This window comes from Chryseobacterium sp. RLHN22 (assembly GCF_051011795.1).
In the GTDB taxonomy this organism is placed as follows: Bacteria; Bacteroidota; Bacteroidia; order Flavobacteriales; family Weeksellaceae; genus Chryseobacterium; species Chryseobacterium zhengzhouense.
This window is the reverse complement of sequence record NZ_JBPCHW010000008.1, coordinates 114,128-171,798: the sequence shown is the minus strand read 5'-3', so window position 1 is coordinate 171,798 and position 57,671 is coordinate 114,128. Positions and strand designations below refer to the sequence as shown.

Annotated in this window: 54 protein-coding genes, 1 tRNA gene and 1 pseudogene (1 of these 56 cut by a window edge); 29 read left to right on the top strand and 27 right to left on the bottom strand. The window is 34.8% G+C overall.

The window, feature by feature from the left end; genetic code table 11:
* On the bottom strand, nucleotides 1–6 hold the 5' portion of the coding sequence (locus ACR1PN_RS10595; protein ID WP_433980019.1) for an aminotransferase class I/II-fold pyridoxal phosphate-dependent enzyme. It extends 1,134 nt beyond the left edge of the window; 6 of the gene's 1,140 nt are visible here — the first part of the coding sequence; its start codon is at nucleotides 4–6; the stop codon falls past the left edge of the window.
* An 82-nt stretch (nucleotides 7–88) separates the two neighbouring features.
* Between ACR1PN_RS10595 and ACR1PN_RS10590 the strand changes: the two genes are divergently transcribed.
* The 5 genes from ACR1PN_RS10590 to ACR1PN_RS10570 all read left to right on the top strand — a co-directional run bounded on the left by ACR1PN_RS10590 (nucleotide 89) and on the right by ACR1PN_RS10570 (nucleotide 3,627).
* Entirely contained in the window at nucleotides 89–1,126 is a 1,038-nt protein-coding gene (locus ACR1PN_RS10590; RefSeq protein ID WP_433980018.1) for a M28 family metallopeptidase, read from the top strand.
* A 7-nt stretch (nucleotides 1,127–1,133) separates the two neighbouring features.
* Nucleotides 1,134–1,502, top strand: coding sequence for a glyoxalase (locus ACR1PN_RS10585; protein WP_433980017.1), 369 nt, complete (start codon nucleotides 1,134–1,136; stop codon nucleotides 1,500–1,502).
* A 3-nt stretch (nucleotides 1,503–1,505) separates the two neighbouring features.
* The gene (locus ACR1PN_RS10580) at nucleotides 1,506–2,006 is read left to right on the top strand and encodes an endonuclease V (RefSeq protein ID WP_433980016.1); all 501 of its coding nucleotides are present in this window, start codon (nucleotides 1,506–1,508) and stop codon (nucleotides 2,004–2,006) included.
* Nucleotides 2,007–2,064: 58 nt separating this feature from the next.
* The gene (locus ACR1PN_RS10575; RefSeq protein ID WP_433980015.1) at nucleotides 2,065–2,556 is read left to right on the top strand and encodes a hypothetical protein; all 492 of its coding nucleotides are present in this window, start codon (nucleotides 2,065–2,067) and stop codon (nucleotides 2,554–2,556) included.
* Nucleotides 2,557–2,991: 435 nt separating this feature from the next.
* Complete coding sequence (locus ACR1PN_RS10570; protein ID WP_433980014.1) at nucleotides 2,992–3,627, top strand: NAD(P)-dependent oxidoreductase; 636 nt, start codon at nucleotides 2,992–2,994, stop codon at nucleotides 3,625–3,627.
* 134 nt (nucleotides 3,628–3,761) lie between these two features.
* On the opposite strand, the gene uvrA is transcribed toward ACR1PN_RS10570, so the two are convergent.
* Nucleotides 3,762–6,554, bottom strand: coding sequence for an excinuclease ABC subunit UvrA (gene uvrA / locus ACR1PN_RS10565; RefSeq protein ID WP_433980013.1), 2,793 nt, complete (start codon nucleotides 6,552–6,554; stop codon nucleotides 3,762–3,764).
* 328 nt (nucleotides 6,555–6,882) lie between these two features.
* Here uvrA and ACR1PN_RS10560 point away from each other — a divergent pair, with 328 nt between their 5' ends.
* Both ACR1PN_RS10560 and ACR1PN_RS10555 read left to right on the top strand, forming a co-directional pair.
* Nucleotides 6,883–8,694: a TonB-dependent receptor plug domain-containing protein gene (locus ACR1PN_RS10560; RefSeq protein ID WP_433980012.1), complete on the top strand. Its 1,812-nt coding sequence runs from the start codon at nucleotides 6,883–6,885 to the stop codon at nucleotides 8,692–8,694.
* Between the two features lie 51 nt (nucleotides 8,695–8,745).
* A complete protein-coding gene (locus tag ACR1PN_RS10555) occupies nucleotides 8,746–9,462 on the top strand; it encodes a DUF2490 domain-containing protein (protein WP_433980011.1) in 717 nt (238 codons plus the stop codon).
* Nucleotides 9,463–9,465: 3 nt separating this feature from the next.
* On the opposite strand, the gene ACR1PN_RS10550 is transcribed toward ACR1PN_RS10555, so the two are convergent.
* Nucleotides 9,466–9,912, bottom strand: coding sequence for a phosphohydrolase (locus tag ACR1PN_RS10550; protein ID WP_378171890.1), 447 nt, complete (start codon nucleotides 9,910–9,912; stop codon nucleotides 9,466–9,468).
* A 92-nt stretch (nucleotides 9,913–10,004) separates the two neighbouring features.
* Complete coding sequence (locus tag ACR1PN_RS10545; RefSeq protein WP_378171888.1) at nucleotides 10,005–10,346, bottom strand: hypothetical protein; 342 nt, start codon at nucleotides 10,344–10,346, stop codon at nucleotides 10,005–10,007.
* Between the two features lie 88 nt (nucleotides 10,347–10,434).
* Here ACR1PN_RS10545 and ACR1PN_RS10540 point away from each other — a divergent pair, with 88 nt between their 5' ends.
* On the top strand, nucleotides 10,435–10,803 hold the full coding sequence (locus ACR1PN_RS10540; protein WP_378171885.1) for a helix-turn-helix domain-containing protein: 369 nt from the start codon (nucleotides 10,435–10,437) through the stop codon (nucleotides 10,801–10,803).
* A 167-nt stretch (nucleotides 10,804–10,970) separates the two neighbouring features.
* Nucleotides 10,971–11,330: pseudogene (locus tag ACR1PN_RS10535) on the top strand (DUF805 domain-containing protein); the annotation flags it as partial.
* 52 nt (nucleotides 11,331–11,382) lie between these two features.
* Here ACR1PN_RS10535 and ACR1PN_RS10530 read toward each other — a convergent pair.
* The 8 genes from ACR1PN_RS10530 to ACR1PN_RS10495 all read right to left on the bottom strand — a co-directional run bounded on the left by ACR1PN_RS10530 (nucleotide 11,383) and on the right by ACR1PN_RS10495 (nucleotide 20,667).
* Nucleotides 11,383–13,170 (bottom strand): acyl-CoA dehydrogenase family protein, encoded by a 1,788-nt coding sequence (locus tag ACR1PN_RS10530; protein WP_433980010.1) that lies wholly within the window; start codon nucleotides 13,168–13,170, stop codon nucleotides 11,383–11,385.
* Between the two features lie 20 nt (nucleotides 13,171–13,190).
* Complete coding sequence (locus ACR1PN_RS10525; RefSeq protein ID WP_433980009.1) at nucleotides 13,191–14,369, bottom strand: acetyl-CoA C-acyltransferase; 1,179 nt, start codon at nucleotides 14,367–14,369, stop codon at nucleotides 13,191–13,193.
* 105 nt (nucleotides 14,370–14,474) lie between these two features.
* Entirely contained in the window at nucleotides 14,475–14,939 is a 465-nt protein-coding gene (gene tnpA / locus ACR1PN_RS10520; RefSeq protein WP_378171875.1) for an IS200/IS605 family transposase, read from the bottom strand.
* A gap of 84 nt (nucleotides 14,940–15,023) precedes the next feature.
* Nucleotides 15,024–17,417 (bottom strand): 3-hydroxyacyl-CoA dehydrogenase/enoyl-CoA hydratase family protein, encoded by a 2,394-nt coding sequence (locus ACR1PN_RS10515; RefSeq protein ID WP_433980008.1) that lies wholly within the window; start codon nucleotides 17,415–17,417, stop codon nucleotides 15,024–15,026.
* Between the two features lie 11 nt (nucleotides 17,418–17,428).
* A complete protein-coding gene (locus ACR1PN_RS10510; protein WP_378171871.1) occupies nucleotides 17,429–17,881 on the bottom strand; it encodes a MarR family winged helix-turn-helix transcriptional regulator in 453 nt (150 codons plus the stop codon).
* Between the two features lie 164 nt (nucleotides 17,882–18,045).
* Nucleotides 18,046–18,969 carry an ABC transporter ATP-binding protein gene (locus ACR1PN_RS10505; RefSeq protein WP_433980007.1) on the bottom strand — a complete coding sequence of 308 codons (924 nt, stop codon included), beginning with the start codon at nucleotides 18,967–18,969 and terminating at the stop codon, nucleotides 18,046–18,048.
* Between the two features lie 149 nt (nucleotides 18,970–19,118).
* The gene (locus tag ACR1PN_RS10500; protein WP_433980006.1) at nucleotides 19,119–20,090 is read right to left on the bottom strand and encodes a FecCD family ABC transporter permease; all 972 of its coding nucleotides are present in this window, start codon (nucleotides 20,088–20,090) and stop codon (nucleotides 19,119–19,121) included.
* A gap of 16 nt (nucleotides 20,091–20,106) precedes the next feature.
* Nucleotides 20,107–20,667 (bottom strand): TlpA family protein disulfide reductase, encoded by a 561-nt coding sequence (locus ACR1PN_RS10495; RefSeq protein ID WP_433980005.1) that lies wholly within the window; start codon nucleotides 20,665–20,667, stop codon nucleotides 20,107–20,109.
* Nucleotides 20,668–20,697: 30 nt separating this feature from the next.
* Between ACR1PN_RS10495 and ACR1PN_RS10490 the strand changes: the two genes are divergently transcribed.
* Nucleotides 20,698–21,822: a flavin reductase family protein gene (locus tag ACR1PN_RS10490; protein ID WP_433980004.1), complete on the top strand. Its 1,125-nt coding sequence runs from the start codon at nucleotides 20,698–20,700 to the stop codon at nucleotides 21,820–21,822.
* A complete protein-coding gene (locus ACR1PN_RS10485) occupies nucleotides 21,819–22,436 on the top strand; it encodes a SanA/YdcF family protein (RefSeq protein ID WP_433980003.1) in 618 nt (205 codons plus the stop codon). The genes ACR1PN_RS10490 and ACR1PN_RS10485 overlap by 4 nt, the downstream gene beginning before the upstream one ends.
* On the opposite strand, the gene ACR1PN_RS10480 is transcribed toward ACR1PN_RS10485, so the two are convergent.
* Nucleotides 22,433–25,030: a BamA/TamA family outer membrane protein gene (locus ACR1PN_RS10480; RefSeq protein WP_433980002.1), complete on the bottom strand. Its 2,598-nt coding sequence runs from the start codon at nucleotides 25,028–25,030 to the stop codon at nucleotides 22,433–22,435. The two genes, ACR1PN_RS10485 and ACR1PN_RS10480, sit on opposite strands and share 4 nt — an antisense overlap.
* Here ACR1PN_RS10480 and ACR1PN_RS10475 point away from each other — a divergent pair.
* Nucleotides 25,016–25,741, top strand: coding sequence for a TrmH family RNA methyltransferase (locus ACR1PN_RS10475; RefSeq protein ID WP_433980001.1), 726 nt, complete (start codon nucleotides 25,016–25,018; stop codon nucleotides 25,739–25,741). The two genes, ACR1PN_RS10480 and ACR1PN_RS10475, sit on opposite strands and share 15 nt — an antisense overlap.
* A gap of 83 nt (nucleotides 25,742–25,824) precedes the next feature.
* On the opposite strand, the gene ACR1PN_RS10470 is transcribed toward ACR1PN_RS10475, so the two are convergent.
* From ACR1PN_RS10470 to porQ, 5 genes are all read right to left on the bottom strand, one after another.
* Entirely contained in the window at nucleotides 25,825–26,322 is a 498-nt protein-coding gene (locus ACR1PN_RS10470) for a phosphoribosyl-ATP pyrophosphatase (RefSeq protein WP_378171852.1), read from the bottom strand.
* 3 nt (nucleotides 26,323–26,325) lie between these two features.
* A complete protein-coding gene (locus tag ACR1PN_RS10465; protein ID WP_378171850.1) occupies nucleotides 26,326–26,634 on the bottom strand; it encodes a phage holin family protein in 309 nt (102 codons plus the stop codon).
* Nucleotides 26,635–26,713: 79 nt separating this feature from the next.
* On the bottom strand, nucleotides 26,714–27,064 hold the full coding sequence (locus ACR1PN_RS10460) for a YtxH domain-containing protein (RefSeq protein WP_378171848.1): 351 nt from the start codon (nucleotides 27,062–27,064) through the stop codon (nucleotides 26,714–26,716).
* Between the two features lie 79 nt (nucleotides 27,065–27,143).
* Nucleotides 27,144–27,830, bottom strand: coding sequence for a (d)CMP kinase (gene cmk, locus ACR1PN_RS10455; protein ID WP_433980000.1), 687 nt, complete (start codon nucleotides 27,828–27,830; stop codon nucleotides 27,144–27,146).
* An 80-nt stretch (nucleotides 27,831–27,910) separates the two neighbouring features.
* Complete coding sequence (gene porQ, locus ACR1PN_RS10450; protein WP_433979999.1) at nucleotides 27,911–28,903, bottom strand: type IX secretion system protein PorQ; 993 nt, start codon at nucleotides 28,901–28,903, stop codon at nucleotides 27,911–27,913.
* Nucleotides 28,904–29,069: 166 nt separating this feature from the next.
* Between porQ and pyrH the strand changes: the two genes are divergently transcribed.
* Together pyrH and frr are read left to right on the top strand one after the other, a co-directional pair.
* Nucleotides 29,070–29,777 (top strand): UMP kinase, encoded by a 708-nt coding sequence (pyrH, locus tag ACR1PN_RS10445; RefSeq protein WP_034676378.1) that lies wholly within the window; start codon nucleotides 29,070–29,072, stop codon nucleotides 29,775–29,777.
* 102 nt (nucleotides 29,778–29,879) lie between these two features.
* Nucleotides 29,880–30,434: a ribosome recycling factor gene (gene frr, locus ACR1PN_RS10440; protein WP_378171840.1), complete on the top strand. Its 555-nt coding sequence runs from the start codon at nucleotides 29,880–29,882 to the stop codon at nucleotides 30,432–30,434.
* Nucleotides 30,435–30,489: 55 nt separating this feature from the next.
* Here frr and ACR1PN_RS10435 read toward each other — a convergent pair whose 3' ends face one another.
* The 5 genes from ACR1PN_RS10435 to ACR1PN_RS10415 all read right to left on the bottom strand — a co-directional run bounded on the left by ACR1PN_RS10435 (nucleotide 30,490) and on the right by ACR1PN_RS10415 (nucleotide 36,628).
* Complete coding sequence (locus ACR1PN_RS10435; protein ID WP_433979998.1) at nucleotides 30,490–31,140, bottom strand: hypothetical protein; 651 nt, start codon at nucleotides 31,138–31,140, stop codon at nucleotides 30,490–30,492.
* A gap of 56 nt (nucleotides 31,141–31,196) precedes the next feature.
* A complete protein-coding gene (locus tag ACR1PN_RS10430) occupies nucleotides 31,197–31,541 on the bottom strand; it encodes a hypothetical protein (RefSeq protein ID WP_433979997.1) in 345 nt (114 codons plus the stop codon).
* A gap of 125 nt (nucleotides 31,542–31,666) precedes the next feature.
* Nucleotides 31,667–33,121, bottom strand: coding sequence for an LptF/LptG family permease (locus tag ACR1PN_RS10425; protein ID WP_433979996.1), 1,455 nt, complete (start codon nucleotides 33,119–33,121; stop codon nucleotides 31,667–31,669).
* A 68-nt stretch (nucleotides 33,122–33,189) separates the two neighbouring features.
* Nucleotides 33,190–33,837 carry a LolA family protein gene (locus ACR1PN_RS10420; protein WP_433979995.1) on the bottom strand — a complete coding sequence of 216 codons (648 nt, stop codon included), beginning with the start codon at nucleotides 33,835–33,837 and terminating at the stop codon, nucleotides 33,190–33,192.
* A 265-nt stretch (nucleotides 33,838–34,102) separates the two neighbouring features.
* Nucleotides 34,103–36,628, bottom strand: coding sequence for a DNA translocase FtsK 4TM domain-containing protein (locus ACR1PN_RS10415; RefSeq protein WP_433979994.1), 2,526 nt, complete (start codon nucleotides 36,626–36,628; stop codon nucleotides 34,103–34,105).
* Nucleotides 36,629–36,877: 249 nt separating this feature from the next.
* Here ACR1PN_RS10415 and ccsA point away from each other — a divergent pair, with 249 nt between their 5' ends.
* Nucleotides 36,878–40,201, top strand: coding sequence for a cytochrome c biogenesis protein CcsA (gene ccsA / locus ACR1PN_RS10410; protein ID WP_433979993.1), 3,324 nt, complete (start codon nucleotides 36,878–36,880; stop codon nucleotides 40,199–40,201).
* 143 nt (nucleotides 40,202–40,344) lie between these two features.
* On the opposite strand, the gene ACR1PN_RS10405 is transcribed toward ccsA, so the two are convergent.
* The 3 genes from ACR1PN_RS10405 to ACR1PN_RS10395 form a co-directional block, all read right to left on the bottom strand.
* Entirely contained in the window at nucleotides 40,345–41,112 is a 768-nt protein-coding gene (locus ACR1PN_RS10405; RefSeq protein WP_433979992.1) for a LytR/AlgR family response regulator transcription factor, read from the bottom strand.
* Between the two features lie 142 nt (nucleotides 41,113–41,254).
* Nucleotides 41,255–41,905 carry a sensor histidine kinase gene (locus ACR1PN_RS10400; protein ID WP_433979991.1) on the bottom strand — a complete coding sequence of 217 codons (651 nt, stop codon included), beginning with the start codon at nucleotides 41,903–41,905 and terminating at the stop codon, nucleotides 41,255–41,257.
* 308 nt (nucleotides 41,906–42,213) lie between these two features.
* Nucleotides 42,214–42,960, bottom strand: a complete 747-nt coding sequence (locus tag ACR1PN_RS10395; protein ID WP_433979990.1) for a hypothetical protein — start codon at nucleotides 42,958–42,960, stop codon at nucleotides 42,214–42,216.
* A gap of 292 nt (nucleotides 42,961–43,252) precedes the next feature.
* On the opposite strand from ACR1PN_RS10395, the gene ACR1PN_RS10390 reads away from it, so the two are divergent.
* Both ACR1PN_RS10390 and ACR1PN_RS10385 read left to right on the top strand, forming a co-directional pair.
* Nucleotides 43,253–44,131 (top strand): SPFH domain-containing protein, encoded by an 879-nt coding sequence (locus ACR1PN_RS10390; RefSeq protein WP_433979989.1) that lies wholly within the window; start codon nucleotides 43,253–43,255, stop codon nucleotides 44,129–44,131.
* A gap of 178 nt (nucleotides 44,132–44,309) precedes the next feature.
* Nucleotides 44,310–44,498, top strand: a complete 189-nt coding sequence (locus tag ACR1PN_RS10385; RefSeq protein WP_433979988.1) for an Arc family DNA binding domain-containing protein — start codon at nucleotides 44,310–44,312, stop codon at nucleotides 44,496–44,498.
* A gap of 49 nt (nucleotides 44,499–44,547) precedes the next feature.
* Here the strand turns inward: ACR1PN_RS10385 and ACR1PN_RS10380 are convergent, their stop codons facing one another.
* Nucleotides 44,548–44,742 (bottom strand): hypothetical protein, encoded by a 195-nt coding sequence (locus tag ACR1PN_RS10380; RefSeq protein ID WP_433979987.1) that lies wholly within the window; start codon nucleotides 44,740–44,742, stop codon nucleotides 44,548–44,550.
* Nucleotides 44,743–44,876: 134 nt separating this feature from the next.
* Here ACR1PN_RS10380 and amaB point away from each other — a divergent pair, with 134 nt between their 5' ends.
* The 12 genes from amaB (at nucleotide 44,877) to ACR1PN_RS10320 (ending at nucleotide 57,309) form a co-directional block, all read left to right on the top strand.
* Nucleotides 44,877–46,427, top strand: a complete 1,551-nt coding sequence (amaB, locus tag ACR1PN_RS10375; protein ID WP_433979986.1) for an L-piperidine-6-carboxylate dehydrogenase — start codon at nucleotides 44,877–44,879, stop codon at nucleotides 46,425–46,427.
* A 94-nt stretch (nucleotides 46,428–46,521) separates the two neighbouring features.
* The gene (gene lat / locus ACR1PN_RS10370) at nucleotides 46,522–47,847 is read left to right on the top strand and encodes an L-lysine 6-transaminase (RefSeq protein WP_433979985.1); all 1,326 of its coding nucleotides are present in this window, start codon (nucleotides 46,522–46,524) and stop codon (nucleotides 47,845–47,847) included.
* Between the two features lie 63 nt (nucleotides 47,848–47,910).
* Nucleotides 47,911–48,141, top strand: coding sequence for a DUF2007 domain-containing protein (locus tag ACR1PN_RS10365; RefSeq protein ID WP_433979984.1), 231 nt, complete (start codon nucleotides 47,911–47,913; stop codon nucleotides 48,139–48,141).
* A 174-nt stretch (nucleotides 48,142–48,315) separates the two neighbouring features.
* Complete coding sequence (locus ACR1PN_RS10360) at nucleotides 48,316–48,834, top strand: N-acetyltransferase family protein (RefSeq protein ID WP_433979983.1); 519 nt, start codon at nucleotides 48,316–48,318, stop codon at nucleotides 48,832–48,834.
* Nucleotides 48,835–48,958: 124 nt separating this feature from the next.
* Nucleotides 48,959–49,414, top strand: a complete 456-nt coding sequence (locus ACR1PN_RS10355; RefSeq protein WP_378171812.1) for a transcriptional regulator — start codon at nucleotides 48,959–48,961, stop codon at nucleotides 49,412–49,414.
* Between the two features lies 1 nt (nucleotide 49,415).
* Nucleotides 49,416–50,600, top strand: coding sequence for an efflux RND transporter periplasmic adaptor subunit (locus tag ACR1PN_RS10350; RefSeq protein WP_433979982.1), 1,185 nt, complete (start codon nucleotides 49,416–49,418; stop codon nucleotides 50,598–50,600).
* A gap of 1 nt (nucleotide 50,601) precedes the next feature.
* Nucleotides 50,602–53,748 (top strand): efflux RND transporter permease subunit, encoded by a 3,147-nt coding sequence (locus ACR1PN_RS10345; protein WP_433979981.1) that lies wholly within the window; start codon nucleotides 50,602–50,604, stop codon nucleotides 53,746–53,748.
* Between the two features lie 20 nt (nucleotides 53,749–53,768).
* Nucleotides 53,769–55,181 carry an efflux transporter outer membrane subunit gene (locus ACR1PN_RS10340; RefSeq protein ID WP_433979980.1) on the top strand — a complete coding sequence of 471 codons (1,413 nt, stop codon included), beginning with the start codon at nucleotides 53,769–53,771 and terminating at the stop codon, nucleotides 55,179–55,181.
* A 150-nt stretch (nucleotides 55,182–55,331) separates the two neighbouring features.
* Nucleotides 55,332–55,820 (top strand): GNAT family N-acetyltransferase, encoded by a 489-nt coding sequence (locus ACR1PN_RS10335; RefSeq protein WP_433979979.1) that lies wholly within the window; start codon nucleotides 55,332–55,334, stop codon nucleotides 55,818–55,820.
* A gap of 3 nt (nucleotides 55,821–55,823) precedes the next feature.
* On the top strand, nucleotides 55,824–56,303 hold the full coding sequence (locus tag ACR1PN_RS10330; protein ID WP_433979978.1) for a MarR family winged helix-turn-helix transcriptional regulator: 480 nt from the start codon (nucleotides 55,824–55,826) through the stop codon (nucleotides 56,301–56,303).
* A 143-nt stretch (nucleotides 56,304–56,446) separates the two neighbouring features.
* Nucleotides 56,447–56,523 (top strand) — tRNA-Ala (locus ACR1PN_RS10325).
* A 303-nt stretch (nucleotides 56,524–56,826) separates the two neighbouring features.
* Nucleotides 56,827–57,309, top strand: coding sequence for a hypothetical protein (locus ACR1PN_RS10320; protein WP_433979977.1), 483 nt, complete (start codon nucleotides 56,827–56,829; stop codon nucleotides 57,307–57,309).
* Nucleotides 57,310–57,671: the final 362 nt, after the last annotated feature.

The following is a 57,671-nucleotide window of genomic DNA, read 5'->3' as shown; positions in this document are numbered from 1 at the left end:
TTGCATAGTCTTTACCAAATATATTAAAAATTTGTTTTCAAATTAAGGTTGGAATATTTTTGTTATTTTTAGAAAAATTATTCAGTTCATGAAAAAGATATCCTTTCCGATCTTTTCGGTTATAATACTCACAGCTTGTAATACAGCAAATATATCGGGCAATAATTCAGATTCAAGTGATGCTAAAAATGAAAGAACATTTAATAAAGCATATCAGCAAATTAAGCTTAATGATTTAAAGAATAATTTATACATTATTGCATCAGATGAAATGGAAGGAAGAGACACGGGAAGTCCCGGCCAGAAAAAAGCAGGAGAATATATTGTACAATTTTATAAAGATTTAGGCATCACTTTTCCGAAAAAATTAGGCTCATATTACCAGAAAGTTCCATCATCATTTATGAAAAAAAGAGGCGGCGGAAATCTCCCTGATTCAGAAAATATTCTTGCATTTATTGAAGGAAGCGAAAAGCCTGAAGAAATCATTGTTGTATCTGCTCATTATGATCATGTTGGTACAAAAAACGGAGTGGTTTACAACGGTGCAGATGATGACGGAAGCGGAACGGTCGCAGTGATGCAGATCGCCAAAGCTTTTCAGTCGGCGAAAAAGAAAGGAAAAGGTCCGAAACGGTCTGTTTTGTTTTTACATGTTACTGGCGAAGAACACGGGCTTTTTGGGTCATCGTATTATTCTGAAAATCCGGTTTTTCCTTTATCAAATACCATTGCTGATTTAAATATTGATATGATCGGAAGAGATGATGCAGCAAACAGAGGGAAAAATTATGTTTATGTGATCGGTTCTGAAATGCTAAGTTCAGAATTAAAAATAATTAATGAAGCTGCTAATAAAAAAACTCATAATTTAGAGCTTAACTATAAATACGATGACCCAAATGATCCCGATAGATTATACTACCGTTCAGATCATTACAATTTTGCAAAACACGGAATTCCGGTTGCTTTCTATTTTGACGGAATTCACGAAGATTATCATCAGCCAACTGATGATGTTGAGAAAATCGACTTTAATTTACTCCAGAAGAGAACTCAACTGATCTTCACTACAGCATGGGAATTGGCAAATCGGGACTCAAGAATTGTGGTTGATAAAAAATAAATAAAATATGAATCAAAAAATAAAATCCATCAGGCCGTTTATTGGTTCGAAAGACTTTGCAGAAAGCAGGGCATTTTATAAAGATTTAGGGTTCGAGGAAAACATTCTGGAACCTAAGCTTTCTGTATTTAAAAAAGGAGAATTTGCCTTTTATCTCCAGGATTATTACGCAAAAGAATGGATAGAAAATACAATGATTTTTCTTGAAGTTGAAAATACTGATCTCTTTTGGGACGAACTTGTAAGCTTAAAATTGAATGAAAAGTATGATTCTATCAAATTAGTTCCTATCAGAACAATGAATTGGGGTAAAGAATGTTTCCTTATTGATCCTGCCGGAATTTTGTGGCATTTCGGTGAGTTTTTTAATAAATAATAAATGATTTACGCATTCGATACGTACTATTACGAGAATTTCGCCAAAACTGTCTGCATTGCATTTAGAAATTGGGATTCTGAGAAAGAAGATGCAATTTATTCAGAAAATATGGCAATAACTTCTGATTATGAAAGTGGTGCTTTCTATAAACGTGAGCTTCCTTGTATTCTGAGTCTGCTTAAAAAGATTGATCTTACTGAAAACGATATAATTATTGTCGACGGATATGTCACCCTTGATAATTCAGGGAAAATTGGCTTAGGTGGCCATCTTTATCATTCGCTAAACAATAAAATTCCTGTTGTCGGAATTGCAAAAAACGGCTTTGCAGCAGAAGATAAGAAGAGGCGGGAGGTTTTTCGTGGTGAAAGTAAAACGCCGTTATTCATCACGTCACAAGGCATTGATGTTGATGAGATTAAAATCGCTGTGGAAAATATGACTGGTTCTTACCGAATACCAAACATTACTCAAAAAACTCGACCAGCTAACAAGAAATAATGAAAATTAATCAAGTAATCCGGGATTTTTTACCTTTGAAAAACAAAATACTTTTGAAATGAAAAAAATTATTCTTGCGCTCGCGATTATCTCTTCTCTTCAGCTCAGCTCACAAAAACATTACACCAAAATCAGCAACTCTAAAATTGATCAGGACAGAATAAATTTAAGTGAAAATTTCATCAGAGACTACTACAGAAAATGCAGTAACAAAGATTATTCACAGTTTACCAATTTTACCTTAGACAAGAGACTGGAAAGGATACTTTATGATGACTATGAAAGAAAATGTGAAGAAGTAAACAAAAATGGTAAAATCATGCATCTGAAATTCAATTCTGCTTATATTAAAGATTACACAAAAAATAGTGATCCTGTCGAGTTAATTGTTTTTGATGCAGATCTCGAAAATGCACCGGAGCTAAAATATATTAATGTATGGATTTACCGGGATCAAAATATCATCAACAACATCCTCACTTCTACGGAAAAACCTTTTTCAAAATCTAAAAAAAAGAACCCGCCCTTTAGGAGCGGATTCAGTAGATAAATACATCTCATTTTTTAATTAGACAACAACAAAAAAGCACAGCCGACGATGCTGTGCTTAAATTTTTATTTCAAACTTAATTGCGATTTCGTAATCGAAAAAGGCAAGAAAAAGATTCATTTCATTTTTATTACATAGTAAATGTAGGAATATATTTTTGATAAGCAATGAATTAAATGTTAAAATTCACAAGTTATCCACATTTTTTTGTGGATAAATAAGTTGTAATTTTTCAAGAATATAACCCACTATATTTGATTAATTAATACCTTTAAAGTATGAAAATCTCATTTTAATATTACCCATTATTCAGGTTTCTTTAGAATTTACCTGAAACTTTAAGACTCAATTCCTCTGAGTCTGAAAATCATTATTTAAAAATTTAAGCTAGCTAAAAGTCTACAGCTATACTTATCATTAAAAATATTTAGTAAAATGAGCACACATACTATTGCCGTTATCGGCGGAACAGGAAAATCCGGCAGATATCTTGTTCAGAAATTACTGGAAAACAACTATTCTATAAAGCTTCTATTAAGAAGTCCCGAAAATTCTGAGCTTCAGAATCCTTTAATTGAAATTATAAAAGGAGATGCACGAGATTATCACTCAATTACAAAATTATTAGAAGGCTGCAATGTTGTTGTAAGCACTTTGGGGCAGCCAAAAGAAGAGAAATCTATATTCAGTGATGCTACAAATAATATTATTAAAGCAATGGAATATTATCAAATCAAAAGATATGTAGTAACAACGGGCTTAAGCGTAAATACTTCTTTGGACCATAAAAATGAAAAAATAAAAATGGCTACCGACTGGATGTATCAAAACTATCCTGAAACCACCACAGACAAGCAAAGAGAATACGAAATTCTTGCCGAAAGCAATCTGGACTGGACTTTGGTGAGACTTCCTTTAATCAATTTAACTGATGAAAGTTTTAAAACAGAAACGAGTCTGCAAGATTGTAAAGGCGAGAATATTTCAGCGACAGATTTAGGAAAATTTCTGGTTTCTCAAATTGATGACGAAACTTTTATTAAAAAGAGTCTGTTTTTGTATAATGTTTAAGCACAAATTGCACTAATTTTATTAAGGAATAACACTAATAATTCAAAATATCAGATTGTGAAAATTAATGAAAATATTCGTGTAATTGGTGTTTAAACAAAAAAAAAGAGAGTCATTGTGACTCTCTTTTTATTTTAATTCTCCAGCTTTTCCTTAATGTATTTTGCTGTATGTGATTTCTTATTCTTCGTCAGTTCTTCAGGCGTTCCCGAAAAAACTACTTCTCCGCCGTGTTTTCCTGCTTCCGGACCAATGTCGATAATATGATCGGCACATTTCATAATATCGGGTTGATGCTCGATAACGATCACAGAATGTCCAAGATCAATCAGAGCCTGCAATGATTTTAATAATTTTTGAATATCATGGAAATGCAATCCGGTAGAAGGTTCGTCAAAAACAAATAACGTTTTATCAGTCGTAACACCTTTTACCAGGAAAGAAGCCAGTTTCACACGTTGCGCTTCACCTCCCGAAAGCGTAGAAGAGCTTTGCCCAAGCTGTAAATATCCCAAACCAACATCCTGAAGCGGAGTGAGTTTGGTAACAATTTTATCCTCCTTATTTTCCCTGAAAAACTCCAAGGCTTCATCCACTGTCATATGAAGAATATCCGAAATATTTTTCTCATCAAATTTTATCTCGAGAACTTCATTCTTAAAACGGGTTCCTTTACAGGTTTCACATTCCAATTCAATATCTGCCATAAACTGCATTGAAACATTGATCACACCTTCACCTTTACATTCATCACATCTACCACCATCAACGTTAAAAGAAAAATGTTTTGGTTTGTAGCCTAACATTTTTGCGCTTTTCTGCTTAGAAAACAAATCACGAATGTCGTCATACGCTTTCAGATACGTTACAGGATTGGAACGTGAAGATTTTCCGATAGGATTCTGGTCTATAAGTTCAATATGCTTAATCAGTTTCTTTGGAAATTCCACAGAATCATAATCTCCTTTTTTTCCACCCATTCCCAGCTGAATCTGAATATCATTGGTAAGGATTTCCTTCATCAAAGTAGATTTACCACTTCCGGAAACTCCAGAAATAACTACCAAACTTTCCAATGGAACATCAACATCAATATTCTTAAGATTATTTGATCTTGCTCCTTTTATGTGAATAAATTCTTTTGCTTTTCTTCGTTTTTCAGGAACTTTTATTTCTAATTTTCCTGTCAAGTATTTTGAAGTCAGCGTATCTGCATTTTTTAATTCTTTAAAATCACCTGCAAAAACCAATTCTCCACCCAAATATCCGGCTTCAGGACCAATATCGATGATGTAATCTGCTGCTCTCATTACATCTTCATCGTGTTCTACAACGATTACCGTATTTCCGATATCACGAAGATTTTTTAAAACTTCAATTAAATTTTCGGTATCTCTTGAATGCAGACCAATCGATGGTTCATCTAAAATATAAATAGAGCCCACCAAAGAACTTCCCAAACTTGTGGCCAAATTAATTCTCTGACTTTCACCTCCGGAAAGTGTATTGGATGTTCGGTTTAAAGTAAGATAACCTAAACCAACCTTTAATAAAAATTCTAAACGGGTCGTAATTTCGTACAGCAACCTTTTTGCAACTTCTTTATCATGTTCCGAAAGTTTCAAACCTTGCATTAATGGTAAAAGCTCATCCAAAGGAAGCTCAATCATCGACTGAATATTATTTCCGTCGATTTTTACCCAGCTTGTTTCTTCACGAAGACGCAGACCTTCACAAGTCGGACAAAGTGTTTTTCCTCTGTAACGGGAAAGCATCACACGATACTGAATCTTGTATAAATTTTCTTCAAGCATTTTGAAGAAATTATTCAGAGAAGGAAAGCTGTCTTTTCCGTCGCCTTTCCAGAGATAATTTTTCTGTTCTTTGGTCAGCTGATGATAAGGTTTATGGATAGGGAAGTCTTTTGCTTTTTTGATGAAATCTTTTTTCCATTCGCTCATGCTTTCTCCTTTCCAGGAAGCAACGGCATCTTCAAAAATCGACAAGGCTTTATTTGGAATAACCAAGTCTTCATCAATTCCGATCACTTTCCCATAACCTTCACAGGTCGGACAAGCGCCAAAAGGATTATTAAAGCTGAAAAAATGAACGTTCGGTTCAAGAAATTCTATTCCGTCGAGCTCAAATTTATTGGAAAACTCTTTCACAGTTCCTGTTTCAGTATTCTTTAATGAACAATAACCACGACCTTCATAAAACGCCATCTGAATAGAATCTGCCAGACGCTGAAGGAAGCTTTCATCTTCTTCGTAAGAAAAACGGTCGATGACAAGATTGATTTCCATGTCTTTTTCAGGAGTGAAACCGAAACTTTCCAGATCCTCAATCCCGGCAACATTACCGTTGATTTCTAATCTCGTGAAACCTGCCAGTTTTAAGACATTTAAAGTATCCGTAAAATTTTCAATATTAAAATCCAAAGGAGCCGTTAATAAAAAAGGAACTTCTTTTTTAGAATTTTTAATATAGTCTACCACATCGGTTACCGAATCTTTTTTTACTTCCTCACCTGAAACCGGAGAATATGTTTTCCCGATTCTTGCGAAAAGAAGTTTCATGTAATCGTAAATTTCAGTGGAAGTTCCGACCGTAGAGCGTGGATTTGAAGAAATTACTTTCTGCTGAATAGCAATAGAAGGAGCAAGGCCTTTAATGTCATCAACTTTCGGTTTTTCTAACTTTCCTAAAAACTGACGTGCATAAGAGCTCAGACTTTCCACATATCTTCTCTGTCCTTCAGCATAAATCGTATCAAAAGCCAAAGAAGATTTTCCACTTCCGGAAACGCCAGTAATAACGATCAGCTTATTTTTAGGGATTAAAACATCAATGTGTTTCAGGTTATTAAGGTGTGCGTTTTTAACGAATACCTGTTTCTTTATATCTATATCTGTTATTGAAGCCATAGTAAATTTAAGACTAACAAAAATACGAATTTTTGACGGAATTCTTTGTTTAAAATCATCTACCACAGCAATCAAAAATTAAACAGAAAAATATTCACCACTTGCTTTATTAGAAAATTTCATGTAAAATTGCAGTTCAAATATGTGATAAAAATGAGAAAGCTTTTCAACCATTTTATTGCACATTTAATGAGAAAAAGATAATAAAATAGTTCCCAAACTGATCAAGATGCATTTTCCGGTGCATCTTTTTTTTATGATATGTATCATTTTTTGATTTTGGTAAAGTCTCCTAATTTTGGAAACTTCAAATAAAACTAAAGTAAATATGAATAAGAAACTCGGAACTGTAATTTTCCTTGCTGCACTTTGCTCGGCAAATGCACAGGTAAAAACTACGGATATTGACTCTGTAGAGATTCAGGGAAAATTTATCGCTACGACTTATAAAAATGCCAATCAGAATATTTCTGTGATTACGAGAGAAGATATTCTGAATTCTCCGGCTGCAAGTATTGATGAGATCTTACAGCAAATTCCGGGAATGGACATCAGAAGGAGAGGAGCAAACGGAGTGCAGAGTGATGTAGGTTTCAGAGGAAGTTCTTTTGAACAGGTTTTGATCCTGATTAACGGGGTGAGAATGAATGATTCGCAAACAGGTCACAATTCTTTAAACGTTCCTATTGATCTGGATAACGTTGAAAGAATAGAGGTTATAAAAGGTCCTGCAGCAAGAAGATTCGGGCAGAATGCGTATGCAGGAGCAATTAATATTATCACCAAAACCCAGATCGGAAAGAATGTGAAAATCAGTGCAAATGCAGGAGATTATGAAACATACGGTTTCGGACTGAGCGCAAATATCGGAAGCGAAAAGTTTTCGCAATTGCTGCAGGCAAATTCCAATTCATCACAGGGTTACAGACATAATACCGATTTTGAGATCAGAAATGTATATTACCAGAATCAGTTAAAAATAAAAAATGGAGATATCAGATTGCAGGCAGGTTTTTCTGAGAAAAAATTCGGGGCAAACGGATTTTATTCTTCACCATTAGCAACTGAACAATATGAAGAGTTACAGTCTTCGATCATAAGTCTTGCTCATCAGCAGACATTTGGAAAATTTAAACTTAATTCGAATGTGTACTGGAGAAGAGGGCAGGATATGTATCTGTTTAACAGAGAAAAACCCGAGATCTACAGAAATATGCATATTGGAAACAATGTGGGTGGAGAGGTAAATTCCAGCTATACATCAAGTTTAGGAACTACAGGTTTAGGAGTAGAATTGAGAAAAGAATTTTTGGCTAGTAATAACTTAGGCGACAGAGAGCGTTTTGTTACTCAGTTTTTCTTTGAGCATCATTTTTCATTCTTTGATAAGAAATTAAACATCAGTCCGGGAGCTTCCTGGGCAAATTATTCTACCAACGGAAATTTCTTTTATCCGGGATTAGATATCGGTTACACATTTTTCCAGAATAATAAAGTGTACGGAAATATCTCCAGAGTTCACAGGGTTCCAACATTTACAGACTTATATTATGTAAGCAAAACAGAACAGGGAAATCCTGATCTTTTACCTGAAAACGCAGTCTACGCAGAAATTGGATATCAATATCAGAACAAAAATATCTTAGCAAAGTTCAGCGGTTTCTACAGAAACTCAAATAATTCGATCGACTGGACCAAAATGTCTTTACAAGATCCGGTTTGGTATTCCAGAAATATCGGAGACACTGAAATTAAAGGTATTGAAACAGAAATCAGCCATCAGATTTTTGACTGGATGAAATATACAGTAGGTTACACGTATCTTGATAATAAACTTAAAGACATCAACGAACTCAACTCGCGTTATGCTCTTGATAATCTGAAGCACCAATTTGTAGCTAAACTTCAGACTAAATTTCTGAAGTATTTCACGAACGAACTGGTTTACAGATATAACGACAGAATGAATTTGGGAAGCTATAATTTGCTGGATGAAAAATTAAGCTTTAACAAAAAAGACTTTTCGGTTTATGTTTTAATCAATAATGTGACGGACTCTGACTATTCGGAAACATTTGGAGTACCAATGCCACAAAGGTGGTTCCACATTGGTTTTTCTTACAACATTAATATTAAGTAAACTTAATATTACCCAATCTTTAAATAATATACATTTGCAAAAATTTTTTGGATGAAACTTTTTTTAAGTCTTAGTTTACTTTTAAGCGTAAGTATTTTCAAAGCGCAGGAACATATTTCCTCATTCAATGCACTGACCATTACTTACAAGTTTCATCCAAAATTTTTCCTGTATGCGGAAGGTCAGTCAAGGGGAATCGAAGAATATACTTACCCCGATTATTATGAAATAAAAGGAGGTTTAGGCTATAATCTCACCAAAAATCATAAGCCATTTATCGGTTTAGGGCGTTATGCAACTTATAAAGATCATGCAATCAATAAAGAAGAATTCCGTGTATGGCTACAGGATGTAATTGATTTCAAAAAAGGAATTGTAAAGTTCGAAAACAGATTCCGTGCTGAAAAGTCTTGGTTTTACGAACCTCAAACTGATAAAAGCTCTGAGAGAATGCGTTACCGTTACCGTTTGAATGTTTCAGTTCCTTTAAATGCCAAAAAAATTGCGCCCGGTACTTTATTTGCAAATGTTTATGACGAAATTTTTGTTGTTACTCCAATGAAACCTGCATTTGCGAGAAACAGAGTTTATGGTGGTTTCGGATACCAAATTGATGAAAATTTCGGAATTTTGGGAGGTTATCTTTGGCAGAGAGAATTTGAAGCAAAAGGCAACAAAAATGTTCACTTCGTATATCTTGCTTTAAATATCAATATTGACGACACCGACAATAATAATAAAACCTATCATTTCCCGGGTGCCGATTAATTCCTAATATTTTTCCGATAAATATCGATACGCTTTCAGATACTTATTGAAACGGTGAATATCCTTTTGCGTTAATTCCCGATTTACCCTTCTCAGATCCATATTATCACGAAGATCATTAAGTTTTACAGCTACGGCAAGAGGTGATCTTTCTGTTCTTTTAACAAAATCATCATAATTTTCTTCAGGATCAAATTTTGTAAGGCAGCTTACTGCAAAAAGAATATATTCAGGAAAACCTTCGGATCGTAAGTATTCAAAACTAAACTCTTCAGGATGATCTTCCACAACATCATGTAAAACTCCGACAATTTTTTCGTCCAGCGTTTTACCATATTCCATTACACGCATGACGTGAGCAATATAAGGCGCATGATATTTATCTTTTTGCCCTTTGTGTGCTTTATCTGCTATTTTGATGGCTTTATTTAGCAATTCTTCTTTTGTCATTCTTTGAAAAATAGAATACAAAAATATAAAACGTCTGAGATAAACTCAATGATTTTGAATTAAATTTATCAACAATTTTACTTTAACGATCGTTATTTCGCTGCAAGTTTAGGACGTTTTGCAACATTTAACAAGTTAGGTGTTTTGTATAAGGCTGTATCTATTTTTGGTGCTTTTAAGCTTAAGTAAAGTTCAGGATTTTTTGGCTTTGCAACAGGCATTCTGTATAATTTGGCAATAGTACTGTCTATTTTACTATCCGTTGGCGTTGGTAATATAACAGCTGATTTTTCTATTTTGGGAAATTTTATAGAATCTGCATTCAGTGGTTTTCTAAGGGATGTCTGAGCTGAAAGCGCCACCGAAAAAAAGAAAAGCGTACCGCTGTACAACTTCATACTGTTTGTTATCTCTAAAACACGATATAATTTCATAATATGTAAGCTTTAAATTTATAATAATTAGGTTAAAAATAAATTTCTATCTGTTGAAAATGTATACTTTTACATAAAATATAACAACATGAATGAGGAAAATATTACACGCGGAAGAGAAATTTCTCAAAAATATCTTGAATTTTTAGATCAACATATTGAAAATGTGGTTTCCGGAGAAGTTCTTAGTTTTTTTGAACTTAATGAAATTGCTTCTGAACTTGCTGTTTCTCATCAACATCTAACATTTACCATACAAAAAGAATTAGGAAATCATCCTTGCCATTTTTACGACTCTAAAATTATTGAAAAAGCCAAGAAAATGCTTTTAGAAAATGAAATATCAATTGCTGAAGTTGCGAGAAGATTCACTTACGACCCTTCAAATTTCTCTAAGTTTTTTAAAAATTGGACTGGTGAAACACCGGGAAACTTCAGAAAAAACAATATAAAATGATTATTAAATAATTTTTTATTCATGTGATATTATTTAGATTAATAGAAATTGTTTCAAATCTTCGTATTGAATTTTATAAAAAAATCATTACTTTTGGAATTAACATTAAAAAAAATTAAACTATGAAATGGTATTTAAAAGTACTAAAACAGTAGGCAGACTTTAACGGCAGAGCAAGGAGAACAGAATATTGGATGTATTTATTGTTCAACATAATTTTCTTAATTGCAGCAGCTTTTCTTGACAATATTTTGGGATTAAAATTTAACTCTCAAGTGCCTTATGGATTTATCTATCTGATTTATTCATTAGCTGTTTTTCTTCCTGGTCTAGCCGTTGCAGTAAGGAGATTGCACGATGTAGGTAAAAGTGGATGGTTTATTTTAATTTCATTAATTCCTATTATTGGAGGTATTTGGCTAATTATCTTAATGGCAACAGAGGGAACTCCTGGAACCAATGAATATGGTGTAAATCCTAAAGAAAATTTCAACGAAATCAATGAAATAGGACAAAAAGATATTTAACAAAAAATCCCAGAAATAGATTCTGGGATTTTTAATATACAAAAGGAAGTTATTAATAGCTTCCTTTGTCAATATAATGAGCCGCCACTTTCTCTGTCAACGCCACTACATTCGGATGATTGGTATATTTTGTAAATCGTCTCAATCCTGAAAGCATCATTCTCTGTTCGTCACCTTCAGCAAAAGAGACAATTCCTTCTTTTGCCGCTACGATGATTTTCTCAACAGCTTTATAAAGATTTAATTGCGCGATTGCAGCTTCCACAGAATCTGCAGAGAAGTGTTTTTCTGCTCTCAATACGGCAGATTCTGCCATATAGATTTGGTTCAGAATTTCAGAAGCATTCAACAATAGATGTTGCTGTTTCTCAATATCCATCATATATTTTTGAAGAGCAGCTCCTGAAACCATTAAGAATACTTTCTTAAGATTGGCAATAATCGCTTTTTCTTCGCTCATGAATGCAGAATAATCAGGAACATCAAATGACGGAATTCCCATCAGTTCTTTGCTGATCGCCATTGCCGGAGATAATAGGTCTAATTCTCCCTTCATCGCTCTCTTGATCAACATTCCAACTGCTAATAATCTGTTGATTTCGTTAGTTCCTTCATAAATTCTTGAAATCCTTGAATCTCTCCAAGCCGCTTCCATTGGCGTATCCTCAGAGAATCCCATTCCTCCGTATACCTGAATTCCTTCATCAGCTGTATGTTGAGCCAAATCTGAAACGAAAACTTTAAGAATTGAACATTCTACTGCGAATTCTTCAACACCTTTTAATTCTGCTGCCTGATGATCAAGTCCTCCTGCAACCAGTTCTTCGATTTTGTCTTCAATATTTTTTGCAGCCCTGTAAGAACCAGCCTCACTTACGAAAACTCCGGTCGCCATTTCAGCAATTTTCTTTCTGATCGCTCCGAAAGTCGAGATAGAAACCCCAAACTGTTTTCTCTCGTTTGAATATTGAATAGAATGGTTTAAAATTCTTCTCTGAGCATCCAGACAAGCCGCTGCCAATTTGATACGACCAACGTTCAATGCATTTAAAGCGATTTTAAATCCGTTATTTCTTTCTCCTAAAAGGTTTTCAACAGGGATTTTCATATCGTTGAAGAAAACCTGGCGGGTAGAAGAAGCACGAATACCCAATTTGTGTTCTTCCTCACCAAAAGTCAAACTTCCAGGATTTTCCAGTTCCGAACGGTTGATTACAAAACCAGTAATGTTTTTATCATCATCAATTTTTGCAAATAAAGTGAATGTATCTGCAAATCCAGCATTGGAAATCCACATTTTCTGTCCGTTGATAATGTAATGTTTTCCGTCTTCGGAAAGTTTTGCTCTTGTTTTTCCAGAGTTCGCATCAGAACCTGCATCCGGTTCAGTCAAGCAATAGGCTCCGAATTTTGTTCCTGTTGCCAGGTCCGGAAGATATTTTTGTTTTTGAGCTTCTGTTCCGTAAAGAACGATCGGCAAAGTACCGATTCCTGTATGCGCCCCGTAAGCTGTTGCCAATGATCCTGTAACACCGGAAATATAGTCGCAAGCTAACATCGTTGTCACGAATCCCATTCCAAGACCTCCGTAATTTTCAGGAACGGCAATGCCTAAAAGCCCCATTTCTCCAAGTTTGCGCATTGTTTCTTCCGTAAATGCATAATCTTTTTTCTCGAAACGCTCTTTTTGAGGTACCACCTCTCTGTCTATAAATTCTTTCGCAGAATCGCGAAGCATTTTTTGCTCTTCAGAAAGTTCTTCCAAAGAGAAGATGTCATTAGCCTGAATTTCTTTTATTAAAAACTCACCTCCTTTCAGTGTTTTATTAAGTGTAGTCATTATATTTTGTATTTTTTTTGTTATAGTAATTCAAAAATTGAAGCCGCTCCCTGTCCTGTCCCAACGCACATAGAAACCATTCCGTATTTATTTCCGCGTTTTCTCATTTCGTCAAGAAGCTGAACGGTTAATTTTGTTCCGGTACATCCAAGCGGGTGCCCCAAAGCGATTGCACCTCCGTTTACATTTAGAATATCCGGGTTTAAACCTAATTCTTTTTTAATAGCAACCGATTGAGAGGCAAAGGCTTCATTTAATTCTATTAGCTCAATATCTTTTAGTTCTAAACCAGCCTGTTTCAATGCTTTTGGAATCGCATAAATCGGTCCCATCCCCATGATTCTTGGCTCCAATCCAGCAGCAGCATAAGCAACTAATCTTGCTTCAGGCTGCAGTCCCAATTCCTTCACCATCTCTTCGCTCATTACCATGACGAAAGCTGCGCCATCACTCATTTGCGATGAATTTCCGGCAGTAACACTTCCTCCATTCGCGAAAACTGGTCTTAATTTAGCCAGACCTTCCAAAGAAGTATCTGCTCTTGGGCCTTCATCAACAGAGAAATCAAACTTTTTCGTCTGCATTTTCTGATTTTCATCCAGAAAGTTATATTCAACAGGAATCGGAACGATCTGATTTGCAAATCTGCCTTCCTGATTTGCTTTTAAAGCTTTCATGTGAGATTCAAAAGCAAACTGATCCTGTTCTTCTCTTGTAATTTTATATTGTTTTGCCACTTCTTCTGCAGTATAACCCATTCCCCAATAGTAATCAGGGTTTGTTTTGGCAATATCCGTTTCAGGAACTGGTTTGTAACCACCCATCGGAATGTAAGACATGGATTCCGTACCTCCTGCAATAATACAGTCCGCCATTCCTGCCTGAATTTTTGCAGAAGCGATCGCAATCGCCTCACTTCCTGATGCACAGTATCTGTTTACCGTAACTCCGGGAACTTTATCTGTATTTAAACCCATCAGGGAAATCAAACGTGCTACATTTAAGCCTTGTTCGGCTTCCGGCATTGCGTTTCCTACGATAAGGTCATCGATTCTATTTTTATCCAATTGCGGAAGTTCAGCCATTAATTTTTCAATTACGGTTGCCGCCATTACATCGGGTCTTGTAAATCTTAAACTTCCTTTTGGAGCTTTTCCAACGGCAGTTCTGAAACCCTTTACTATATATGCTGTTTTCATTTTTTTTATTAATTAAATTGTTTTGAGAGTTTTGCCTCGTAGAGGTAAACTGTTCATAGCTTTTTTGTTTTGCAATGTTACGTGGAGCTCCGTAGGAGCGACCTGTTAATCTTCAACCCAGTCAAATAAATATTTCGGATCATATTCAATTTCAAATTTTTCCATAAAATCTAAATATTCTTCTCTGAATGTTTTCTTTTTATGATGCTCTTCTTGATTTAAAATATATTTAACAACAGAATCAACACTGCTTTTAGAATAAGAAAATGCTCCATATCCTTCCTGCCAATTAAATTGTCCATTTGTCCATTTTTTATCATTGATAAATTTTGATGAACCTGCTTTAATATCTCTTACTAAATCTGAAATTGAAACTGTTGGACTCATACTTACAAGAATATGAACATGATCCGGCATTGCAAAAACTGCGAATAATTTTTGATTTCTATGAGAAATGATACCTGTAATAAATTTATGTAATTCTTCTCTGTTTTCTTTTGAAATCAGATTTTGTCTTCCTTTGACAGCGAAAACAATTTGAATATAAATTTGTGTGTATGTGTTTGCCATAAAAATTAACAGGTCGCCTCTACGAGGCTCGATGTTTTCTAAAATTATTCTGCTATTAACAGTTCGGTCCAACGGAGCTCGCCATTAATTTCTCAACGGTTTACCATTCTGTAACATGTACTGAATTCTCTCCAATGTTTTTCTCTCCCCACAAAGCTGTAAGAAAGTTTCTCTTTCAAGATTCAATAAATATTGTTCAGTAACAACGGTTGGTTCAGAAAGATTTCCTCCAACCATTACATTGGCTAATTTGTCTGCAATTTTCTTATCATGTTCAGAAATATAGTTTCCGGTTAACATTTGGTCGGTTCCAACATAGAACATTCCCAATGCATCTTTACCTAAAACTTTTACTTTCTGTTCGATAGGTTGAGTATAACCATGTTCTGCTAAACTTCTTGCCAGCATTTTTGCTGTTTTGATCTGCGTTCTTTTGTCAACTGCAACAATATCTTTCCCTTTTTCAAGAATTCCCATATCGTAAGCTTCGTAAGCTGAAGTTGCCACTTTACCCATGGCGATATTCATGAACGCATCACGAAGTCTGTTATTTTTCACATCATCATTATGGAATTCTCTTGACGTTCTTAACGTCAATTCTTTCGTTCCACCACCGCCTGGAATTACACCAACTCCGGTTTCAACCAATCCGATGTAAGTTTCTGCTGCTGCGACAACTCTGTCGGCGTGCATGGTCATTTCGCAACCACCACCAAGCGTCATTCCGTGAGGAGCAACAACAACAGGAATAGAAGAGTAGCGAACTCTCATCATTGATTTTTGGAAATAAGCAATTGCCATATTTAAATCATCCCAATCCTGTTCGATCGCCATCATTAAAATCATCGCTAAATTCGCTCCGACAGAGAAATTTGTTCCTTGATTTCCGATAACTAATCCATCATATTCTTTTTCAGCTAAATCAATGGCTCTGTTTAATCCATCTAAAACTTCACCTCCTAAAGAGTTCATTTTAGAACGGATCTCAAAGTTGATGATTCCGTCGCCTAGATCTTCAATCGCAGCCCCTGAATTGCTCCAAAGCGTTTTATTTTTTCTGATATTATCTAAAATAATGAAAGCATCCTGTCCCGGAATTGTATTGTATTCTCCTGAATTTTTGTCAACATAAATGCTTTGTCCTTCCTCATTAACTTTATAGAAAGTCTCTACATTTTTTACCCAGTCTGAAACCTGATAACCTGCTTCTGTTGCCAATTCAATACCTTTTTGAACTCCAACAGCATCCCAAATTTCAAATGGTCCGTTTTCCCAACCGAAACCGGCTCTCATGGCATCGTCGATTTTGTAAACTTCATCAGAAATCTCCGGAACTTTATGCGAAACATAAGCGAATAATGCTCCCAAAGATTTTCTGTACAATTCTCCGGCCTTATCTTTTCCGCCAATCAATACTTTAAATCTGTCAATTGGTTTGTCAATATTTTTAGTTAATTCTAAAGTTGGGAAAGAAGATTTTCCTTGAAGTTCGTATTCTAACGTATCAAGATTCAGCCCGTGAATTTCAGATTTTCCTTCCGCATTTTTCACTTTTTTGTAGAAACCTTGCTCCGTTTTTGAACCTAACCATTTATTATCAACCATCTTCTGGATGTAATCAGGAAGGGCAAAAACATCATTGAAATCATTCGCTTCGGCACCGCTTTGACGAACTCCGTTTGCCACCATCACCAAAGTATCCAGACCAACAACATCAGCAGTTCTGAATGTGGCAGATTTCGGGCGACCGATAACAGGACCTGTCAATTTATCAACCTCAGAAACCGTTAAACCTAATTTCTGAACATTGTGAAGCAAGTCCATCATTGAAAATACTCCTATCCTGTTGGCAATAAATGCAGGAGTATCTTTTGCCAAAACGGTTGTTTTTCCTAAGAATTTTGCTCCGTAATTCATGTAGAAGTCTATAACTTCCGGAAGCGTATCGTTGGTTGGGATAATCTCTAAAAGAGGAAGGTATCTTACAGGATTAAAGAAGTGTGTTCCTGCAAAATAGTGTTTAAAATCATCACTTCTTCCTTCCGTCAAAAGATGAATAGGAATTCCTGATGTATTGGAAGAAATCAATGTTCCCGGTTTTCTGAACTGTTCGATTTTTTCGTAAACGGATTTTTTGATGTCAAGTCTTTCTACAACCACTTCAATAATCCAGTCTGTATTTTTTATTTTTGGTAAATCATCATCAAAATTTCCAATCTTTATTCTATCCGCAAATTTGGGTGAATAGAGTAGAGCCGGACTTGCCTTTTTAAGTTTTTCAAAGTTTTCAGAAGCGATTCTATTCCTTACCGCTTTATCATCTTTGGTCAAACCTTTTTTCTGTTCTGCTTCAGTCAGTTCAAAAGGAACGATATCCAAGAGCGAAACTTCTACACCAATGTTGGCAAAGTGCGCCGCAATACCACTTCCCATAATTCCTGAACCAAGAACTGTAACGTGTTTGATTCTTCTTTGCATATTTTTATATTTTATTTTCTGTTGTTAAGATCACTTGAAATCCTCATTATCTCTGACATGACCTCCTTAAAAATTTCAAGTTTTTCAGGAGTAATTTTTTCCATGACTTTTTTATTAAAGTTCACTACCACTTCTTTAGACATATTTCTGGAATTCAATCCTTTATCTGTAAGTTTAATAATCACTTCACGTTTGTCAGTCGTGGTTTTTTCTTTATAGATATAGCCATTATCCTCTAAAAGTTTGATGATTCTGGTTAACGATGTTGGTTCGATAGCCATTTTCGGTCCCAAATTGGTACTTCTTGTTCCTTCTTTTGGGTCGATTTTTAGAAGTGTAAGGGCTTGTACAGCAGTAGAATCATATTCCTGAGCCAGATCAGAATACATTTTTTGTACAGAAATCCAGGTTTGCTTAAGTATAAGGTCTATGTTCTCTATTTTTTCTTTATTATTTTGATCCATACTTTTTCTGTGTTGGTCTATTCCAAATTTAGTAAATATTATGCATGCATAGTATTTATTTGAGTTAAAATTTGTTAAATCACTGAAAATAAGGTTATTAAATTATATGACAAGCATAATACTATGCATGCATAGTATGTGAAATATTTAAATAAAGAAGAGTATTAATAAATGGTTTTCACGAAATTAACGATTTCTTCAAAAGATTCGCATTGTTGCTTTGAAGACTCATAGAAAATTAACCAAAAGTTGTTTTGAAATTCAAAATGTAGTGCTGAAAGATCTTTTTGAAAGTTTTTCTGAAGAAGAGAAAACAACATTTCTTTATAAAAATCTGGAGCAATGATTTTCGGAGCCACAAACTGATCGTTCATCTGAAATAAGGAGGCGTTCGTCAATTCTTCGTGTTGCAGCAGAACATCTTCAACAATTCCTGAATATAAATGGCAGTCTTTAACATACCAGATTTTGTCTGCAAACTCCTTCGCTAAACGCCAGTCGTGAGAAGAGAAGAGAATTAATTTATTCTGTTCCTGAGCTAATTTTCGAAGAGTTTTTAAGATGATGATTTTATTTTTTTCATCTAAATGTGTCGTTGGTTCATCAAGAATAATGATAGGAGAGTTCTGCGTTAAAGCTCTTCCAATAAAGGCTTTCTGAAGATTACCGTCTGAAAGGTTCTTCAACAAAGTGTTTCTATACTGAACCAAATCCAGTTCTTCTATAATGTGATAAACTTCTTCCCGGTCTTCTTTTTTAAGCTCAAAATAAAAAGGATAGTAAATGTATTTCCCTAATGAAATTAAATCTTCAACCGTATAATTTTGCGGAATTACTGACTTTGAAAAAACAACAGCAATGCTCTCTGCAATTTCTTTAACGGAAAGATTTTTAATATTTTTATTGTTGATAGAAATTTCGCCACTTAGAAGTGGAATCTGATTTAAAATAGATTTTATTAAAGTTGTTTTTCCTACACCGTTGTTACCAATCACCAAGCATACTTCGCCTAAATTCAAATGTGCATTTGCATTTGAAATTAAGGTCTTACTGTAGCCGATGTTTGCTTGGTTGATTTTTAGATGCATTTTCTTTTTTATTTCTCGCAAATTTTGGAGGTTTCGCCGATTTTTATTCTTTAATAATAAAAAATTATTCTCAATCATCTGCATAATCTGCAAAATCAGCGAGAGAATTTTAAAATTAACAATTGATCATTCACAATTCATAATTAATTTTACGCTTTATTCTGCCTCAAAAGCATCATTAAAATTACAGGAATTCCAAACACTGAGCTTATTACATTCAAGGGAATTTGAGTTTTTTCAGCAATAATTGAAAAGAAAAGCATGATCAGTATCCCCAAAAACATATTCAATATCCATTGTTGCCAAAGTTTTGCGGGATTATAAATCAATCTGCAAAAATGCGGAACAATAATTCCGATAAATAAAATAGGGCCTAAAAATGCCGTAATAGAAGCCGAAAGCAGGGAAGAAGCTGCAATAATAAATATTTTCAACTGGTTTAAATTGACTCCCAAACTTTGTGCGTAAGATGTTCCCAGCGAATTTCCGATCAAGGGTTTTATTGTTTTAAAACAAATAAATAATCCAATGAAAACTAAAATTGACAAAACATAGATTTGATTTCTCGTCACCATATTATTCGCTCCGAAAGACCACAAAATATAGTTTTTCAAACTTTGATTTTCCGCATAAAACTGAAGCAGTGAAACAATCGCTCCTGCAAAAGCAGAGACAAGAAAGCCAAAAATGATCAGATAAGATTTATCCTGAAATTTATTCGACATGGATAACAGAACCAGCATCAACAATAAACTTCCACCGATTGCGGCTAAACTTAAAAAACTGTTCTGCAGAAATTCTGGAATGAGAAAATCATGTGAAAAGAAGATGTAAAAAGCGACCGATAAACTCGCCACAGAAGTAATTCCCAAAATATCGGGTCCGGCCAAAGGATTCTGAAAATATTCCTGCATCAAAAAACCTGATGTAGGAATTGAAATTCCAGCCAAAAGCATGACTAAAACTCTGTTTACACGAATTTCTGCAATTTGGCTATTTGATGATTCTGTAAAAAAATCCTGAATATTTAAACTTAAAAATCCTGTATTCAGATTAATAATCGCTGCTAAAGCAATTGCAATCAGTAAAATTAAACACAGGATTTTAAATTTGGTAGACATTCTACAAGTCTGCAATTTATTTTAAAAGAGAATTGATTTTTTCATTAAGCTGTTCTTCGCTCATCATACCAAGCGTTTCGTCAGTTTTATCACCTTTTCTCATGAAAGTAAACGGAATTGCACCGCCATCCCATTGCTTAAAATTGGAAGCGAAAAAATTCTGATCCAAAAGCTGTCCATCCACAAGAATTGTATGGTTCTGAATACCGTGTTCTTGTGTAAAGCGAGGAACTTCTGTGTTCCAGACTTGTTTCTGGTCTACACTGACAAATGTAATTTTTACAGGTTTATCTTTGAGTTCTTCAATTTTCTTTTTAAAATGAGGTATTTCTCTTACACAAGGTCCACACCATGTTGCAAAGAAGTTTGTTACGTACAGAGTATCATTCTTTTTCTGCAAAAAATCTGTAGTTTGCTGTGTAGATAAAGATTTTAATGAAGCATTGGCGGCAACTGGCTCGGGCACAACAACATCTGCAGAATCTGCCATACTGATGTTTCCCTCTGTTTTTTCGGCTTCTTTTTTACAGCTTACAAGAGCTAAGACTAAAAGAGTGGACAAAATTATCTTTTTCATAAATTATTTTCTTTATTTTTGATTTGCAGTATGGAAGAACACATCTACAAAGGGAAACTGACAAAGTTTCATCGGTTAAAAATAGCTAAAAAAGAGAACCTGACCAAAAATACTTTTTCTCTGGAGTTCGAAATTCCTGAGGATTTGAAAGAGAATTTTAAGTTTGAAGCAGGTCAGTTTGTCAGTGTAAAGTTTCAAGCTTATGGTCATGAAATCATCAATGACTATTCTATGACATCAGCTCCATATGAGAAAAAAATATGTCTCGGAATAAAAGTAAATTCTACCGAAGGTGCAACTTCAGCATTATATAAAAACTATAACATTGGTGACGAACTTTTGGTGAGTGAACCGAACGGAAGATTTACATTAGTTTCAAAACCAAGTGAATTCAGAACGATTGTAGGATTTGCTGCGGGAATAGGGATCACACCGATTTTAAGCCATTTTAAAAATATCCTTCACAACGAACCCCGAACCAGATTGTTTTTATTTTTTGGAAATAAAAGTTCCGGAGATTTAATTTATAGAGATGTTTTGGATAATCTTGCCAGAATGCATGGAGACAGATTACAGATTTTTTATTTTTATTCTCAGGAAAAAACTGCCAATTCCTTCTTTTATGGAAGATTGGATGAGAAAAAATTGAGTTTAATTATTAATCAGATCCTGCACCTTGATGATACCGATGAAGAATCAACAATCTGGGATGCTGTGGATGAAGTTCTAATCTGCGGAAAAGGAGAGATGATAAAAGCACTTGCAAATGCCTGTTATCATCACGGAATTCCTAAGAAAAATATTCATTTTGAATTATTTGAAGAATTTAATGATGATATTTATCCTATAGAAAAAGAGTTTCCGTTGATTACTGATATTCAGGTAGATTTTAAAATGCTTGGAAAAATTTATGAGACTGTTCTTGAAAATAATAAAGATAAAATTCTGCAACAGTTATTGTTAAAAGGCTTTCCTGTTCCGTATTCATGTAAATCGGGAATTTGTGGAAGCTGCGAATGCACCCTGGAAGAAGGCGAAGTAGAATTACTCGAAAATGAATATTTAACTGAAAAAGAGGAAAACCATGGGAAAATTTTAGCATGTATGTCAATTGCTAAAACAAAGAAAATAAAACTTAACTTTGATTTTAATTGAGAATCATTCGAAACATATTCAGGCTTATTTTCGGGTCAGCAGAAATTATTTTTCTTCTGATCTGTTTATCTAATGCATGGGTTTTCGGGCTTACCAACGGGAGAACTTATACCAAAATATCTAAGATTCCTCCTCGTGAAGTTGCTCTGGTTCTGGGAACTTCCCCGAGAATGCGTTCCGGACTTTCCAATCCGTATTTTACCAAAAGAATGGATGCCACTGCTTTACTTTACCACCACGGAAAGATCAAAAAAATCATTGTGAGTGGTGAAAAAAGCAAAGGTTACAACGAACCAGCCGCAATGAAAAACTACCTTATTTACCAGGAAGGTGTTCCGGAAGAAATTATCATTGAAGATCCTGAAGGGTTTAATACCTATAAAAGTATTTTACGTTGTAAAGACGTTTATAACAAGAAAAATGTGATTATTGTTTCGCAGGGTTTTCACAATTTAAGAGCCCTGTTTTTTGCCAGAAACAATAATATGAATGCTTTAGGATTTGATGCGCAAGACGTTACCAAACCGGAGAGTTACTACAGAAACCAATCCCGCGAAATTATCGCAAGAGTGGCTGCTGTAATATATTTTACTTTAGGTATTTCTCCTGATTAGAAAGGATATCCGAATGCGATATTTAACGTGGGTTTTAAAGGTTTGATGTCATCGAATCTCCATTTTTCGCCATCCGGCTTGTTTGGATCATAAATCTTATAGGCTAAATCTACTCTTAAAGTAATGTAAGCAACATTCACCCTAAGCCCAAATCCGCTCCCGATTCCCATTTCTTTAATGAATTTATTAAATTTAAACTGATCGTCAAAACCATTATTCTCAGTATTCCAAACGTTTCCTATATCTGTGAAAAGTGCTCCCTCATACATATCGCTAAACGGAACTCTGTATTCTATATTTGTTGTAAGCTTAACATTTCCCATAAGATAAGTACGCACTCTTTCATCAATTTGAGATCCTCCCGGACCTAATCCTCCAAATGCTACCCAGGCTCTGATATCATTTGCCCCGCCATTGAAATAGGATCTTACAAAAGGCATCGCCGATGAATTTCCGTAAGGAATTCCCAAACCTATAAACTGACGAAATACCAACGATTGATTCCCATTAAATCTAAAATATTTTCTGACGTCAAAATCGAATTTAACAAACTGTGCATAAGGAATGCCAAAAATTGTACGTTCAGGACTTCTTAAAATTCCACTGTTGTCTTCTCTTCTCTGATTGAAAAGACTCGGGATATTGCCGGCCAATTCTACTTTACCATTAAAATAAAATGCATTAGGATAATCTTTTTTACCGATTTCATTATAAATAAAATTATACACCATCGAAGAGATCAGAACATCCTGGGTTTGTCGGTCTTTATTTACAAGGGTCCCGGTAAAGTCTACAAACCTGTCAGCTTTTACTGCATCCAATGTCGCTATGTAATTCTGATCTTCAATGATTTTCTGTGAAATTTCATCTCTGGTGAATTGCCCTGCTTCAAATTGCTGGCCCAATTGTGGATTATATTCAAAATAATCTGCAAATGCTCCAGCTCTTATGTTATCATCCTCAACAAAAAAATCGTAGTAGCTGTCTTTATTTTTGGTCAAACTGAAAAGAGTATTAAACAAAGTCAGTCTATGAGAAACCTGATCGTTTACGTTTGCAAAATAATTTAAACCTGTATTAAAGTTCGTTCTTCCCAAACCGATATTGTTCTGTGATGAAACTCCCAAAACAATTGAAGAGGTAGGAGTGTATCTTTTAGGAATCAACTTATAATAATTGAACGGAAGCAATAACCTAGGGAAACTTAATGATGCCTGTGCAGAAACTTCGGATGCCCAGATTCTTTTATCAAGATTTTTAGGATCTACAACACGACCTATAGTTCCTGCTAAACTTGTAGAAAGGTTTTCTGCTCCGCCAAAAATATTTCTTGTCGTTAAATCTATTGAAGGAGAAATCCCCCAATTTAAAAACTGAGAATAATTTAAGTCTGTTGCTACTTTCAGATCATATTTATCAAGTGGCTTAAGTACATACAACACATCAACGATGCTGTCATTCGGAGCTGTTACACCACCTTGTCTCAAAGAATCTCTTGCCTTCAGAATGCTGAAATTGTTCATAGCAAGAATATTTCTCTTCGTAAGATCAAGTTTTTTCTGGTCGTAAACACCTTTATTATCAACAATGATCGTTCTCCACAAAGCCGAAGTCTTATAATTATCGTTTACCTTATGGAATCTTATCCTTCTTAAACTGTCTTTAACGGTTCTTCTCGGAAAATCCCGGTTTCTGTTGACAATGGCTACATCAATATTGCCAAAAGTTGCTCTTTTGTAAGGTCTGTCAGCAGAATCTTTTCGTATTTCTAAAACAAGCGGTACTTCTTTTCTGCTTTTTAAAGAATCTGCAATGAAGCCCACTTCGTCATTTGCTGCGTTGAATTTATAGTAACCACTTTGACGCATCAGATCACCGATTCTGTTAATTTCTTTCTCCAATACGGTTTGATCTAATACCTGTCCCGATCTTACCAGACTTTGATTAATATTCTGCTGGAATATGCTTTTCACTCCCGGATCTGTAATATTATAGTAATATTCTTTGATGTTTGTAGGAGTATTATGCTTAATAGAATATTGTACGGAAGCCTTTTTGCTGGCCGAATCAAGTTTATGGGCATATTTTACTTCAGCATCCCAAAAACCACGGTAGGTCATTCTTTTTTCAATAGATTCAGCACTTTTTTCAGTTCTTGTCTGATCTAAAATCACAGGCGGAGTTCCCCAGTTGTGATATAATCTATCCATGAAAAGACTTTTCCCAACACTGCTTTGCATATTATATTTGATGAAAAGAGAATCCCGAAGTTTCTGGTTTCTCATTTCACTCGGATACGTCATATATTCATTAAGGATCGTATCATACTTAGGATTGGCTGCATTATAGAAAAGAAGACTTAATGGCATAAAAAGCAATTGCTTTTTATTAGGTTTCTGCTGTACGTAATCTTTCAGCTCTTCGTCAAAAAACTCTTTTTTATCTTCAAATTCGAAGTTGTTTTGGGTAAGCAGATATTCACCATCCGGAACTTTCTTCGTAGTACTGCAGGCATAAAGTAAGCCTACAAATGTTGCAAAAGAAATAATTTTATAATACTTTTGAGGAGAATTCTTATAATGCTTACAGCTCATACAATTAAAATTTTACAATCTTTAGATAAAAAGAAGTTCAGACAAAAATACAATTTGTTTTTGGTTGAAGGGAATAAAACTATTCTCGAACTTCCTAATTCTAACTTTAAAATTAAAGAAATATTTTCTACAGAACCTAACAATTTTCTGTCCAAAGATGTACAGTTTACGCACATCTCTGAAAATGAACTTAAAAAAATAAGTTTTCTGAGAAATCCTAAAGATTCTGTAGCTGTTTGTGAACTTTTGGAAGAGCCTGACTTTGAGGATAAAGACTTTCAGTTGGTTTTGGATGGCATTCAGGATCCTGGAAATTTGGGGACAATAATCCGTTTGGCAGATTGGTTCGGCATTGAACAGATTATTTGTAGTGAAGACACCGTAGATTTTTATAATCCTAAAGTAATTCAGGCAACGATGGGCTCTTTTACAAGAGTAAATATGGTATACTGTAATTTGGTTGAATATCTTTCAAAAACTGAAAATATTAATGTAGGAACTGATATGGAAGGGGAGAACATTTATCATTTCAAAAAACCAAATAAAATTAATTTAATCTTAGGAAATGAAGGAAACGGAATGCGTGATGAGACAGAAAAATTTCTTCAGAAAAAAATAAGCATTCCAAGATTCGGAAAATCGCAGTCTACAGAAAGTTTAAATGTTTCTATGGCTGCAGGGATAATTTTAGGACAACTCTTCAGAGTATGAGAGCTGTAGTATTTTTGAGGGCTTTAGAGTGGGAGGAGAGTATAAAACACTAAACACTCCAACTCTAAAACGCTCAAACAAATTTATATAAGTTGCTCCATACTCGAGAGACTCTTTGTTTTTTGATAATTTTCCAGTTTTTTGCGAACATATTTCAGAGCAATTGGTGCTACATAAATCAATGCTGCTCCCAGAAGTTTCTTTTTCCAGTTAGAACTCTTCATATTCTTCTTTGCATAGTTGGCAACTAAGGCGGTTACTCCTAATTTAACGAGCCCATCAACAGCATTTCCGCTGAAAGCAGAATTTGCCAAACCTACTGCCGCATTTTTGCTCAAAAGCATATCTTTTACCTCAGAGGTAAGCTGTTTTGCAATAACATCTTTTCTGATAACGGTTTTTTCTTCTCCGTCCTCATCAATTTTTTCCTGCAGATACTGATCAGTAAGACCATTTGTAAATGCACTCAGGCTTTCTTTGGTGTTCTTAAACGTAAGCAGAGCTTCCAAATCTTTAATTTCACCTTTTAAAAGTCTTTTTTTTCTTTTAAGTTCTTCCAGACTCTCGTAATTTCTGCCCATAGTTTAGTGATTTAAAAATTCGATTACTTTATTTGCGACCATATGCACAATTCTTTTCTTAAAGGTAACAACTAAAAACATGATAACAAAATAAAATGCTGCTACAATCAGAAATCCGTAAGAAGTATTATTAAGTGCTTTACCCAGCAGAAACGCCAATCCGAAATTAAAAAGAATGATAAAAAAGCCAAAAGCAACCAGCAATATTACAAGATAGGCAATGACACCCGCCGAAATTGAAGATTTCTCTGTGGCTTCAATTTTTAGCAAATCTATTCTTTTAGATGCATATTCTTTAATAGTTTCAATCATCCCTAATTTTTTTAAAAGTTACAAAAAAAGGAACTCTTTTACCTAAAGTTCCTTTTTTATATTTAATTAAAATTAAATATTAGTTTTTAAGATCATTCAATCCTGATTCTACGTCCTTTACCATATCGGTAGTTTTAGAAACAATTTGATCTTTGTATTTGTCATATCCGTCTTTCACGGTATGCGCTACATTATTGGCAGTTTCTTTAAAAGTAGAAGAAATGCTGTCATACTGATCTTTTACTTTTTCAGATACTTCACCATATTTATTTTTAGCCTGATCTTTCAGATCATTAGCTTTAGTTCTGATTTTTTTTCTTGTTTCTTTACCTTCCTCAGGTGCATAAAGCATTCCTAAAATTACACCTGCTGCAGCACCTGCTAAAAGTCCTGCCAGAATACCTGCTGTATTATTTCCTTTTCTAGACATTTTTTGTTTTTTTAATAGTTAATAAATACTAGTTTTCGTTTTAAAAGGTTACAATTAATATACCAATCGAGATCAGTATCTAATAAAAATTGTTAATTTTTGTAAGATGCTGCAAAATACTTTCAATGGTTTGACTTTTTGTCAGATTTGTATTATCAATTACAATAGCATCTTCAGCCTGTCGTAAAGGCGAGATTTCTCTTTCACTGTCGACACGGTCTCTCTCAATAAGATTTTCTCTGACCTGATTTTCATCTGCTTCGAATCCCATTGATAAAAGTTCGTTGTATCTGCGTTTTGTTCGCTCTTCAATACTTGCGGTAAGGAAAAATTTAAAATCAGCATCGGGTAAAACGACTGTTCCTATGTCTCTGCCATCCATAATTACACCGCCATTTCTTGCAATTGATCTTTGCGCTTCCAATAAAAAATCTCTTACTTCTTTTTGCTTAGCTATTAAACTGACATTGTCAGAAACTTCGGCAGCACGTATTTCTTTAGAAACATTAATTTTATTTAAATATAAAATAAGTTCGTCTTCTTCTTTTTTAAATTCAAGCTCGATAAGATGAAATGATTTGAAAAGTTCTTCGAGATTGATTTTTCCGTTCTCATCTACACAGTTCTGCAAAGCAAACCATGTAATGCCACGATATAATGCCCCGGTATCTAAATGTACAATACCAAGCTTTTCGGCAATAATTTTTGAAATTGAACTTTTTCCTGTGGAAGAGTAGCCGTCAATAGCAATTACTGGTTTTTTCATAAGACAAATTTCAAGAAATTTTCTGAAAAAATCAAGAAGGTTTCAAGCATAACCTGAATAATTGCAAATTTTAAAGAAATTTATTCTCCCCGATGACCGCTCAAATCGACAGAAATCCCAATTTGATTTACATTAGAAGAGTTGTGATATCTCACATGGGCATAATCTAAACGGAATTTTGAAATCTTAATCCCAAATCCCCCTGAAAGTCCTGTAAAACTTCGCTGATCCTGAACGGCAAGTTCATTTCCACGTCTTACATTATACCCAAGACGAATATTGAAGCCTTTTTCCGGGAATAATTCTGCTCCTATAGAAAAATGATCGGCAAGTTTTCTTCCAAAGCCAACTTCCTGCCCGTTTACATTGTACTCTTCAGAAATATCAAACTGCTGAAGATCGTGTGCTGTAATGGTTACAGCAAGAGGAAAATTTTTTAATATCTTAGTGTAGCCTAAATCTATTCTGAAAGGAAGGTTTTCTCTTTCACCATTAAAAGATTTAAACTGATAGCCGAAGTTTCTGAAAACGACAGAGGCAACTTCTTTGCTTTGTTTATTATGATACGTAATACCTGCGGTTCCTGATAAAGCAGAAGAGGTATACGTGTCGATTTTTGAAGTAATAAAATTTAATCCACCACCAATCGTCCAGTCTTCTTCAAACTGATAAGCATAGCCAGCTCCTACAGCAACATCTGAAGCAGAAAACTCTCCCATCTCAAAACCACTTTCGTCGGTTCTCGGAATATTTCCATAGCCTAAATATCTTGCATTCACCGTTACCATATGCCCATTATCAAAATCTTTTGCAAAAGCGATGGTTCCGAATTTAGAATCGGCAAGGTATGTTGCAGCATTTACGGAAAGCTGTTTGTCGGAATCTTTATTCAGCAAAGCCGGATTGGCAATCGCAAAAGAAACGTCATAATCTCTTATGGTAATCGCATTACCACCTAAAGCAGCCTGTCTTGCAGAGACAGGAATATTTAAAAAAGAATAAACGTTTGTTCCAGTTTGTGCAAATGAAACAATTCCCGAAAGAAATAGTGAAAAAATTAGAACTTTCTTCAAATCATTATTTAATTAATGCAAAAATAATTCTTTTTGCTACTTATCAAAATATTTAGGCGATTATTTTATGTATAATATTTTTCTTTTTTCAATATTTATAATGATTATATTTGCAAAGTTAATTTCCGGGGAGATTAATACTTGAAAACGATTATTAAAATTAAAGATGAAATATAAAAGAATCCTTCTGAAACTGAGCGGCGAGGCATTAATGGGGAACAGACAATACGGTATTGATAACGACAGACTGATGGAATACGCTCAGGAGATCAAAAAAGTGGTTGACAGAGGCTGTGAAATCGCAATCGTGATCGGAGGAGGAAATATTTTCCGTGGAGTAGCAGGAGCTGCAAAAGGAATGGACAGAGTACAGGGTGACTATATGGGAATGCTTGCAACCGTAATCAACGGAATGGCTTTACAGGGTGCCTTGGAAGATGCAGGAATCAAAACAAGATTACAATCTGCCATCGAAATGGATAAAGTTGCTGAACCTTTCATTAAAAGAAGAGCCGTAAGACACCTTGAAAAAGGCAGAGTAGTGATTTTTGGAGCAGGAACAGGTAACCCATATTTCACAACAGATACTGCAGCAACCTTAAGAGCGATCGAAATCGGTGCTGATGTTATTCTTAAAGGAACCAGAGTAGACGGAATCTACGACAGCGATCCTGAGAAAAACGAAAATGCAGTAAAATATAATTCTTTAACTTTCGAAGAAGTTTTTGAAAAAGATCTTAAAGTAATGGATATGACAGCCTTCACTTTAAGCCACGAAAATAAACTTCCAATCATCGTTTTTGATATGAACAAAGACGGAAACCTTCTTAAAATCGTTGACGGAGAAAATATTGGAACATTAGTTGATCTTTAGGAAAGAGCCAAGTGAAAAGGTAAAAGTAAAAAGTTTAAATTACTTATTACCAATTACTTATCACTCATTAAAATGTGTAATTTATCAAATTTTTATATAGTAATGGAAGAATTAGATCTTATCGTAGAGTCTGTAAAACAGGACATGGATGCAGCTGTAAAGCACTTGGATCACGCGTTTCAAAGAATCAGAGCAGGACGTGCTTCTACAACAATGGTTCAGGACGTAATGGTTGAATATTACGGAGCTCCTACACCACTTAATCAGGTTGCAAACGTTTCTGTACCGGATGCGATGACCATTTCTATTCAGCCTTGGGACAGAACTGCAATTAATGCGATTGAAAAAGCAATCATCAATTCAAATTTAGGATTTGCACCTTCTAACAACGGAGAAAATATTATTCTTAACGTTCCACCTTTAACAGAGGAAAGAAGAAAAGAATTGGCGAAACAGGCTAAGTCTGAAACAGAAGACACCAAAATTGTAGTAAGAAATGCAAGACAAAACGGTTTGAAAGAACTTAAAAAATTAGATGGAGTTTCTGAAGATTTAATAAAAAATATTGAAGCTGACATTCAGGTTTTAACAGATAAGTATGTGAAAACTTGTGACGATCACCTGAAGACAAAAGAAGCTGAAATTATGAAAGTATAATTTTCAGTTTTAAATCATAAAAAAGAGGTTTTAATTTGAAGCCTCTTTTTTGTTTTTATAGAATACAGTTTATTTTTCCTTTCTGATCTTTATTTTTCAGAAGAACTTCGAAAGTTTTTTGTAATGCTGAATACGAACAGTTTTCACTAGGTACATTCTGAATATTCTCAGGATTCGGATTGTTTTTAGCGCTTGATTTAATGGTAAATTTCTTTTCTAAACATTCAATTGCCTTATCATTTACAATATAAATTCTTTGTTGTTCTATTTCGTCTTTGGTTTCTGGTTTTTCAGTTGTTCCGCCATCAAAACTCCAAAGCGTATCATCTTTAAAGATAAAGTAAAGCTTTCCGTTTTTTAAGTAATAATTTTCTACTGAAGAAAAATGACTGTCTGCGTGAAAATGTTTGATACTTTTCAGTTCACCGTTTTGTGTGTAATAAACCACATTTCCGGAAACTTCCTCACATTCATAATCAAAACTTGTAGAATCGAGCTTTTTGGCGATTAACTGGTTATTCAATACCGCATATTCTGCTTTAATTTCATCAACTGTTTGTGGAGAATCGTTATCCTCTTCTGAAGAATTTTTATTTGAAACCGTTTGTAAGCTATCGGTTGAAATTTTTCCGTCTGCAGATTCATTCTTTTTATTTTCACACGAAAATAAAATAATTACAACGGGTAATAAAACAAGTTTTTTCATTAATAAATATTTTGTTTTTTGAAAGCAGCAAAAAATATGCAAATCGTTTTTCTTTTTTACTGACCAACCGGACGATTACCTACATAAGCCGGAATAACGACAGCAGCTCCTATCACTCCGACAACTAATCCTAAAGTTTTGCCTGTACTTGGTTTCAGAATTCTCTTGATTTGAGATTTTTCTATCGAAATTTCTTTTCCTTCCTGACTTCCGGTAACAGACATATTGTTCTGACTTAGATATTTGAAGCCTCTGATTTTATTTCCATCCTGATTTTCTACGATGTAATTTTTATCTGTTTTCAAAACAGAGTAATCAAAATTATTTTTGAGGCTAACTTTTGTTGAAACACAGGAAGTAAATAATATTCCTAAAAGGAATAAGGCTATTGTCTTTTTCATTTAATTATAATAATCTGTGCGAAAATAATGAATCCTAAAAAAGAAAAACAATATTGTAATATGAATTAAATCTCAATTTTTAACATTACCTATCAAAAAATCCGAAATTTCTTCCGGATTTAAATTTATTGATAACGTTTATGTTCTTTCTGTTTGACAAAAATTTTCGTAATTGGTTTAAAGAATGCCTTGTATTTTTCAGAATCGAATAATTGTGAATCTGTTAAGGCTTTATAAGTCATCCACACGCCAAAAGGGAAAAGAATGATATTGGGAAGCCATGCTGCAAGATAAGGGTCCATTTTTCCGGACCAGGCAACGTTTTCAAAGCCAACATTAATCACATAGAAAATAATGAAAATGACGATGGCAATGATCACGGGAACACCCATTCCTCCTTTTCTGATAATTGATCCTAAACTTGCTCCAATCATAAAGAAAATGATACAGGTAAAAGAATAAGTAACAATTCTCTGTTGGTAAAGGACCACTTTACTGAAATATTTTATACTCGGATCAAGCTCTTTGTTTTTTGAATCTAAGTTCGCTTTCAGATCGTTCAGTCTGGAATAAGCATTGGTGAGAATCTGAAGCTTTTTGTCACCTTTTATAGAATCTAATTTGTATTGGGATTTTACCGGAGCTTTCGTTTTATTTTTATCCATATAAGTAACAACAGCATTGGTCTGACTAATGATATCGTTACTTACATTATCTATAGTTTTAGTATTTTCTTTTTTTGCCTTATCAATTGTTTTAAAAAGCTGTGTAAAGGTTTCAAAACGATAATCATCAGTAATCTGTTCTTTTTCGATTGCTTTATCAATGAGTTCGCTGATGTCGAAATGGGTAATCAGCGTATCGAATTTTGTTGTCTGGTCGGGTTGTTTTGCCCGTACATTATCCGATTTTCCGGCATGACTGTCTTCTACAACATATCCATTATATAAAATCAGCTGCATGAATTTCGGATTTTTTGCATTGGCAAATTTTCCTTTTTCGGCAACAATCGTTTGCTGATTTTCAAAATTTCCTGCTTTTTTATGAATAAAAATGCCTTCAAGATCTCTGCCTTCTTCACCTTTAATTTTATCAAATTTCACCATGAAACCGGGAATTTGGTCGATGAATTGACCAGGAGTAAAGTTCAACGCGGGTTTGGTTTGAGCAATATTAAAAAGCATATTTTTTGCCTTTCTCTGAAAATCAGGAATGATATTATTTGAAAAGAAGTAGAGTAGTATTGCCAGAACTGTAGTAACGCCCAAAAGCGGCATCATCACACGTGTTAAAGAAATTCCGGCAGCTTTCATCGCGGCAAGTTCATACCGTTCTCCCAATTCACCGAAAGACATGATACTTGCCAAAAGAATCGTTAAAGGCAAAACCATACTGATAACACTCACCCCAAGATAAAAAAGGAGCTTCATGATCTGTAAAGTCGTTAAACCTTTCCCCATAAACTGACCCAGCTGAATCCAGATAATGTTTACAATAAATATAAAAAACAGAACACTGAATATAAATAAAAACGGACCAAAAAAGGTCTTGATGATATATCGGTCTAATATTTTAAACATTCGCCAAAATTAATGAAAAAGCCACAAAGTTTTCTTTGTGACTTTTAAATTTTAATATTTATTTAGAATTATAATTCTGTAACCAGATAATTCTTGTATTTATTCTTATCGTAGACAAACATATTCGGGTCCAACTGCTGATTTTCTTTATATTCTTTAATAGAAATCACAGAAATATCTTTGTTGTTTCCGAACTGCTCAAGTTTAAGCATTTGCTTTTTCGCAGAATCAACATATAGATAAATATATTTTAATCCGTTTGCTTTTACAGGAGTCAATTTTATTAAATCTGCACTTACCCCATCCACAGTTTTCTTGCCGCTGTAGGAAACGTTGTAATCATTTCTATATGAAGTGAGATAATTAATCGGTGAAAACATAGCGCTGTTCGCATTTGGTTTTGCAACGGTTACTTCCATATCTTCTGTATTGATATTATAGATTTTGTTTCCGTCAAAGATCTGCTCGGTTTCCATAATCTTCAACTTATATTTGTCACCTGCAGAATAGTAGATACCGGGTTCATTTTTCGAAACCTTTCCGTTCACTCCGCTTCCGAAAGCAAATTTGAAGTAAGAATTTTTCTTGGAATTGTAGTTTGCCGTAATATCGTCTAAAATTTTCTTTGCTTTAGCATCAATTTTCTGAGCCTGAACCAAAGTCATACTTCCCACTACAAATGCTCCTAAAACTATTTTTGAAACTAATTTTTTCATTTTTATTTTTCTAATTTTCCTATTCTTTAGACTTTCGTTAAACCTGAAAGTTAAATTTCCCCTTGAACATGAAGTCCGCAAAGTTTTTTTCTTTTTCCAGTCTCACAAAGACACTTCGCTTATACAAGGTTAAATTATCTTTTCTCTTCTGACTGTACTTTACGCTCCTATAAGCGGAGCGGCTCTGTGAAACAATTTTCAAAATTTAAAAAATCTCAGTGCACTTTGTTTCCCTTATATATTTTTTAAATGATACTTTCAGATTTTAATTTCGCAGGTCTTCCAAAAACTGTTCCAAAGAATGCAGATCACTGATGAGAACTTCCCTTGCTTTAGCACCATTAAATCCACCAACGATACCGCTCGCTTCAAGCTGATCCATAATTCTTCCGGCTCTGTTGTAGCCCAATTTCAGCTGTCTCTGAAGCATCGAAGTAGAGCCTTGTTGTGTTGAAACAATAATTCTCGCTGCTTCTTCAAATAATGCATCTTTTTCATTTGGATCAAATGTTCCGACTGTACTTGAAGATTCTTCAGAAACATATTCAGGAAGTAAAAATGCAGAAGCATAACCTTTTTGTTCGCCAATAAATTCAGCCAGTCTTTCAACTTCAGGAGTGTCCACAAAAGCACATTGCAATCTTAAAATCTCATTTCCGTTAAAGTAAAGCATATCTCCTTTACCAATCAGTTGGTCTGCCCCTGTAGAATCTAAAATTGTTCTGGAATCTACACTCGAAATTACTCTGAATGCCGCTCTTGCAGGGAAATTGGCTTTAATCATACCCGTAATTACATTTACAGAAGGTCTTTGTGTAGCAACAATTAAATGAATTCCTACCGCTCTTGCCAACTGCGCCAATCTTGCAATCGGAAGCTCAACTTCTTTTCCTGCGGTCATAATTAAATCGGCAAATTCATCCACAACCAAAACGATGTATGGTAAATAACGGTGGCCATTTTCAGGGTTTAATTTTCTTTCAGCAAATTTTTTGTTGTATTCCTTTAAATTTTTACAGAAAGCATTTTTAAGCAGATCATAACGCTGATCCATCTCAATACAAAGAGAATTCAAAGTGTTGATTACCTTATTTGTATCTGTAATAATCGCTTCATCGGCATCCGGAAGTTTAGCCAGATAATGTCTTTCAATTTTTGAGTATAAAGAAAGTTCAACCTTTTTAGGATCAACCATCACGAATTTCAGTTCGCTTGGATGTTTTTTATAAAGAAGAGAGGTTAGAATGGCATTGATACCGACCGATTTTCCTTGTCCGGTTGCTCCTGCCATCAAAAGGTGAGGCATTTTAGATAAATCCGCCATGAATACTTCATTGGAAATGGTCTTCCCAAAAACAACAGGCAAATCCATATCCGTATTCTGGAATTTCTGAGAAGCAATCACCGATCTCATTGAAACCATCGTCGGATTTTTTCTCGGAACTTCAATACCAATCGTTCCTTTTCCGGGCATCGGTGCAATAATTCTGATTCCTAAAGCAGAAAGATTCAAAGCAATATCATCCTGTAATTTTTTAATAGAAGCTACTCTGATTCCCGCTTCCGGTACAATTTCGTATAAAGTAACCGTTGGTCCGATGGTTGCTTTAATTTCTGCAATCCCAACATTGAAGTTCTTTAAAAGACCAACAATTTTATTTTTATTTTCTTCTAATTCTTCTTTATTAATAGAGATTTCTTCGTTTCCGTAATCTTTCAATAAATCCAAAGTTGGCATCTGGAATTTAGCCAAATCTAAACGATGGTCGTACAAACCGTGCTTATCAACCAATTCCTGAGACTGTTTTTCAACATCATCAATAATATCAATTACAGGAGCAACTTCTACATTAAATTTGATATCTTCAGTTGACGGATCAGAAAAATTAGAGTGAACTTCAAAAGCATCTTCCGGTTTTACGACAGGAATCGTAGGTTTTGTATCAAGATTTAAATTAACAGTCTGCGGGATTACTATTTTTTCATCATCAAATGAAGTCTGATTCGGTGTTACAATGGTTTCAACTTCTGCTTCCTTTTTAGTTTCTCTAAAAGGAGATTCTCTTTTGGGCAGTTCAGGAGTTTTTACATTTTCAGTAACGTCTGTTACGGTTACGTTTGATGGTATTTCGTTAATTTCGTCTTCCAATTCCTGATCTGCGTCAAAATTTTGCTCAGAATTTGGCATCATTGATCTTACTTTCCCGATGGTATTTTCGTTAATGGTATTCAGTTTTGCTTTGATTGAGCTTGGACGAAGATTAAATTCCAAAATAAAATAAAGCGCAATACTCACAATTAATACTACCCAAAGACCGACATTTCCGATGATTGCAGCCAGAGAATCCATAATCTGATACCCGTAAACTCCGCTTAAAACACCTTGCCCATTTGTAATGGCTCCGAATAAAATTGGCAGCCAACAAATAAAGAACAAAGAATGCCCGAAAGTCATCCATGGCTTAAAGATTTTCTTCTTTAAAATCATAGTTCCGAAAACCACAAACAAAAAAGCAATGATGAAGGAAGCAACACCAATACTTTCAAAAATAAAAATATTGCCGAGCCAGTCACCAAGTTTTCCGAATATATTGGATGATTTAATCGTCTTATCAAGCATTGTTCCCGCCTGGCTCTGGTCTGCTTTCCAATTCATCAAATAAGAAATAAAAGACAGGGTAAGCACTCCGGCAAAAACTATAAATGTCAATCCGAAAAAAATACGTGGTTTTGATAAGATTTTGCCTGTTTCAGGCGTCTGTGTTTGGTTTTTCTGTGATTTCTTTTCCATAATGTCAGTCTGCGCAAATTTAATGTTTTTTTTAGATTTTAAATATTTTTTAGAGGAAAAGACGTTTGTTTTTTGATGTGATATTTTGCAAGGGGAATTCTGTCTTGATTTTATGTTTTATTTAATCAAAATAAGCTTATTAAGAATGCTTCAAAATAAGCCAAATCCCTTTTTAAATGATAAAAAACAGCTTTTTTTAACCCCCTTTCGGTTTATCATCCTTATTTTTGCATGTCAAGTAAAAAAATCATGAAGAAGATCCAAGATATTCTTATTTCAACCAGAACAATGGCGGTGCTGTTGCTGGTTTACGCATTCTCCATGGCTTATGCGACGTTCCTCGAAAATGATTACGGAACCCCCGCTGCAAAAGCCTTAATTTATGAAGCAAAATGGTTTGAACTCATCATGCTTCTGCTTATTATCAATTTTATCGGAAATATCGGAAGATATCGACTTTGGAAAAGAGAAAAATGGCCGGTTTTGGTTTTCCACCTTGCCTTCGTTTTTATTTTCGTGGGTGGTGCCATTACAAGATACATCAGTTTTGAAGGGCAGATGAGTATCAGAGAAGGAGAAACTTCAAATGAAATCGTAACTGATAAGCATTTTTTTAAAATCCAAATCGAAGATAAAGGAGATGTTTTAAACTATCAGGATATCCCTTACTTGATGTCGCCGTTACACAAAGATTTTAAGGCAACGTATGATTTCCACGGCAAACCTGTTAAAGTAAAAACTCTGGATTATGTCCAGAGAAAAAAAGACAGTCTGATTGCTGATGCAAATGGCGCAGAATATCTTCATTTGGTATCAACTGCAGAAACCGGAAGACAGAACATTTACATCAAATCCGGAGAAACAAAATCAATCAACGGAACTTTGGTGACTTTCAACAGAGCTATTGACGGAGCTGTAGAATTTAAAAAGGAAAATGGACAAATGTTCATTAAAACACCTGTTGATGCAACCTATATGACAATGGCGACGCAGGCAACAGGAAATACTGCAAAAGATCAGTATCAACCTTTGGTTTTGAGAAGTTTATACAGTATTAATGAATTAAAATTAGTTGTTCCTGAACCTCTCAGAAAAGGAAAATTAATGGCTTTTGAAGGAGATAAGAAAAAAGACCAGAATGTTCCTGATGCCATGACTATTGAAATCGAAGGCCCTAAAACAAAACAAATCGTGGAACTTTCTGTAGAGAGAGGAAATCCGAATGCTTACAAACAAGTAACAATGGACGGATTGAATATCATGGTTGGTTTTGGTCCTAAAATTTACAATACACCTTTCGCCATTAAACTTGATGATTTCGTGATGGAGACATATCCGGGAAGTTCATCACCGAGTGCTTATGAAAGTCATGTGAAAATTATTGACGAAGGAAAACAGACTCCTTATAAAATTTATATGAACAACGTTCTAAACTATAAAGGTTACCGTTTCTTCCAGGCAAGTTATACGCCAGACAGAATGGGAACTTTACTTTCTGTAAACCATGATTACTGGGGAACTTTAATTTCATATATCGGTTATACATTCTTATTCGGAGGTATGTTTGTGATGTTTTTCTGGAAAGGAACTCACTTCTGGAAATTAAATAAAATGCTGAAAGATATCAATAAGAAAAGAGCGGCAACCGTTGTTTTGTTATTTTTGAGCTTAACATTAAGCGCTCAGAAAATCGAAATGCACGGAACTGACGACGGAAGCGGCACTCATGTACATAAAGAAGGAGATGGTCATACTCATGAAGTGACTCCTCAAGCTGTTCAGTCACAAGGAAATCAGCAGAATTCGTTAGCTGCTCCTTTAACGAAAATGCAAATCATTTCGCCAGACGAGATTATTTCGAGAAATAAAATCAGTAAGGAACACGCAGATAAGTTCGGTTATCTTTTAGTGCAGAATTATGAAGGTAGAATTGTTCCGATTAACACTCAGGCTTTAGATGTCTTGAGAAAATTGTATCAAAAAGATAAATTTAAAGGAACTGACGGAAAATACTTAACAGCCGAACAGTGGTTTTTGTCAATCAATACAGATACGCCGAGTTGGACGATGGTTCCTCTTATCAAAGTAGATGCAAAAGGAGGAAAGGAACTTTTGAAGCGTGTGAAGGCAAACGAAGATGGCTATACCACTTTAATGAACCTTTTCCCTTCTGATGCTAACGGAAATCTAACGTATATTTTAGATGAAGAATACAACACCGCATTCCGTAAAAAACCGGCATTGCAGTCTGAATATGACAAAGAGGTTATTAAATTAAACGAAAAAGTTCAGATTTTCAATGAATTTTTCAGTGGACAGTTCATGAGAATCGTTCCTGTGAAAAACGATCCGAATCATACCTGGCATTCTTGGCTTGACCAAAAAATGGAACCGGATATGGAATCTCAAAAAGTAATGGGACCGTATTTTGCAGAAGCACTTCAGGCTCAAAAAACAGGAGATTGGAGCAAAGCAGATGTTGAATTGAAAAAACTTTCAGATTATCAGCAGAAATGGGGTAAAGCAGTTGTTCCTTCAAAAGAAAAAGTTGATTTGGAAGTTTTCATCAATAAAGCAAACATCAATTTTTTCTTACTCATTTTCTATACTATAATCGGTGGATTAGTATTTGTTTTAGGTTTTGTGGAATTATTTAAACCTAGTAAAATTCTTAACAATATTATTAAAGGAATTATTTACATTGGACTCATAGGATATGTTATACATTTTTTAGGACTGATTGCGAGATGGTATATTTCAGGTCACGCTCCTTGGAGTAACGGTTACGAGGCAATTATTTTTATTTCGTGGATAGGAGTTTCGGCAGGGATGATGTTCTATTTCGGATTCGGAAATCCAAAATTGAAGCAGCAGGATTCTGAAAAGAAATTATCAAATAAAAACCATTCTAACGCATTAATTCCTGCAGCAGGATTTATGGTTGCGGTAATCATGATGGGGTTTGCGCACGGTGCAGTAGCACTTAATCCACAGATTACACCATTGGCTCCTGTTCTTAAATCTTATTGGCTGGTTGTACACGTTGCGATTATTGTGTCGAGTTATGGTTTCTTTGCCTTATCGATGATTATCGCTGTTATTACATTGATCTTTTATATTATTAGCAATAAAAAGCAGTTCCAATTACATAATGATTCTACATTAAAAGAATTGGCAATTGTTTCTGAAATGTCTTTAACAATAGGACTTTTTGCCTTAACCGTAGGAAACTTCTTAGGTGGAATTTGGGCAAATGAATCTTGGGGAAGATACTGGAGCTGGGATCCAAAAGAAACCTGGGCTTTTATCTCAATTATGGTCTATGCATTTGTATTACACATGAGATTGGTTCCAGGATTAAGAAGCAGATGGGCATTTAGTGTAGCAACAATGTTTGCGTTCTGTTCAATGGTAATGACGTATTTTGGAGTTAACTATTACCTGAGCGGACTTCACTCTTATGCAGCAGGAGATCCTGTTCCGATTCCGGCTTGGGTTTACATTGGTATTGCGACAATGTTTACTTTAGCGATCGTTTCATACTTTAAGTTTGTTGCTTTAAAGAAAAAATAAATCCATTTTATATTATTATAGAAATCCCGAAAATAATTTTTCGGGATTTTTTTACGATAAAAAGCTTAGTAAAGCTCAAAAAAAAAGATAAAGACTTGTTAAAAAGTAAAACAAATGATGGTTTATGGATTATAAAATAGCAACTACTTTTCCATCCATTCTCTAAATGCTGCCGTATTGCTCTGGCTCGTTTTGAGGTAAGTTTCGAAACCTTTCAATTTTATTACAAGCGTATTTTTGTTGTACCGCTCCATTTTTTCAATGTGTTTTTTTTGGACAAGCTCGCTTCTGCTAATGCGAAAAAACTCCAAAGAATTGACTTGTTCTTCAATTTCTTTTAATGTAGATGTAGTAAGCAAATGTTTTTTCCCTTTGTCATCAAAGGCAAAAACTACGCCTTCATTAGCTTTAAAAAACAGGATTTTTTCGATTTCTAAAAAGTACATTCCATGATGTGAATTGACTGAGAACCGTTTTTTATAGACTTTCTCAGTCAATTTATGTTCGATTAGTTTTGTGAGAATAGTAATCGAATTAGTTGCATCCAAAGAAGAATTTCCAAGCAACAGATATTTATCCCAAGCTTTTTGGAAACGCTCTTTAGAAAACGGCTTAAGAAGATAAGCGATTCCATTGCTTTCAAAGGCATTCATCCAAAATTGGTCATAAGCCGTAGTAAAAATAATTGGACATTTAATGCTTACCTGGCTATAAATTTCAAAAGCATTACCATCTAATAATTCAATATCTGAAAATACAACATCAACCTGATTATTCTTAAAAAAATCAATAGCTGAACGAACTGTATCAATTTCAGACACTATTTCAACAGGCGTATTCAATTCCTCAATAAATCGTTTCAATTTCTTCCTCGCTGGAATTTCGTCTTCTATGATGACTACTTTTATCATTTTTTTTGATTATCTATAAATGGAACTGTTACTGAAAATTCATTATCAGATTGATGTATTTGAATTGAGTTTTCAGATAATAAACTGTATTGTTCTTTCAAGTTTTTCAACGCCCTTCCTGATATAGGTTTCGCATTTCTTTTTAGGTTTTTTTGTTGGCAACAACAATATTTTTATCAATATTGATAAGAATTGTAACAGGATTTTCTATCGTGCCAAGGTTGTGCTGAACAGCATTTTCAATTAATAATTGTAAAGTAAGCGGAACGACAAAACCGTTAGTGCTTTTGTTTTCGATATTCAGCTGATACGCATTTTCGTATTTATGCTGAATAAGTTTGAAATATTGGTTGGCGAAATCAACTTCTTCTTTAATGTCTATCAGTTCTTTGTCTGATGCTTGCAATACATAACGGTAGATTTCGGCAAATTCGTTTAAAAATTCGGACGCTTTATGCTTGTCTTCTTCTATCAGCTGATCTAAAACATTTAAGTTGTTAAACAAAAAATGAGGATTAAGTTGGTTCTTGAGCTGATTGATTTTACTTTCTGCCAAGGCTTCGTTGTATACCGCCAGCTTTTGTAGGTGCTTTCTATTTTTGTTGTAATAATAATAAGCAAGGAAAAAGCTGCCGTAAATAATTCCATCCAAAAAATTAGAAAATAAGGAAATTATAAATGTTTGCTGGTTAAAATTCTGTTCTATTTTATCAAAAACCAATGCAATTAAAAAGCCTATCGACTGCATTGAAATTACAAATACAAATAATGAAGTTCCAAAGACCTTCAACATTATCCGAGTATTGAATACATCTGATGTTTGCCATCTTCGAATAAAGAAAAGAATAATCAGGAATAAAATACTAGCCCCCTACTAATGTCGCCAAACTCGCTTCGGGCGTAAAAGTATAAGCATCGATTTGCCTTCTAACAGATATACGGGTGTAAACTGACTGTATGTATGCAAACAGCAAAATAAACAGCAAAAAATAACGGTTTGAGTGTATTTTATTGATTAAAGTTTTCATTGAAATTTTGATAAGGCAATTTACAAAAAAACAACCCTCTGATTTCAAAGGACTGTTTTCTATAGTAAGACTTTTATTTTTTCTTTTCAGGAAATGAAGCAATAACGTTTCCTTTTTCATCAAAGAAATCCAGCTTTGCATTATTTTCCTTGTCTACATAAAACATCGCTTTTGGCAAGCCTTTATCATCAAAAAGAAATAATCCATTGTTATGGTTTCTGGATTTGCCCAACATTACACGAGGTACGCCCCCAATTAATCCTTGCGCTTCATAAACTTTGTATTTCTCTTCCATAGCTTTAGGATCTTTTTTGCGAAGCGCTTCCAACTCGTTCATTATTTCCATTGTTTTAAGTTGTGATTCTTTGCTTGGCCGGTCGTTAAAAGCCAATGTACTGCTTACAAATCTTTTTCCATCTTTTTCCATATCTTGTGTAAGTAATTGCATTACTTGGTCGCCATCGTATTGGTCATAAGTAAGGGAAAGTCCAGCCGAATGCCCATTTTTGGTTTTTCTTCCATCGTAAATAAATCCGCCTGCCTCAATGCCTTCCTCGTTAAAGAACAGCATACCTGAACGTTTTTTTCTATCTGCGTTGGTAGGGCGATTATTGATTTTATCTGTTCCATTTGGAAAACGGTCTACATTGGTAATAACCATTTTTACCGTCCCGTCTTTTTCAACAATGTTGATGCGTTCTACGTCTATCTCAATGAATTTTTGGTTGCCTGATTTCTTAAAAGCAGTAGAGGTAATGAATACAATTCCGATAACGGTCGCCACCGCAAAGCTTCTTAAAAATACTAATTCTCTATTCATTTTTTTTAATTTTAAATGTTTACAGAGCAAAAGTATTTTCTTACTATCCCTTAACCAATAACAAAATAATGAATACGTGAAAAAAATGACTGGATTAAGGAAATTATAAGATGAGTTGATTTGGAGTATTTATCAGTTTATGAATATAATACTTATATACTACCCAAGTATTGTTTGAAAAACTACTAAAATGAAACGGATTTCTAAAAAAAATAGAATAAAAAAATAAATCATATTCAATTTATACATATCTTTATGATATCAAATTAATATCACTTTAAAAATTACAATTATGGAAAAAGTTTTAAAACCAATGTCAGGTTATTTAGCATTAATTCTCTCATTAGTTTTATTGGGAGGTTCAGCTTACCTTTTTATCACAGGAATTAATGACGGTGAAGACGTTGATGTCACTTACATTATTATCTCAATTATAGCATTCTTTCTAATGTGCTTTTTATTGAAAGGTTTAATGATTATTCAGCCTAACCATTCTAGAGTTTTAAACTTCTTCGGAAGATATGTCGGAACAGTAAAAGACAACGGACTGTTTTTTATCAATCCATTATATTCATCTCAAAAAATGTCTTTGCGTTCTGAAAACTTACAGGGGCAAACTCTGAAAGTGAATGATAAAATGGGTAATCCCATCGAAATTGCAGTTGTAATGGTCTGGAAAGTAGGAGACACCTACAAAGCTGCTTTTGATGTTGAAAGATATTCAGATTTTGTAAAAATGCAGAGTGAAGCGGCAGTTCGTCATTTAGCGATGAGCTTTCCTTACGACAATTTGGAGGATGACCATGCTCCGATTACACTTAGAGAAGGTGGCGAGAAAATCAATTCTATTCTTGAACAGGAGCTCACAGACAGGCTTTCAAAAGCAGGAATTATTATTCAGGAAGCAAGAATATCTCACTTGGCGTATGCTTCAGAAATTGCTGGAGCAATGCTTCAAAGACAACAGGCTACAGCAATTGTTGCGGCAAGAACGAAAATCGTGGAAGGCGCAGTAGGAATGGTAGATTTAGCATTAAAGAAACTTTCGGAAGAAAATATTGTTGAATTGGATGACGAAAGAAAAGCAGCGATGGTAAGCAATTTAATGGTTGTTTTATGTGGAGAAAAAGCAGCAACACCCATTTTAAATGCCGGAACTTTGTATAATTAAGGTTGAGTTTTAGGCTAAGATTGATAAAAAAAAACTATTTGTAATTATAAATTAATAAATTAAATTACAATGTTCTTTGCTGAGTGAAACGCCTTTGCGAACGAAATATTCTCAATCCATTAAAAAAATCTTTGCGCACTTTGCGTTAAAAAAACTTAACGATAAGAAAAACAAGAAAATGAAATCAGAAAAAGCTCAGAACTCTCCCGAAAGCAAAAGCAAAAAATCTTTCGTCATAAGGATAGATGAGACGACCTACAAACTTCTTGAAAAATGGGCAAATGATGAGTTCAGAAGCGTTAACGGACAAATTGAATACCTTCTTAATCAGAGTCTGATCAATTCGGGAAGAAAGAAAAAAGAGTGAAATTTAGTTTTAAATAAAATGAAAAGCAGAGAATTATTCTTTGCTTTTTTTATTCTACTATGCCGGTAAAATAACCGCTGATTACGCTCCAGAAATTTTTACCTAAGAAATAAATAAGGGTAGAAGTAATGATGCCTTTCACAGTAAAAAAAACAATTCCCCAAATCCCGAATTTCTTCAGCATCTTTTTCCATCGTGTGCTTTTCTCTGTATTCTGATCGTCGATAATTTCCTTATTTTCCATTTTAGTAGTAAATGATATTGTACAAAGATAAGTATGTTTATAATGATTCCAAATAAGAAATAGGTTAAAAAAAATTAAAATTTTCCAGTTTCATAATATTTTCTATCTTAGGCAAAACGAAAAGTTAAATTTTTATGTCAAAAAAAATCAAAGATTTCGGAATTGAAAAATCACTAAAAAATCTAGGAATCAAAGATGAAAATAAAGGAACTTCTACAGGAGGGAAATTTTTTGCATCAGGAAAATCTATAGAAAGCTATTCTCCGGCAGATGGAAGATTAATCGGGAAAGTAAAATTATCAAACGAAAAAGATTACGACAAAGTAATAGAATCTGCTCAGCAAGCATTTTTGGAATTCAGAACAATGCCTGCTCCGAAAAGAGGGGAAATCGTACGTCAGTTAGGACAAAAATTAAGAGAATATAAAGACGATCTTGGAAAATTGGTTTCTTACGAAATGGGAAAATCGTTACAGGAAGGTCTTGGTGAAGTTCAGGAAATGATCGATATCTGCGATTTTGCTGTCGGTTTATCAAGACAGCTTCATGGCTATACGATGCACTCGGAAAGACCTGGACATAGAATGTACGAACAATATCATCCGCTTGGAATTGTCGGAATCATCACCGCTTTCAATTTCCCGGTAGCAGTTTGGTCATGGAATACGGCTTTAGCATGGATTTGCGGAAACGTTACCATCTGGAAACCCTCAGAAAAAACACCACTTTGCGCTATTGCATGTCAAAACATAATGAATGAAGTTTTAAAGGAAAACAATCTTCCTGAAGGAATTTCAAGTGTAATGGTTGCAGATCACACGATTGGACAAAAATTAGTGGATGACAAACGCATTGCTTTGGTTTCATTCACCGGTTCTACAAGAGTAGGAAGAATGGTTTCTTCTAAAGTAGCAGAAAGATTTGGTAAATCGATCTTAGAACTTGGAGGAAACAATGCTATAATTATTTCGAAAGATGCAGATTTGGACATGTCGATCATCGGCGCTGTTTTCGGAGCAGTGGGAACTGCTGGACAGAGATGTACGACGACAAGAAGACTGATTATTCATGAATCTGTTTATGATGAAGTTAAAAAACGTTTGGTAAAAGCTTATGGACAATTAAAAATCGGAAATCCGTTAGACGAAAATATGCATGTTGGACCGCTAATCGATGTTGATGCTGTCAATCAATACGAAATGGCGATTGAAAAATGCAAAAAAGAAGGCGGCAAATTTATCGTTGAAGGCGGAGTTTTAGAAGGTAAAGATTATGAATCAGGATGCTACGTAAAACCTTGCATCGCAGAAGTTGACAACTCTTACGAAATCGTTCAGCATGAAACTTTTGCGCCGATTTTATATTTAATTAAATATTCAACTTTAGAAGAAGCAATTGCAATTCAGAATGATGTTCCTCAAGGTTTATCTTCGGCAATTATGACTCAGAATCTGAGAGAAGCAGAATTATTCCTTTCTCATGCCGGTTCAGATTGCGGCATTGCAAACGTGAATATCGGAACTTCCGGTGCTGAAATCGGAGGTGCTTTCGGTGGTGAAAAAGAAACCGGAGGTGGTAGAGAGTCTGGCTCTGATGTATGGAAATATTATATGAGAAGACAAACCAATACCATCAATTACACGGCGAGTCTTCCATTGGCTCAGGGAATTAAATTTGATTTATAAATCACAACATTTTGTCAAAGTTTAAATCTGACAAAATGTTACGAAATCCCGCATCAATAACAACTTAACACAATCTAAAAATTCTAAAATTAATATGGGCAATATATTAGAAATTCAGTCAAACAAAGTTAAAGAAACCGTAGGAAAGCACATTTTGGCAGACGGCTTTGACTTTGTGATGGATATTGAAAACTCACATGGATCCTGGATTCACGATTCCATTTCAGGGAAAAACTTCCTTGATATGTTTTCAATGTTCGGTTCGGCATCAATTGGTTACAACCATCCTTATCTGGTTGAAAAATCAGAATGGTTGGGAAAAATGGCAGTAAACAAACCTACTTTGGCAGATGTTTATTCTAAAGAATATGCTCATTTTCTTGAAGTTTTTGAAAGAGTGGTTTTACCTGAAGAATTGCAGTATGCATTTTTTATTGAAGGAGGAGCTTTAGGTGTTGAAAATGCGATGAAAGCTTGTTTCGACTGGAAAACAAGAAAAAATTTCGAAAAAGGTCTGGATGTTGAAGCCGGAATTTGCATTCATTTCAGACAGGCATTTCATGGCAGAAGCGGTTATACTTTAAGCTTAACCAATACTTCAGACCCAAGAAAATATCAATATTTCCCGATGTTTGAATGGCCAAGGATTTTGAATCCTAAATTACATTTCCCGATTACGGAAGAAAATTTGGAAGAAACAATCAAGAACGAAAATTTAGCGTTGCTTCAGATTACGGAAGCTATTCTTTCTAATCCTGATAAAGTAGCCTGTATTATTATAGAACCGATTCAGGCTGAAGGTGGAGATAATCATTTCAGAGACGAGTTTTTTGTTGGTTTAAGAAATATCTGCGACGAGCACGAAGTTCTTTTAATTTTTGATGAAGTTCAGACAGGAATCGGAATTACAGGTAAAATGTGGGCTTTCGAGCATTTTAGTGTAAGACCGGATATTATTTCTTTCGGTAAAAAAACTCAGGTTTGCGGAGTTTTAGCCAACAAAGAAAAGTTTGATGAAATTCCGAATAATGTATTCAGAGAAAGCTCAAGAATCAATTCTACTTTTGGGGGGAACTTTATCGACATGCTTCGTTTCCAATTGGTGATGGAAGTTATTGAGAAAGAAAATCTTTTGGAAAATGCCAATATTGTGGGCGAATATCTTTTGGAAGGTCTACAGAATTTAGCTCATAAATATCCTGAAAAATTATCCAACGCAAGAGGAAGAGGTTTGATGTGCGCAATAGATCTTCCATCGGGAGACCAAAGAGACAGAATGCGCAGTGAGCTTTACAACGACAATTTGATCATTCTTGCCTGTGGCGATCAGTCGATCAGATTCAGACCACATTTGAATGTTACAAAAGAAGAAATTCAGATTGCTTTAGACAAAATCGAAAATAACATTAATAAAATTTAAAACATTAGGATTTGGAATTCTGAAAAAAACTTTCTATATTTAGATACTCAAAATGGATTTTATATGGAAAGAAACACGAGAGTATCAGTTTTTGAAAGTGATAAACCTGCAGAAATACAGTTGATCAAATCAAAGTTAGATGATGCACAGATCACGAATGATGTAGAAAATAATTACCTTACTTTTACGACAACGCCGACGGCTACGTCTTTAAAAGTAATGGTAGATTTACACGATGAGAAGAAAGCATTTGACATTATTGATGCTTATCTTCAACAGAATCAAAATCAATAAAAACAATTTCATAATTTTAAATTTTACTACTTCGGACCGAAAATTAATGAGAGTTAATTTTCGGTTTTTTATGTCTTAATTTTTGAAATGTAATTATTAATAAAATTTTAATCATTATTTTTTGACACTGAAGCGTAATTTTCTCAATTTTCAGGTTTGCAATAAAAACTTCTTATGACTAAAAAAAACGAAATTCATTTTAGAAAAGCAGAAACTTCAGATATAAATGCTGTATGGGAAATTATTCAGCAATCTATTGAAAGAAGAAGAAAAGATGGCAGCCAACAATGGCAAAACGGGTATCCCAACTTGCAAACCGTCGAAAGTGATGTTGAAAAAGGTTTTGGTCATGTTCTTACAGTTGATGGCGAAATAGCTGTTTTTGTAGCGTTAATTTTCAATGATGAACCAGCCTATAGCTCGATTGAAGGCGCATGGTTGACAAACGGAGAATTTGTGGTCGTTCACAGAGTTGCTGTTTCTGAAAACTTTGCCGGACAAGGTCTTGCCAAAAAACTTTTTGATTATATTGAAGATTTCACCAAATCTCAGAACGTTTTAAGTATAAAAGTCGATACCAACTATGACAATCTTGCGATGCTTAAAATTTTAGAATCTAAAGGATATACTTATTGTGGCGAAGTTTTTCTTGCAGGAGGTGTGAGAAAAGCTTTTGAAAAAGTGTTGATTTAAAAAAAGACAAAAGGTTAAATCGATTTTCATTGATTCTTTAAGAATCTATTTATTCATAAACTCTATTGGGTTTGTTCGTTTAGTTCCGAACTAATTTCTAAATTTGTTCAAAAATTTTTCTATAATGAGAAAAAGTCTGGAAATAGATGAGAAAATTTTTCAGGATGCTGTAAAGTTTTACGGCACTGTTCTCAACCTTCCGCCATTGGCTTCAAAAATTTATTCCTACCTGATTTTCGATTTTGATAAGGTGGGAATTACTTTTGATGAATTTGTCGAAGTTTTTTCGGCAAGCAAAAGCTCTGTATCTACAAGCCTCAATCTGCTTCTTAATGCTGAATTGATCATCGATATCAATAAAATGGATGAGCGAAAGCGTTATTTTTTTGCTAATGATGATTATAAAAAAATAAGGTTTGAAAAAATTGTACAGAAAATGAAGGACGAGCTGAAACTTCTGGACGACCTAAAAAATTTCAGAAAAACAGAACACAAAGAAGATGACGAAAGAATTGAAGCTTATAAAGCGCTTTTAAACAAAAACATAATTAATATTCAGGAATCTCTAAATAAACTATAAAATGAATAATAAGCTAGTTATACTTTCTGTTGCAGCACTTTCTTTAGTGGCCTGCAAAAAAGAAGCCCCGAAGCAGGATGGTGCAAAGCCGTTTCCTGTAGTTTCGGTAGAGAACAAAAATATTGTGGGGTACGATACTTTCCCCGCGACTATTGAGGGGCGGGTTAATAATGATGTAAGAGCAAAAATTCAGGGGTATATTACTCAGGTTTTAGTGGATGAAGGGCAGTATGTTACGAAAGGGCAGCCTCTATTCCGCCTTGAAACCAATATTCTTACTGAAAATGCCGCTGCGTCCAAAGCAGGCATAGGTGCCGCCGAATCCAATATTGCTGCTGCACAGGCTCAGGTAAATGCTGCGCAGGTGGAAGTGAACAAATTAAAACCACTTGTTCAGAAAAATATCATCAGCAATGTCCAGTTACAGACGGCTCAGGCAAATTTAGCGCAGGCTCAGGCGGGATTACAGCAGGCAAATGCTGCTAAAAGACAGGCGGTTGCCAATTACAAAGGGGTTGAAGCCAATATCGATTACTCGGTTATTCGTGCGCCTATCTCAGGAGTTATTGGTAAACTTCCATTAAAAGTGGGAAGTTTAGTTGGCCCTACAGATCAAACTGCTCTAACAACAATTTCGGATACTTCAGAAATCTTCGCTTATTTTTCGATGAATGAAAAAGCCTATTTTGATTTCCTTGAAAAATCTGTCGGAGCAAGTGTTCCTGAAAAAATAAAAAACCTTCCGATGGTTGAACTTCAGCTGGCAAACGGAAGTATCTATCCGGAAAAAGGCAGAATTGAAGCAATTACAGGTTCTTTAGATCCGACAACAGGTACTATTCAATTTAGAGTAGCATTTAAAAATGCCCAGAAATTATTAAGCAATGGGAATAGTGGTACCATCAGATTCCCTAAACATTTTGATAATGTCTTAGTGGTTCCGGAAAGTGCAACCTACGAGCAGCAGGGTATCGTTTATGTTTATAAAGTTGATAAAGACACGGCAAGAAATGTTGTAGTGGATGTTATCGACCGTATCGACAATTATGCTTTGCTTAAATCAGGTGTAAAAGCAGGAGAAACGGTAATTGCAGCAGGAACGGGAAGTGTAAAACCGGGAACTGCCGTTCAGCCTAAAAAAGTAAAAATGGATAGTTTAGTTCAATCTGTAAAACCGAAATTCTAACATGATAAAAAACTTTATTAACAGACCGGTTTTATCTACTGTAATCTCGATATTGATTGTCATACTCGGGGTTCTGGGATTGATAGCCCTTCCTGTTACTCAGTATCCTGATATTGCTCCGCCAACCGTAAGTGTAAGAGCAAATTATACCGGAGCGAATGCAGAAACGGTGATGAAGAGTGTGGTGGTTCCTTTGGAGGAACAGATCAATGGTGTGGAAGGGATGGATTATATCACATCTACTGCAGGAAACGATGGTTCGGCACAGATTCAGGTCTTCTTTAAGCAAGGAATTGATCCTGATATTGCTGCCGTAAACGTTCAGAACCGTGTATCCAGAGCAAGCCCTTTACTTCCAAGTGAGGTAACGCGTTCAGGGGTTGTGACCCAGAAACAGCAGACGAGTGCGTTGATGTATCTTTCTTTCTATTCAGAAAACAAAAATATTGATGACGTTTATCTTCAGAACTTTTTGAATATCAACGTTATTCCAAACCTTCAGAGGATTAATGGAGTTGGGGAAGCCAACGTTTTCGGTGGTAAGAATTACTCGATGAGAGTTTGGCTGGATCCTGCAAAATTGGCAGCGTACGGAATTACTCCAACGGATGTAACAACGGCAATCAATGAGCAGAGTAGAGAAGCGGCTGCTGGTTCTTTAGGACAAAACAGCGGAAGCTCTTTCGAATATATCATTAAATATGTAGGGAAGTTCAGCGATAAAGAACAGTATGACAATATCATCATTAAATCTTTACCGGATGGACAAAACCTAATGTTGAAAGACGTTGCTAAAGTAGAATTAGGCGGTCTTTCCTACACAGGTGTCGGTGAAAACGGAGACAACCCGTCAATCAGTATGGGAATTTTCCAGACTCCGGGATCGAATGCCCAGGAGATTATCGAAAATATCAAAGCTCAGCTTAAAGCGAACGAAAGCACTTACCCTGAAGGTGTAAAATATACCTTTAACTTTGATACCAACGAATTCCTGGATGCATCGATTGAAAAAGTAATTCATACTTTAATTGAAGCTTTCATCCTTGTATTTATTGTAGTTTATATTTTCTTACAGGATTTCAGATCAACGTTGATTCCGGCAATTGCGGTTCCGGTTTCTATTGTGGGAGCATTTTTCTTCCTGAATTTGTTCGGATATTCATTAAACTTACTGACGCTTTTCGCTTTGGTATTGGCAATTGGTATTGTTGTGGATGACGCGATTGTCGTCGTAGAAGCCGTTCACGCCAAAATGGAGCACGGAATTTCCAATGCTAAAAAGGCGACCGTTGAAGCGATGGACGAGATTACAGGAGCGATTATTTCAATTACTTTGGTAATGGCTGCGGTATTTATTCCGGTAACATTTATTACAGGACCAACGGGAGTATTCTATCAGCAGTTTGGGATTACCCTGATTATTGCGATTATTATTTCGGCGATTAATGCATTGACTTTAAGTCCGGTTTTATGTTCTTTATTCTTAAAACCACACGAAGAGCATCATGAAGAATATAAAAACAAAAACTTCATTCAGAAGTTCTTTTATAAATTTAATATTGCTTTTAAAACAGCAACAGACCGTTATGGTAGAGGATTTACATTCCTTATTAAACATAAATGGGTTACCTTATTGATTTTTGCAATTACAGGTGGAATTATTTACTGGACGAGCTCAACGATGAAAAAAGGTTTCGTACCGACAGAAGACCGTGGAATTATCTTTACCGATGTACAGTTGCCTCCCGGAGCTTCTATGGAAAGAACCTATAATGTTCTGAAAACGTTGCAGGCAAATGCATTGAAAATTCCCGGAATTCAAAACGTAACGATTTCTACGGGTAGAGGTCTACTTTCCGGAAACGGTAGTAATAACGGTCTTGCGTTTATCAAGCTTAAGCCTTTTAATGATAGAAAAGGTGACGGACTTTCTTCTGAAGCCATTACAAAACAGCTTTTCGGTTTGTCAGGAAAAGTTCCGGATGCAAAAGTGGTATTTTTTCAGCCGCCAAGTGTACCTGGTTTTGGTAACAGTGCAGGTTTTGAAATGGTACTTTTAGATAAAGCAGGAGGGGATTTCGCAGAATTGGATGCAAAAACCAACGAGCTTATCGGAAATCTGATGAAGCGTCCTGAAATTGAATTTGCGCAGACTTCATTCAATACAAAATATCCACAGTATGAAATGCAGATTAATGTTCCTTTAGCCAAACAAAAAGGAGTTTCTGTAAATTCAATTCTTGAAACTATGCAGGGATACATTGGGGGTATTTACAGTGCTGACTTTACGAAATACGGAAAGCAGTTCAGAGTAATGGTTCAGGCTTTACCGGAAAACAGAGTAAATGCTGAAAGTTTAAATCAATTGTATGTAAAAACAGGAGGCGGAGAAATGGCGCCAATCTCGCAGTTTGTAACATTGAATAAAACGTACGGACCTCAGTCTGTAGGACGTTACAACCTATTTAGTTCGGTTAAAATTACCGGAGCCAACTCTGGAGGTTACAGTACAGGTGATGCCATTGCTGCCGTACAACAGGTTGCAAGTGAAACTTTAGATCAAAATTATGGCGTAGAATTTACCGGGCTCTCAAGAGAAGAGCTTGCTTCAGGTTCTCAAACCTTATTAATTTTTGCATTGAGTTTAGTATTTGTGTATTTCATTCTTGCTGCACAATATGAAAGTTATATTCTTCCTTTGGCAGTGGTAATTTCACTTCCTTTAGGGGTAATGGGGGCTTATTTCGGACAGAAAATTATGGGCTTGGAAAACAACATCTATTTCCAGATTGCATTGATTATGTTGGTAGGATTATTGGCGAAAAATGCGATTTTGATTATTGAATTTGCCGTTCAGCGTAGACATCACGGAGAAACAATTGTTGAATCTGCGGTTAATGCGGCTAAAGCTAGACTAAGACCGATTCTGATGACGTCACTGGCATTTATCTTTGGTTTGTTGCCACTGGTTTTGGCAAACGGAATTGGTGCTGTAGGTAACCGTTCTATTGCAACAGGAGCAGCAATTGGGTTGTTGATCGGTACTATTTTAGGGGTGTTTGTCATTCCGGTTTTATATGTGATTTTCCAGACGATTCAGGAGAAAATCAAGCCGATTACGCACGAAGATATGAACTTAGCTGAATAAGAAATCTTTAAGATTAAATAATGAAAAATTTATCAATAATAAAAGGAGCAGCTCTTTCGGTATTTACAGCTTTTGTTATCACTTCATGCCATGTAAGAAAAGAGTACGAAAGACCTGCAGCTGCAGTCGATGAAAAACTGTTCCGTACCGATATGCTGCCTCAGGACAGTACAAGTATTGCAAATGTTTCGTGGAAAGAAATTTTTACGGACCCAATTCTTCAGGGACACATTACCAAAGCTTTGGACAACAACCTTGATGTAAGAATTGCAGTACAGAATATCGTCTCAGCAGAAGCTTATTTAAAACAGGCAAAAGCAGCATACGAACCTACTTTATCAGTAGGACCTAATTATACGTTTCAGACCCAGTCGATCAACACTCAGTTTGGTCAGATTATTGGGGAAAGACGTTATGTAAACCAATTTGACATTACTGCAACTATTGGTTGGGAAGCAGATCTATGGGGAAAAATGAAAGCCCAGCAAAAAGCCCAGTTGGCAACTTATTTAGGAACTGTTGCTGCTCACAAAGCGGTAAAAAGTGATCTGGTTGCTTCGATCGCATCAGCATATTTTCAGTTGTTAACGTATGATGATCAGAAGAGAATCATTCAGGAAACCATTAAAGTAAGAGAAAATAATTTAGAAACCACAAAAGCTTTAAAAGAAGCAGGAACTTTAACGGAAGTTGCGGTTCAGCAGAGTGAAGCCTTGGTTTATAATGCTAAATCTTTATTAATCGACATTGATACCCAAATTCAGCTCTTAGAGAATACAATGAGTCTTTTGATGGGGGAACCTTCACAGACAATTGCAAGATCATCATTATCATCTCAGACAATTCCAAACAGCTTAGCAACGGGTTATCCTGCAAGTTTACTGGCAAATCGTCCCGATGTCATGCAGGCTGAATTTAATCTGATGAATGCTTTTGAATTGACGAATGCTGCCAAAGCTCAGTTTTATCCAACTTTAAAACTGACAGGAAGTGGAGGTGTACAGTCGGTAGATATCGATCATTTATTCAGTGTAAACTCTCTTTTTGCAAACATTGTTGCCGGTTTGGCTCAGCCTATTTTAAACAAAAGACAGATCAGAACCAATTACGATGTAAGTTTAGCTAATAAAGAAACAGCTTATCTGAATTTTAGAAAATCGATTCTTACTGCCGGTAAAGAAGTTTCTGATGCTATCAGAGTATTTTCGGTACAGGATTCTTTTATTGATTTAAAAAGGAAAGAACTAGATTCTTACAAAAAATCGGTTGACTATTCTCAGGAATTGGTGAACTACGGTATGGCAAATTACCTTGAAGTGTTAAATGCGAGTGTAAACTCTTTAAATGCTGAGCTTAACATTTCTAATGCAGAATACAGCAAAATGAAGGCTGCCGTAGATTTGTATCAGGCTTTAGGCGGTGGATGGAAATAGCGATTAGTTATATATATCAATCTTGTTAAGGCGTGTACTGGAAACAGTGCACGTTTTTTTTATTTAATTAAAATACAAAAGACAGAATTTTAATAAAATCCTATTGTACATATGTAGTTAACTACGTAGTTTTGTACGTAAATTGAACGCATGTTAGAAATTAGTCTTGTAAATGATTCTTATTCAAGAGAAATAGTAGAATTGATTCTGAATATTCAGCAAAAGGAATTTAATGTTCCCATTACAATAGAAGACCAACCGGATCTTATGCAGATCGAAAATTTTTACTTTGCCAGTGGCGGAAGTTTTTGGGGAGCTTTCAGTAATGGTGAACTTGTTGGGACCATTGCTTTAATTAAATTTGACGAAAAAAAAGGTGCCATCCGAAAAATGTTTGTAAAAAAAGAATTCAGAGGTAAAGAATATGGTATTGCTCAGAAACTATTAGAAACCCTGATTGCTTACTGTCAGAAAAACGGGATAGATGAAATCTATTTAGGAACAGTATCCATACTGAAAGCTGCATTACGTTTTTATGAACGAAATCACTTTGAAATTATTGAAAAAGAGTTGCTTCCTTCAAAATTTCCTTTAATGAGTGCCGATAATGTATTTTGTTTTCTTCATCTAAAATCATAGCTTATGAATGTTATCAACGAATCCGGAAGTTTAGCTTTATCTACAAGATTACAACGCCTTAGTGAGCAATTACGTAAAGATGGAGCCTTAGTTTATAAAGAATTTGGGATAGATTTTGAACCCAAATGGTTTCCGGTTATTTTTACATTACATCACAAAAATATACTTAGTGTTGTAGAAATAGCTAATGAAATAGGATATACCCACCCTTCAACGATCAGCCTTTTAAAAGAACTTGAAAGGCAACAAATAATTATATCTAAAAAAGACAAAACTGATGAACGTAAACGTTTAATTGAATTGGCGCCAAAAGGTATTGAGTTGATCGAAAAAATGAAACCTGTCTGGAAAATTATCTCCAGGGTATTGGAAGAGATAGCAAATAATGAGAATCATCTGCTAAAAGCAATTAATGAAGCAGAAGAAAAAATTGCTGAACAGTCTTTTTTACAAAGAGTTTTACAATTAAAAAACCAACAATAAATTGATTATTAAATTTTTCTCTCAAAGTATTTGTAAAATAATTTTCGAATATTCATTTATTAAATAAATTTTAATAAAAAAGTTTGCATATGTATTTTAAATAGTTACTTTTGTACGGCTTCACAAACAACAATCTTGAAAAAGGGGAATTAGCTCATCTGGCTAGAGCGTTAGACTGGCAGTCTAAAGGTGACGGGTTCGATCCCCGTATTCTCCACCAAAGCAAACCCTTTCCCACAAAGGGTTTGCTTATAAAAAATCTTTTTGGAAGCGTATTAATCGGTAACAAAAATTAATACGTATGAAAAACCTCAATTCGGATGCAGACGCTCCGATTTTCTTACGACCAGCTCAAATAAATGACTGGTTCATTCAATGCCATTTTTTTGAGCGGATAAGGTAGATTTTGTTGGTAAATTATGGCTTAGGAATAAGCACCTGCACAAGGAAAAGGTATGATATAATTTAGGTTATGCAGATCCTTTGGTGATAAGCTAAAATCAAGAATCAAAAACCGATTATTATGAAAATTAAAATAACAATTATCGCTCTACTCTTATCTATTATATCATTTGCTCAAGATGCAGAGCCAAAATATAAGGTTTCAACTGGCTCTGTAAAAAAGAAACAATCCAAAGCAGATCCTAATAAAGTATACTCGGAAGTTGAACAGGCTCCGGAGTTTCCGGGAGGTATCGCTGCATTCAGAAATAAATTTGCTGAAAATTTAGATATTTCTAAAATAGAAGGTTCAGGAATACTGTCCAGTGAGCTAAGCTTCGTTATTGAAAAAGATGGAGCCATGAGTGAATTGAAAGCCTCAGGAAGTAACGAAGAATTTAACTCAGCAGCTGTTGATGCATTCAAATCAATAAAAGAGAAATGGAAACCTGGTAAAATGGACGGAGAATTTGTAAGATCGATTTTTAGAATGCCATTAAAAATGGCTTTTGAAAATGATGAGAAAGAATCTTTACCGGCAACAAAGGTGAGTGATTCTGAATAATTATCAGATCAATTACATACGGGTTTGGTGCCTGTATTTTCATTTATTTAAACAAAACCTTCCATTTCTGGAAGGTTTTTACACTTAATTAAATCAAAAATCTTTGTATTATTAGTTAGTTTAAATCTAAGCATAACTTCAATTACATATCTATGACTATGATCACCTTTCAATTTTTCAATAAAATTTACCTTATAACAATTTCCTGATGATAAGATTTTGGGATTATTAAATATATTCTGTAAAATAAATTTACCTCTAATTGCTTAAAATATCATCAGTAAAGATTAAACTATAAAATTAAATTGATATATTTGCCCAATTCTAAAAATACAGAGATAGCGGAAATTTAAAATATGATC

Excerpts from the sequence above, each read along its gene's own strand:
- ACR1PN_RS10385 (WP_433979988.1), top strand. The coding sequence starts at position 44,310 with ATGAAATCAGAAAAAGCTCAGAACTCTCCCGAAAGCAAAAGCAAAAAA.
- ACR1PN_RS10500 (WP_433980006.1), bottom strand. The coding sequence starts at position 20,090 with ATGTCTACCAAATTTAAAATCCTGTGTTTAATTTTACTGATTGCAATT.
- ACR1PN_RS10580 (WP_433980016.1), top strand. The coding sequence starts at position 1,506 with ATGATTTACGCATTCGATACGTACTATTACGAGAATTTCGCCAAAACT.
- ACR1PN_RS10575 (WP_433980015.1), top strand. The coding sequence starts at position 2,065 with ATGAAAAAAATTATTCTTGCGCTCGCGATTATCTCTTCTCTTCAGCTC.
- ACR1PN_RS10365 (WP_433979984.1), top strand. The coding sequence starts at position 47,911 with ATGGAAAGAAACACGAGAGTATCAGTTTTTGAAAGTGATAAACCTGCA.
- ACR1PN_RS10415 (WP_433979994.1), bottom strand. The coding sequence starts at position 36,628 with ATGGAAAAGAAATCACAGAAAAACCAAACACAGACGCCTGAAACAGGC.
- ACR1PN_RS10530 (WP_433980010.1), bottom strand. The coding sequence starts at position 13,170 with ATGACTACACTTAATAAAACACTGAAAGGAGGTGAGTTTTTAATAAAA.
- ACR1PN_RS10470 (WP_378171852.1), bottom strand. The coding sequence starts at position 26,322 with ATGGGCAGAAATTACGAGAGTCTGGAAGAACTTAAAAGAAAAAAAAGA.
- ACR1PN_RS10475 (WP_433980001.1), top strand. The coding sequence starts at position 25,016 with ATGCTTACAGCTCATACAATTAAAATTTTACAATCTTTAGATAAAAAG.
- ACR1PN_RS10340 (WP_433979980.1), top strand. The coding sequence starts at position 53,769 with ATGAAAAATTTATCAATAATAAAAGGAGCAGCTCTTTCGGTATTTACA.
- ACR1PN_RS10425 (WP_433979996.1), bottom strand. The coding sequence starts at position 33,121 with ATGTTTAAAATATTAGACCGATATATCATCAAGACCTTTTTTGGTCCG.
- ACR1PN_RS10510 (WP_378171871.1), bottom strand. The coding sequence starts at position 17,881 with ATGGATCAAAATAATAAAGAAAAAATAGAGAACATAGACCTTATACTT.
- ccsA (WP_433979993.1), top strand. The coding sequence starts at position 36,878 with ATGAAGAAGATCCAAGATATTCTTATTTCAACCAGAACAATGGCGGTG.
- ACR1PN_RS10550 (WP_378171890.1), bottom strand. The coding sequence starts at position 9,912 with ATGACAAAAGAAGAATTGCTAAATAAAGCCATCAAAATAGCAGATAAA.
- ACR1PN_RS10400 (WP_433979991.1), bottom strand. The coding sequence starts at position 41,905 with ATGTTGAAGGTCTTTGGAACTTCATTATTTGTATTTGTAATTTCAATG.
- ACR1PN_RS10505 (WP_433980007.1), bottom strand. The coding sequence starts at position 18,969 with ATGCATCTAAAAATCAACCAAGCAAACATCGGCTACAGTAAGACCTTA.
- ACR1PN_RS10490 (WP_433980004.1), top strand. The coding sequence starts at position 20,698 with ATGGAAGAACACATCTACAAAGGGAAACTGACAAAGTTTCATCGGTTA.
- ACR1PN_RS10435 (WP_433979998.1), bottom strand. The coding sequence starts at position 31,140 with ATGAAAAAACTTGTTTTATTACCCGTTGTAATTATTTTATTTTCGTGT.
- lat (WP_433979985.1), top strand. The coding sequence starts at position 46,522 with ATGGGCAATATATTAGAAATTCAGTCAAACAAAGTTAAAGAAACCGTA.
- ACR1PN_RS10395 (WP_433979990.1), bottom strand. The coding sequence starts at position 42,960 with ATGAATAGAGAATTAGTATTTTTAAGAAGCTTTGCGGTGGCGACCGTT.
- ACR1PN_RS10405 (WP_433979992.1), bottom strand. The coding sequence starts at position 41,112 with ATGATAAAAGTAGTCATCATAGAAGACGAAATTCCAGCGAGGAAGAAA.
- ACR1PN_RS10320 (WP_433979977.1), top strand. The coding sequence starts at position 56,827 with ATGAAAATTAAAATAACAATTATCGCTCTACTCTTATCTATTATATCA.
- ACR1PN_RS10495 (WP_433980005.1), bottom strand. The coding sequence starts at position 20,667 with ATGAAAAAGATAATTTTGTCCACTCTTTTAGTCTTAGCTCTTGTAAGC.
- ACR1PN_RS10355 (WP_378171812.1), top strand. The coding sequence starts at position 48,959 with ATGAGAAAAAGTCTGGAAATAGATGAGAAAATTTTTCAGGATGCTGTA.
- ACR1PN_RS10420 (WP_433979995.1), bottom strand. The coding sequence starts at position 33,837 with ATGAAAAAATTAGTTTCAAAAATAGTTTTAGGAGCATTTGTAGTGGGA.
- ACR1PN_RS10345 (WP_433979981.1), top strand. The coding sequence starts at position 50,602 with ATGATAAAAAACTTTATTAACAGACCGGTTTTATCTACTGTAATCTCG.
- ACR1PN_RS10480 (WP_433980002.1), bottom strand. The coding sequence starts at position 25,030 with ATGAGCTGTAAGCATTATAAGAATTCTCCTCAAAAGTATTATAAAATT.
- ACR1PN_RS10545 (WP_378171888.1), bottom strand. The coding sequence starts at position 10,346 with ATGAAATTATATCGTGTTTTAGAGATAACAAACAGTATGAAGTTGTAC.
- ACR1PN_RS10585 (WP_433980017.1), top strand. The coding sequence starts at position 1,134 with ATGAATCAAAAAATAAAATCCATCAGGCCGTTTATTGGTTCGAAAGAC.
- ACR1PN_RS10380 (WP_433979987.1), bottom strand. The coding sequence starts at position 44,742 with ATGGAAAATAAGGAAATTATCGACGATCAGAATACAGAGAAAAGCACA.
- ACR1PN_RS10525 (WP_433980009.1), bottom strand. The coding sequence starts at position 14,369 with ATGAAAACAGCATATATAGTAAAGGGTTTCAGAACTGCCGTTGGAAAA.
- ACR1PN_RS10330 (WP_433979978.1), top strand. The coding sequence starts at position 55,824 with ATGAATGTTATCAACGAATCCGGAAGTTTAGCTTTATCTACAAGATTA.
- ACR1PN_RS10515 (WP_433980008.1), bottom strand. The coding sequence starts at position 17,417 with ATGCAAAGAAGAATCAAACACGTTACAGTTCTTGGTTCAGGAATTATG.
- ACR1PN_RS10540 (WP_378171885.1), top strand. The coding sequence starts at position 10,435 with ATGAATGAGGAAAATATTACACGCGGAAGAGAAATTTCTCAAAAATAT.
- pyrH (WP_034676378.1), top strand. The coding sequence starts at position 29,070 with ATGAAATATAAAAGAATCCTTCTGAAACTGAGCGGCGAGGCATTAATG.
- ACR1PN_RS10335 (WP_433979979.1), top strand. The coding sequence starts at position 55,332 with ATGTTAGAAATTAGTCTTGTAAATGATTCTTATTCAAGAGAAATAGTA.
- ACR1PN_RS10590 (WP_433980018.1), top strand. The coding sequence starts at position 89 with ATGAAAAAGATATCCTTTCCGATCTTTTCGGTTATAATACTCACAGCT.
- ACR1PN_RS10555 (WP_433980011.1), top strand. The coding sequence starts at position 8,746 with ATGAAACTTTTTTTAAGTCTTAGTTTACTTTTAAGCGTAAGTATTTTC.
- amaB (WP_433979986.1), top strand. The coding sequence starts at position 44,877 with ATGTCAAAAAAAATCAAAGATTTCGGAATTGAAAAATCACTAAAAAAT.
- ACR1PN_RS10465 (WP_378171850.1), bottom strand. The coding sequence starts at position 26,634 with ATGATTGAAACTATTAAAGAATATGCATCTAAAAGAATAGATTTGCTA.
- ACR1PN_RS10350 (WP_433979982.1), top strand. The coding sequence starts at position 49,416 with ATGAATAATAAGCTAGTTATACTTTCTGTTGCAGCACTTTCTTTAGTG.
- frr (WP_378171840.1), top strand. The coding sequence starts at position 29,880 with ATGGAAGAATTAGATCTTATCGTAGAGTCTGTAAAACAGGACATGGAT.
- ACR1PN_RS10570 (WP_433980014.1), top strand. The coding sequence starts at position 2,992 with ATGAGCACACATACTATTGCCGTTATCGGCGGAACAGGAAAATCCGGC.
- ACR1PN_RS10560 (WP_433980012.1), top strand. The coding sequence starts at position 6,883 with ATGAATAAGAAACTCGGAACTGTAATTTTCCTTGCTGCACTTTGCTCG.
- tnpA (WP_378171875.1), bottom strand. The coding sequence starts at position 14,939 with ATGGCAAACACATACACACAAATTTATATTCAAATTGTTTTCGCTGTC.
- ACR1PN_RS10390 (WP_433979989.1), top strand. The coding sequence starts at position 43,253 with ATGGAAAAAGTTTTAAAACCAATGTCAGGTTATTTAGCATTAATTCTC.
- ACR1PN_RS10430 (WP_433979997.1), bottom strand. The coding sequence starts at position 31,541 with ATGAAAAAGACAATAGCCTTATTCCTTTTAGGAATATTATTTACTTCC.
- ACR1PN_RS10360 (WP_433979983.1), top strand. The coding sequence starts at position 48,316 with ATGACTAAAAAAAACGAAATTCATTTTAGAAAAGCAGAAACTTCAGAT.
- uvrA (WP_433980013.1), bottom strand. The coding sequence starts at position 6,554 with ATGGCTTCAATAACAGATATAGATATAAAGAAACAGGTATTCGTTAAA.
- ACR1PN_RS10460 (WP_378171848.1), bottom strand. The coding sequence starts at position 27,064 with ATGTCTAGAAAAGGAAATAATACAGCAGGTATTCTGGCAGGACTTTTA.
- cmk (WP_433980000.1), bottom strand. The coding sequence starts at position 27,830 with ATGAAAAAACCAGTAATTGCTATTGACGGCTACTCTTCCACAGGAAAA.